The organism is Hydrogenovibrio sp. 3SP14C1, from assembly GCF_029625905.1.
Lineage (GTDB): Bacteria > Pseudomonadota > Gammaproteobacteria > Thiomicrospirales > Thiomicrospiraceae > Hydrogenovibrio.
Genome location: NZ_JARTLM010000007.1, coordinates 113717 through 170868, shown reverse-complemented (window position 1 = coordinate 170868; position 57152 = coordinate 113717). Strand labels below are relative to the sequence as shown.

Sequence of the window (57152 nt, the reverse complement as noted above, 5' to 3'; positions counted from 1 at the left end):
AAGAAAATGCTTAGGATACAAAACACCTAATGAGGTGTTTTGGAATAAGAACGTTGCACTTACGAGTTGAATGTATGATCTGAAATAACGTTATCAGTGATGTGTTGAGCTGGTGTGACCTGATTTTAAATGTGAGTCCATTAACACTTCAATTTCATCTTGCGATAAGTATTCATGTTCTGTTTCTGGTTGCTCACGACGAACCGCTGCGGGCAAATCAAAATCTAAGTGTTTGAGCTGTTTATTGTTGAGGGTGGTCATGAAGTTTTGTAATGCCTGAATCACTTGACCATTTAAGTCGCGATCCGTTTGTTCCAAAATGATTTCATGCAGTTGATTGACCCACTTCATTTGCGTGTCTCTGACTCTTTCAGCATGGGTGCGTAATTCATTGTTTCTAATCGCTTCCGGATACGCTTTAGTCAGGTTCTTAATATCTTCAATAATCATTTCCGCAATCTGAATGGTTTGTTCAGACGTGGTTTCAAGGCGATTGTCGATATATTGCAAACAGGTATTTACTTTCTGCGGTGTATTCATTTTAGTGGTCATTATTTAATTCCTCATGTATTAAGTGTCAAATTAATGACAAAAATAAATATTTTTATTATGTGTACCGGTTCTATCACAAAAACCATGCCAAATTTTATTTACTGTTAAGTTCTTGAAAAATAGATAAAATATGAAATCATCAAGTGTCAATAAACGGTGGGTTTATTTTCAAAATCAAGGAAAAATCATTTTTTTGGCATCAGTTGCGGTACACTTTGCGTTTTTAAATGAGTGATGAATTTGAATACGTTACCAATCACCGTGGTATTTCAATCGGCAGACTTTGTGGTGGTGGACAAACCCGCCGGAATGAATTTTCACTCCGAACCTGATGCTGATGGACAAAAACAGCCAGGCCTGGTCGTTTTTGTACAACAGCAACTAGGGGTTGAGGAACTCTATCCTGTTCATCGGTTAGATAAAATGACCTCCGGTTTGGTAATTTTGGCTTTAAACAAACCTTCAGCTCAGACGTTTCAACAACTATTTGAAACCCGACAAGTTGAAAAGTATTACTTGGCCATCTCCACGCACAAACCTAAAAAGAAACAAGGCTGGGTAAAAGGCGATATGATTCCGGCGCGGCGCGGCAGTTGGAAACTCAGTAAAACGATAGAGAATCCGGCGATAACGCAATTTATCAGCCAGAATACCCGACCCGGAGAGCGCTGGTTTTTGTTAAAACCTTACACGGGGAAAACACATCAGTTACGTGTGGCTTTAAAAAGCTTAGGCGCACCGATTGCTGGAGATGCACGCTATGCACTTTCGGTAGAGGCCGAGCATGAAGACAGAGGCTATTTGCATGCATTTGCTTTACGCTTCACCTTGCATGATGAGTCTTATGAATTTTGTGTGCCGCCGCAGCAAGGCCAGCGGTTTCAAACAGCAGAAGCGCAAACGCTTTTGCAACAATGGCAAACACCTTGGTCCGCGTTTAAGCGTCAGTGAGTTAAAAAGGCAAAAGAATGACAAAAGAGAAACCTTTTTGGGAAACCAAAACATTGGCCGAAATGACCACGGAAGAGTGGGAGTCGGTCTGTGATGGCTGCGGTTTATGTTGTTTAACTAAATTACAAGACGATGAAACCGATGAAATTGTGTATACCCGAGTGGTGTGCAAGTATTCCGATCTAAAAACCGGAGCTTGTTCCGACTATAAAAACCGCTCAAAGAATGTGCCGACCTGTGTGAATCTAACCTTAGACAGAGTGGCTGAATTTGATTGGTTGCCGGATACCTGTGGTTATCGCGTTTTGTATCGAGGCGATCCATTACCTGAGTGGCACCCATTGGTTTCTGGAAAAAGAGAATCGGTAACCGAAGCACATATTGGGTTGTTAGCCATTCCGGTGGTGGTCGATCAGCCGGGATTGGAGTATGAAGACTATCTGATGAAAAAGCCATAATGGCATTTAGAATTCAGATTGCGAAACCAAAAAAGGCCAGCTTTAAGCTGGCCTTTTTACATTAAAGCACTCTTTACTGGAGATCAGTGCTGATGACCGCCATCACCATGTGCGTGTCCATGCTCCAGTTCTTCTTCTGTCGCATCACGAACGCCCATGACTTCGATGTCAAAGTTAAGGTCTTTCCCTGCAAGAGGATGGTTTCCATCAACTGTTACAGTTTCATCGTCTACTTTCGTGATTTCAACAGAGTGAACGCCTTGCTCTGTCTGAGCTTCAAAGCGCATTCCAACTTCTAGGTTGTCTACACCTTGGAACATGCTTTTTGGAACACCTTCTTGAACTAGGTGTGGCTGAGTGTCGCCATAAGCGTCAGCCGCTGCGATGTTTGCAGTGAACTTATCACCCACTTCTTTACCTTCAAGCTCTTTCTCCAAACCAGGAATTAGATTGGAATGACCATGCAAATACGCTAAAGCTTGGCCGTTAGAAGCGTCAATCACGTTTCCTTCTGCGTCTGTCAAAGAGTAGTCGATCATGCCAACCTTATTTTGTTCAATTTTCATCTTAAAGTCCTGTTTTGCTAAATAAGAACCTGTATCATACAGATTCTTGTTGTTTTATTGGAGAAAATCGAAGTGTTGTGGTTAAAAACTTTTCATATTTTATTTGTAATGTCTTGGATGGCAGGGATCTTTTATTTGCCACGTATTTTTGTGCACTTTGTAGAAGGCCAAGCCGCAGGGGAGCAAGTCACACGTTTAGCCATTATGGCGAAAAAGCTGTATAAGTTTATGACCATTATGATGATGCTGGCGATCGGAACGGGTATCTGGTTGTGGCTGGCGTATTGGCCGGTAGCAGAAGGAATGGGCTGGTTGCATGCAAAAATCGTCCTGGTCGTTTTAATGCTGGTATATCATTTGTGGACTAAGCGCCGCATGAAAGAAATGCAAGACGGGCATTTAGATCACAGCGGGTTATATTATCGTTGGGCTAATGAAATCCCATTGATTTTAACGATTTTGATTCTGATTTTGGTTGAGTTAAAACCGTTTTAAATTGATGTAATAGGGTTGATTGATGAAAGAGTGTCCAGACATTCAATTAGATTTTAAAATGGCGCCCAAAACCGAGGCGCCAGTTTATCTACATGACAAAGTCACTGTTTTAGATATTGACCCTATCGGACCTTATGTTCGCAATAAACAAAGTCATATTGTGTGTATTGGGTCTCACCAAGCTTTGATTTCGGAAGATGAAGGGCAAACCTGGCAAGCCTATGACTTGTTCTCATCCAAAGATTTCTTAATCCATGATGCCCGCAGTCTGTGTGTTTCCGATTCTGGCGTGATTGTGGTCGGCTTTTTGAATATGGCACAAGCCCATTTCAAATGGCACAAGAAAGCCAATAAACCCACTCAAAAGACTCGGCTGGATTTATGGTCCGTTCGCAGTTTGGATGGCGGTAAAACCTGGGAAGACCCTGTTTGTGTTCAAAAAGGCTATTGTGGTTCAACCACGACCATGATTTCGCTTTCCAGCGGTGCATTATTGATGGCCGCTCAAAATCTGGATTATGAGGCGGGGCGGCATTATAGCTTGACCTATCTTTCAGAAGATGACGGGCAAACTTGGCAGGCCAGCAATAAAATCGATATTGGCGGGCAAGGGCATCATGGCGGGTGTTATGAAGGCACCTTGCTGGAACTGAACGATGGTCGAGTCTGGTATCTGATTCGCACCAACCTAGATTGGTTCTGGAATGGTTATTCCGATAATCAAGGCAAGACCTGGACGCACTTAGAACCGGGAATGACTGCCAGTAGTTCACCAGGCATGTTAAGTCGTTTACAAAGCGGCCGTTTGGTTTTGGCTTATAATCAACTCACCAAAGAGGGCGAAACCACAGCACCTCGAATTGCGGGTTTGTTTTCAGAAGTGCCTGCTTCCTGGCAGCGTGAAGAACTCAGTATTCGGTTGTCAGACGATGACGGACAAACTTGGACCGACCCTGTGGTGATCGCTTCTTGCAAAGGCGCCTGGTTGTCTTACTGTTCTTTGTTTGAAGCGAAGCCTGGTGAAATCTGGCTCACCACCATGCAAAGTCAACTCAAACTCAAGCTAACAGAAAACGACTTTATTTAGCCTTCAAAATAAAAAGGCCAGAGTATTTTTTTTGATAAAAATTCACAACGCTTTACCCTCTCACAACAATCCTTTTCGGTTGAACCCAAACCTACCTCTTCAAATAATTGACTTAGTATTTCATCTAGCAAAGACAATTTTTTTAAGGTAGCATTCATTTAAAGCAGTAGGCTTTTCAAGTTTTCTTAGTTTTCTTAGTTTTCTTAGTTTTCTTAGTTTTCTTAGTTTTCTAAGGACTGAAAGAATCGTCTCGTTTATCAAATAAAGGAGGAAATATGATGGAGTTGACTGTATATCTCTCTGGCGAAATTCATACCGATTGGCGACAACAGATAAAAGAAGGCTGTAAGGCGCTTAATCTATCCATCGAGTTCACCTCTGCCGTCACAGATCATGCCGCCAGCGATGCTGCTGGTGACTTGCTTGGTGCAGAAGAGAAAAACTTCTGGCGTGATCACAAATCCGCGAAAGTGAATGCCATCCGAACCAAAACGTTGATTGAAAACTGTGATGTGGCCGTGGTCCGTTTTGGCGATAAATATAAACAGTGGAATGCTGCTTTTGATGCCGGTTATTGCGCCGCAATGGGCACACCTTACATTACCCTGCATGACGAAGACATCATTCACCCGCTTAAAGAAGTTGATGCCGCTGCTATGGCATGGGCCACAACCCCTGAGCAGGTGGTCGAAATTTTAAAATATGTTACAGCCAAAGAATAACCTCTAACAAACCTCTCAAGCTGGCTGTGCTTAACCTGTAGCCGCTTAGTTTAATCATTATAAAAATGAGGCGCATTATGTTTGGTGTGGAATTAGATTTAAATTTAATCAGGTTTCATTTATTTCAGTTGGGGGTTACGTTTTTATTAGCACTTCCCATCGCACTTAATCGAGAGTTGAACGAGCGTGGTGCCGGGTTACGGACATTTCCCTTGGTTGCTATTTCATCGTGCGCTTTTATGCTTGTGGGGATGGATGTGTATGAAGGCTCTGATGCTGAAGCAAGAGTCATGTATGGCATCATCACAGGCATGGGGTTTATTGGAGGTGGTGCCATTTTTAAAAGCCAAGAAGGAACACAGGGCACTGCCACCGCAGCCGGTTTATGGATCACGGCGGCCATCGGGATATCCGTGGCCTATAGTCGTTACGAAATCGCCATCATATTGTCTGTTGTAGGGTTTCTTATTTTTAATTTTTCCAAACCCTTCAAGAAAAAATACTCATAACCGAAGGCTCAAGTTAATAAAAAGGGTAGCGTCCCCTTTTTCCTCGCATTACGCGAGTTTTATTAGTTTTATTGCGTACAATTATTGTGTATGATGCTACATTCACTTGTAATGCATTTTGTAGAAAAAATTAAAAAACGGGGTGCTTTTCTTTAAGGTCAGTAGTAGAACTAAAAAGGGTAGCGTTCCCCTTTTTCGCAGCCCTTATGTGCTAAAGAGGTCGGATGAATATCTACAGCCATGAAATCGCATCATATAAAAGAGAAATTGATGCGTTTACAACTGAATATGAGATGGGTTCCAAAGAAGGTAACCTTACACATTACTCACTTGCACTGAGTAACAGAACAAATTTATTAGTAATAGGTTTATGCTCGCTAGTCGAAGCCTATTTGTACGAAGTTGCACATAAAGCCGAAATTGATACTCCTTTCAAAATCGATGACTTAAAAGGTAATGGAATATCACGTTTAAAAACATTTATTACCCGCTCAAAAGGAATCGATTTTGGTGAAATCACTACTTGGGAGGAGTTTCATCAAATCTACCAATTAAGAAATGCATTAGTTCATGGGTATGGTGGTTTAGTAGATTCCGTTGATATTGGTAAGGTTGAAAAAGCGCTAAAAACTTTAAAGTGCAGCGATGCTTTGGTTGGCGGTAGAAGAATAAGGCTTATGCCAGGTTCATTATCTAAATTTTGTAATATTGTTGAAAATACTATTACTCAAGTTGAAGCGCGCACATAACAATTGCATTGAGTCGGACAGTCCTTATGAAAATAAATTTTCAACGGACATGCCGCTTATCCGCAGCCCGTTAAAACTCATACGAAGTAGAGGTTTATGGACGAATACAAACTACTGATACATGTTCTTAAGTTTTGCGAAGAAAACGGGAGCAGGCACAGTAATGTTCACTTTGATGTGGACCATAAACTTGTAGAAGAGCTTTATGATCGCTATGGAGTGCAACCATCAATAGACGAGCTAAAACAGATTGTTGATCGCTGTTATGCCAGAGATTGGTTAGAGCATGCCTATTATGGAAGCGGTCGCCATAATGACCTCAAGCTAACCTCAAAAGGCATGGGCGTTGCCACTTCAAAACGGAAATCCGAAGAGTTGCGAAAAAACCGCCCATTACCGAAAAAGGTTTCTGACTACATCGAAGACCACAAAGGCTTGTTTGTGCTTCTAGGCTCTTGTATTGCCTTGGCAAGCTTAATAATTAGCTTTCTAGCAAAGGGTTCCGGTAATGGATAAGAGTTACTCAATTGAAGTAAAGTGTTTATTTTGTGACGCCACACTAAAGACAGAAGAAGGCCGGGAGTATCAGTCTGGCGATATGATTAAGTGCTCGGAATGTGGTGAGCTTAATGACTATGACTCTGTGTTAGAAGTCGCTAAAGAACAAGGTGTAGAGTTGGTCAAAAATGAACTAGAGAAAGAACTTAAATCAAAGTTCAAAAATTTATTCAAGTGAACGTTTTAACAAGGCAAATCCAGCCGACGCCTTCAGTCGCTACCGCTCCCTACGGCTCGGCTGATTTGCGGCGTTAGTTCCGACGCGCAAGCTCTGGACTAACAAGAAAAAGGGGACGCTACCCTTTTATTTCATGTTAATATCAAATTATGCCTAGATTAGCTCGAGTTGTCTTGCCCGATATCCCTTACCATATTACACAGCGAGGTAATCGCCGTGAGAATGTGTTTTTCAATGATGAGGATAGAATCTTTTATTTATCACTTTTGAAAGAATATTGTGATAAACACTCAGTTGAAATTTGGGCGTACTGTTTGATGACAAATCATATTCATTTGATTTTAAAACCCTCTAATGCAGAGGGCTTGCAGAAAGCTTTAAAACCCCTTCATATGCGCTACGCTCAGTACATAAATAAAAAGAAAGGTTGGAAAGGGCATTTGTGGCAAGGTCGATATTTTTCATCGGCGCTGGACGAAGTTTATACGTATTTCGCTATTCGATATGTTGAGCAAAATCCAGTAAGAGCAAAAATGGTCGTTAATGCTTTTGACTATCCTTGGTCAAGTGCACGAGCGCATTCAGGGCTTGTTGAGTCAGATATTTTGGGTGTTATTCCGTTTGAATATAATCCGGCAAACCAACAAGACTGGATCACTTTTTTGGAAGAGCGTTCACCGGTTGAGCCTGTTGATGTTTTAAGAAGAAATATTGAAAAAGGGTTGCCATGTGGTGAAACGTCGTTTGTTGAAAAACTTGAAAGGTTGTCTAATCGGACGCTTTCATTTAAGCCAGTAGGAAGACCCAAAAAAGGGTAACGTCCCCTTTTTGCTTTCGGCAACAAGGTGTGAGGAGGAAAGAAAATGGTAAAAGTTAAGAGAAAGCGGAGGGAGAAGCCAAGACGGCACAGCGCTAAGGCAGGATTGCCCCCTGGAACGATGATGTTTATCGGCGAACAAGAAATGAACACGGCGCGTGTCGATCTCATCGATTACAACGAAAGCCAGTTGGAGGAACTGCGTGATGTTTCCGTAGACCGATGCGGGAAGCCTGCTAACAGCCCTGGCGTAAGGTGGATAAATGTCAACGGCATCCATAACGTGGGGCTGATTGAATCGCTCGGAAAATCCCTCGACCTACACCCTCTGACCTTGGAAGACATTGTTAATACTACTCATCGCCCCAAGGCGGAGATGTTTCCAAGATATATTTACGTGGTGTTGAAGATGATTTCCTATGACGAGGCGGAAAACCGAGCAGAGATTGAACACATCAGTCTAGTCCTAGGTGAAAATTATGTGGTGTCTTTTCAGGAGAAAGAAGGCGATGTGTTTAACATGGTACGTGAACGTCTCAGAACCTCTAAAGGTCCCATCCGCTCAATGAAAGCCGATTATCTGGCTTACACCCTGATGGACGCCGTGGTGGATAATTACTTTTTAGCGGTGGAGCGCATCGGGGATCGAATAGAAGAACTGGACGATCGGATTTTGATCAAACCGAAGCCCGATGATCTGCAAGAGGTGCACAGGCTCAAGCGAGATATTTTGAGCCTTCGCAAGGCGGTCTGGCCTCTTCGCGAGGAGATTGGGGCGCTGGAGAAAAGCGAATCTTCGCTGATTCGGTCTGAGACCAAGCTGTTTCTGCGTGACCTTTACGACCACACCATACAGATTATCGACATGGTAGAGACTTTTCGGGATGTTCTGGGAAGCGTACACGATACGTTCTTGTCCAGCATGAGTAACCGCATGAACGAAGTCATGAAGGTGCTCACCATTGTCGCAACAATCTTCATTCCTTTGACGTTCATCGCCGGTGTGTATGGCATGAATTTTGAAAACATGCCGGAACTCAAATGGCCATGGGGGTATTTTATAGTATTGGGTGTCATGTTGGTGACAGGGTTCGGCATGCTCGGATATTTCTGGAAAAAGAAATGGCTGTGAAAGCGATGCGGGTTCCGTCCGCTCTATCAAGTGGGCGAGGCCCTCTGATTGTGGTTTTGGGTGTTAAGGCGTACACACATATTGAATTATTTTTTTAAGTGCAATCGAATGCCGCTGAGAACCATCAAGATAAACAGTAAGCTCGCCAAATCAATCAACCAGCCAAGTCCCAATTTATCCCAAAAAATAGCCGTTGTGCAGTTCTAGCATTATCATTTTAATTTAAATTTTATGTCAAACAGCCTTTTTAAGGTATATTAGCGGGTAAAAACCGTCTAGATTATTTTCAGTACCAAAAAGATTGTGTTAACTGAGTACGATTTAAATGAGAAGAAAGTGAATTTACCAAACGTTATTTTATCTGATCCCGAGTTCTTGAAAAATAAGGTGCTTAAGGGGCTGGACGTTGTACTGGGCGTATTTGCATTGTTGCTTTCTTTTTTCAATATCTATCTACAAAACTATCCTCTGGCGGCTGTTGAAGTTATTATGAGCATGACTTGTTGGTTTGTTTATCGAAAAACCCAAGATCATTCAATCAGTTCTACACAGGCAATGCTCGTGCCGTATTTTTTTGTAATGATCGTTCTCTATGGCACTTACACAACGCCTCTTAGCAATGGATTGCTGCTGTGGAGTTTTACCTTTCCCATTATTTTTTACCTTCTCTTTGGTAAGCAACATGGCTTTTATGCGTCTTTGATTATTGGTGGCTTACAGGTTATCAATATTTTGAACAAGGATCAGATTGAGCTGTATGCGACGACCAATATCAGCATTAACTTTTTGTTAGCTTATGTGAGCGTTTGGGTGGTTTCTCATGTGTATGAAATGAATCGAGAAAACGTCCAAGATGCCCTGAGAAATTTGGCATTAAAAGATTCGTTAACGGGAGCCAATAATCGATTGTCGCTTAAACATATCTTTGAAAAAAAGGTTAAAGCGGCAGAGGATTTTTCGATTGTCATGTTGGATATTGATCTTTTTAAAAACGTGAATGATAAACATGGGCATGAAGCGGGCGACTTGGTTTTGGTTGAGTTGACAAAAACGTTGATTGAAGTGCTGAGTCATGAACAGGTTTTTCGTTTAGGTGGCGATGAGCTTGCGTTGCTTATTCCAAAGTCAAAGAAGGCAGCTTTAAGCATTATGGAACGCGTTCGCGAGACGGTGGAAAAACAGTTAATCAAATATAAAGAAGAGATCATAAACCTTTCATTTAGCGCAGGAATCTCGCAGTGGTCGCCAGAAAAGGATTTGCCGGTTATGTTAAAAGAAGCCGATGAGTGTCTTTATAAAGCCAAAAGTAATGGGCGCAATCAAATCCTATAAATAAAGTATTTTAGGGAAAAGTAATGTTCCTTTTTATGTGCGATCAAAAACAGCCAGGCCTGGCTGTTTTTGACTCTAAGAGCCTGCTTATGTAGGTTTTTTATGAGTTTAATTGTTTATCTTTTTAAGTGTAATCGAATGCCGCTGAGTACCATCAAGATAAACAGTAAGCTCGCCAAATCAACCAGCCAAGGTCCAATCTTTCCAAAGAAATAGCCATTGTGCAGTTCTAAAATAATTTTTTCCAGCCTGTTTTGTGGCTTGTCTGAATCGAAATTAATTGGGTAAAGTCTTCAGAAATCTTATTTCTCATAGTGGTGATGACTTGGTTGTTTTTTTGATATTGAAATGCTCACTTTAACCGAGCTTTTTTCTTGTGTAGTATTTTTTATAAAATGGCTTAAGTTGTTAATTAATAAAGAAATATATAGAATTAAGCCGCTAAGTTTATAGCATAAGATTCCAATTTTATAATTTATTGGCGTACGCAATATATATTAAGTTAAGATGTACAGATATAGTTGCATGTAATTGGAGGGTATCTATGCATACTGTTAGCAAAAAAGAGTTACAAGATACATTACAGCAACTGAACCAAGCTATTTACAACCATGAGCAGTGGTCTAAAGATCTCATCCGCTCGATGATCTGTCGATTGCCTTACGATAACCGAGACATTGCTGATGATGCCCATCATCATTGCCGTTTCGGGCAGTGGTATTACGGCACTCCGCCTCAAGCATTTCTCGAACACCCTGCATTCAAGGCGATCGGAGCCGAGCACCGCCGTATGCATCAAGTTACAGCGCAATTGCTTCTTGAATCAGCAAGTACAGGGGTAGTTGATCCACTGCACTATGACAACTTCATAAGTGCTGCAGAGCGTCTGCGTCTGGAAATTTATTCGTTCAAGCATGAAATCGAGGAATCAATCAATACTCGTGATCCGTTGACGGGCGCAGAGAACCGTTTTAAGATGCTTTCCCGGCTTCGCGAACTACTTGAGTTGAGCAAGCGCGGCGTTCAAGACTGTAGTATTGTGATCATGGATCTGGATTATTTTAAGAAGGTCAATGATACCTATGGCCATGCTGCTGGAGATCAGGTACTTGTGACCTGGGTGGATTACATCAAGAAAAATCTGAGAAAGTACGACAGAGTATACCGTTATGGTGGCGAGGAATTTTTGCTGTCCTTTCCTGGTAATGATCAACAGAGCGTAAAGGAGCTAATCGAGCGCTTACGCAAGGGGACTCCTGAGATTGTCATCGAAGGGAATGAAGCAAAATCTATTATGGTCACAGCCTCATTCGGGATCACGGCACTTGATCCGGTTTTAAGTGTTGAGGAGTCAATTAGTCGCGCGGATATTGCATTGTATGAAGCCAAGAAAGCCGGGCGCAATTGCAGTTGTATCTGGGATTCTACTATGGCATCTATGCAGAATGCTGGAAGCGGTGATTTAGGGGCAATTGCCGGAGAAACAAATGAGACTCACTGATCAGAGAGCAACAGCAAAAAACGCTGCCTCTTATGCCGAACGTTATGCATTAAGCTGTAAATTTTGATTATTTTTTTAAGTGTAATCGAATGCCGCTGAGTACCATCAAGATAAACAGTAAGCTCGCCAGGTCAACCAGCCAAGGTCCAACCTTTCCAAAGAAATAGCCATTGTGCAGTTCTAAAATAATTTTTTCTAATGTCAGTGGGCTGTCGAAGCTGTTCATTAACTGTTTCTGAATGTCTTCTGGTGCGGCTTGGCTGTTAATGATTGTTAATTTTATCCAACTTGCTTGGGCGTCTGTCTGAATCGGAATTAACTGGGTGAAATCTTCCGAAATCTGCCAGGCCTGGCTGTTTTTCGCAGCAAGGATGACGTGGTTCTGTTGTGTAAAAAAGTCTAAGTTAGATGGGTCCGTTACGTTTTGGCTTTGTAACGCTTCGGGAAGCGGAATGCGCTCTATGAAATCACCTGTGTTGGTGAGTAGAATTAATTTATTGGAGAGCAAGATAAACAAAAACGAGTCGTTGCTGACCAAAGCGCGAATGTTGCCCTGAAACGGAAGCGGGGTTTTATTCCAGTAGAGGGCTTGTGGCGTTTGAATAACCCAGTCGGCCTTTAGTTGAAAGGCCTGTTGAATTTTTGGTGTGTTGATTTGATACCACTCTAGTAACCACGGTTGCTGAATCTTGACATCATTCAGTTTTAAATCTTCGGTATGGTTCAACAACACACCGCTCAAGCTTAACCAAAAAAGCAGGAAGGCGACTGTGTATGCAAGCAGGCGATGAAATTGTCTGGCGGTGTGTTTTTTGAATAAAGCGGGCATGTTCAATCACCAATTTAAGGATTAGGAAGGGTTGTTTGTAAGTAGAGTGCCAAGCGGGCAATGTTAGTCACCGCTCGTACGGAAAGGGTGGCGCCACTGATGCCGTCTACAGATTGATTGAGCTGTTTCGAATCATCTAGCTGACTGCCTTCGAACTGTTTTGTAAAGCTGGGCAGTTCCACTTCCCAACCACGGCTCTCACGGAATTTAAGAATGCGCACGGCTTGAATCTTTTGTTGTTCGATCACAACGCCGATGGTAATGAGTTTTTCTTTACCGATTTCTTCCATTACCCATAAGGTTTTGGCCGATCGAGAACGGTTGGCATTTTTGGCTTGCCAGTAGGGCGCTCGAATTTTGTAATAAGGGTGGTGTAGAATCTGACTGGACACTTGTTTTTTGTCGCCCGTGAGCCACATGAAGTTTCGTTTTGCATTGTCAGCCAGATTGTTTTGTATGAATCTGGTGACTTCCTCTGACACAGAGGAAGCCTGACTCTCTACCGAAAGCAGAGAGAGGGTAGTTACGAATAGATAAACGCTAAGCTTTATCTTATTCATCATTAAAATTGATAGCCTACACCAAGGTTGAAGCCATTGGTTTTCTTGTCGTCTTTGGTATACCACTGGTAATCCGCTTTAAATACTACGTCAGGATGTGGCCAGTAGTTTACACCAATGTCGGTTTGCGTTTCATCATTTGCTGAACCAGACGCTTTTTTCCAGTTGTTATAACGCGTGAAAACCCCCCATTTTTCTGTCAGCTTATAACTGGGTTCAATGTAGTAACCAGATTGCTTGTCTGCATCGGCCGCTTTGGCGGCATCACCAGAGATATCCCACTGTGCATATAGACCTTTGATTGTGAATTGGTCAATGGTATAAATCGCATGCGTTTCTAACAATGTTGCAGGGGCTTTGCTGGCTAAGGTTCCTTGACCTAAATCGGATTCATAACGTGCTGTAGCGGCCAATTCCAATCCTGGGACACCTGTGTATTTGATGCGCCCGGTATACGCCAAGTCATTGGCTTTGGCTTTACTGGTTTTTTGGCGACCATCACGGATGCTGTAACCATCGGCTGAATAAAGCCCTTCAGAGAGCATTAAATCGTAACTGAAACCAGATTGTGAGCGTCCGTTAAGCGTTAAACCACCGCTCCACCAGGTTGCTGGGATGATGTTTTTTTCCACTGGGTTACGCTCAACACCATAGAATGTCGGGGGTTCATGGGTTTCATTCAAAATCCCCACCGGCACTAAAATGACACCTGCTTTGGTACTGAGTTGGTTGTTTAAATCCAATTCTACGTATGCTTGTTCTACTTCAACCTCTCCGCCATTGGAACCGTCAGACGTGTCTTTGGATAAGGCATGTTCGATTTCCACTTCAGAGAAAAAGCGAATCTTGTCGTTAAATTCATGCCCAAAGAACAGCACGAAACGATGGAAGTCGATTTCTTTTTTCTCTGTGCCGGCTTGGCCAGGCTGGGTGGTTTTTAGGTTGTTATAGTGCAGTTCGCCATAACCCCCGATGCTGGTATTCGATTTTGATGATGATTTAGAGTCTTCGACTTGTTGTGCTAACGCATTAATTTGTTGACGCAGTTCTTCAATTTCAGGGTTGCTAGCGGCCATAGCGCTTTGTGAGGCAAGAAGGGCACCGACTAAGAATGAGATTTTTTTAAGTTTCATATAAAGACTCTCTTTATTTGTTAATGAAAATTATTATTGTTACGGAAGTGAATTATAGAGATAAAAAACGCAATGTCAATCTAAGTGAGAATAATTATTAATACCAATATTAATAAGGTTTTAAAAAACGGCTTTTAAAAAAGAGAATAGAGATTCAAAAACAAAAATGACTGAATCAGGTAAAATGTGCCCATTCAAAATATTGTGTGATGCGTGTGTTTTCTTTTGTAATCAAACGCACGGTCAAGACTAGGAGTATGTATGTCACAGCAACAACCAACTGTCGGGATTGTCAGTTTAGGATGCCCTAAGGCAACCGTTGATTCCGAGCGGATTCTGACTCAATTAAAAGCGGAAGGGTATCATCTGACCAATTCTTATGAAGATGCGGATGCGGTGATTGTGAATACATGCGGGTTTATTGATTCAGCTGTGCAAGAGTCGTTAGATACGATTGGTGAAGCGCTGAGCGAAAACGGTCGAGTGATTGTAACCGGCTGTTTGGGTGCGAAGGATGGCGTGATTGAGAAAGTGCATCCTTCCGTGTTGGCGGTATCCGGACCTGCGGCTTATGAAGAAGTATTGACCGCGGTGCATGAAGCGATTGCGCCACCGAAACATGATCCGTTTGTGGATTTGGTGCCACCACAAGGCATTAAGCTGACCCCGAAACACTTTGCCTACTTAAAAATTTCTGAAGGGTGTAACCACCGTTGTACCTTTTGTATTATTCCTTCCATGCGTGGCAACTTGGTCAGCCGACCTGTGTCGGATGTGGTGGCCGAAGCGAAACGTTTAAAAGATGCCGGTGTTAAAGAGCTGTTGGTTGTCTCACAAGACACCGCTGCCTATGGCGTGGATGTTAAATATAAAACCGAATTTGCAGACGGGCGCCCAACCAAAACATCGATGTTTGGTTTGGCAGAAGCCTTGAGCGAGCTGGGTATTTGGGTGCGATTGCATTATGTGTATCCTTATCCAAATGTGGAAGAAGTCATTCCGTTGATGGCGGAAGGCAAGTTGTTGCCGTATTTGGATATGCCTTTACAGCATGCTGACCCTGATATTTTAAAAGCGATGAAGCGCCCGGGTAATGTCGATAAAACACTTGATCGTATCAAGAAATGGCGTGAACAAGTACCAGATTTGACGATTCGCTCCACATTTATTGTCGGCTTCCCGGGAGAAACCGAAGCGCAGTTCCAGAATTTGTTGGACTTTATTGAAGAAGCACAACTGGATCGCGTCGGTTGTTTCCAATATTCTCCAGTCGAAGGCGCGGTGGCGAATGATTTGGCTGAGCCTGTGCCGGATGAAATCAAGCAAGAGCGTTTTGATCGTTTTATGCAGCTTCAGCAGCAAATCAGTGCGAATAAAATGCAAGCCAAAATCGGTAAAACGATTCAAGTGCTGGTGGATGAAGTGGACGAAGAGGGGGCGATTGCTCGCTCTAAAGCCGATGCGCCAGAAATTGACGGCATGGTGTTTATTCCAGAAGGGCATCACTTAAACCCGGGCGACTTTGTCGATGTGGAAGTGTTTGCGGCGGATGAATATGATCTATGGGCCACGCCAGTTGGCGAATTTGTGCCACAAGAAACGTCTTATGTTGAGCTAGGCTAAAATGGCCAGGCCTGGGTGTTTTTAACCCAGCTTGAACACTTGATCAACGTTTGATAATGCAGGTTGAACATGTCTAAATGTCAGGGGTTTTCTCCCATTGTGCCAACGCAGCCTAAGGTGTTGATCTTAGGCACGGCGCCTAGTGTTATGTCCTTGGAGAAATCGTTTTATTATGCGCATCCACGTAATGCTTTTTGGCCGATTTTAGCGGATTATTTTAATCAATCAGCCAACACGGTTGAAGCTAAAAAAGCTTTGTGTCTGGAAAATGATATTTTGCTGTGGGATGTCTTGTCGGCCTGTGAGCGCCAAGGGAGTTTGGATTCAGCGATCAAACAGCCGGAAGCGAATGATTTTGAAATGCTTTTTCAAACTTATCCTAATCTGAAAGCGGTGTTGTTTAATGGCAAAGCCGCGCAAAGCTTGTTTGAAAAACAGGTAATTAAAAAACAATCTTTGCCGGAAGATTTGATATTTTATTCGCTTCCGTCAACCAGTCCGGCGAATGCTCGATTAACCTTTGAAAATAAAAGGGTTTTTTGGCATAAAACACTTCAGCAAGCACTGACTAAATAAAGTAAAATACCTTGTTACCAACTCGGAAATTAATCTAAAGGAATTTGCCTTGAAAGCAGAAAACTTTACACCAGAACTACTCTCGCCAGCCGGCACCTATAAAAACATGGAATATGCGTTCGCCTATGGTGCGGATGCCGTTTATGCCGGACAGCCTCGTTACAGCTTACGTGTACGTAATAATGAATTTGATGAAGAAACTTTGGAAAAAGGCATCAAGCGTGCGCATGAGCTGGGCAAAAAATTCTATGTGGTGAGTAATATCGCAGCGCATAATGCCAAAATCAAAACCTATATGCGTGACATTGCGCCGATTATCGCGATGAAGCCTGATGCTTTGATTATGTCTGACCCAGGGTTGATTGCGATGGTGAGAGCAGAGTATCCCGAGCAGGAAATTCATTTATCCGTTCAGTCAAACGCAGTGAACTGGGCGACGGTAAAATTTTGGCATGACCAAGGCATCGCTCGTGTGGTGTTGTCTCGTGAATTGTCGATTCAGGAAATTCGTGAGATTGGCGAAGCAGTTCCGGGAATGGAGCTTGAAGTGTTTGTGCACGGGGCACTTTGTATCGCTTATTCCGGTCGTTGTTTGTTGTCTGGTTACATCAATAAGCGTGATGCAAACCAGGGCACTTGTACCAACGCGTGCCGTTGGAATTACAATACCTATGAAGGTAAGGAAGACGAGAGCGGTGACATTGTCGGGATTCCCGTCGACAAAGTGGCGAACATTACTGATTTGACGATTGAATCGTCTGATTCTGTCCAGCCTGAACCTACCTTAGGTGAGGGGAAGCCTACAGATGAAGTGATGTTGCTGGAAGAAGAAGGGCGCCCGGGGGAATATATGCCGGCGTTTGAAGACGAGCACGGTACTTATATCATGAACTCGAAAGACTTACGCGCGGTGGAGTTGATTCCGGAACTGGTTGAAATGGGTGTGGATTCCTTAAAAATTGAAGGGCGTACCAAATCGCATTATTATGTGGCGCGTACGGCGCAAGCCTATCGTAAAGCGATTGATGATGCAGCTGCAGGCAGACCGTTTGATACAAGCTTATTAGGTGAGTTGGAAAGTTTGGCCAGCCGTGGTTACACGGAAGGTTTCTTGCGCCGTCACGTTCACTCTGAATATCAAAACTATGAATACGGCGTTTCCAAATCAGATCGTCAGCGCTTTGTGGGTGAAGTCATTGATGTGATTGAAAGAGACGGCCAGAGCTTGTTGGAAATTGATGTGAAGAATAAATTCTGCCTAGGCGATTCGATCGAAATTATGACACCTGCCGGTAATGTGACGTTGAAGCTGGCTGAGATGCAGGATCATCATGATAAGCCGGTTGAATGTGCATTAGGGTCCGGTTGGCGTGTTCGTATTCCGAACCCATTTAAAGATTTGGATGTTGAAACCTTGAAGTTTGGTTTGGTGATGCGTAACGAAGCTTGGGGCGGTGACATGAAGCGTGATGCCGCCGCTCGTGAAGCCAAAGAAGCAGCAAAGGTTTAATTCAGCATGGCCTTGAAGATTTTAGAAGGGTGCACCAATTGTGATATGTGCGAGCCGGAGTGCCCGAACCAAGCCATTTCTTATGGCAAGAAAATCTATGAGATCGATCCTGATCTTTGTACAGAGTGTGTTGGCTATTACGATACACCGACCTGTATCAGTGTGTGCCCGGTGGATTGTATTATTACCGATCCGGAACATGTCGAAGATAATGAAGCGCTGGTGAAAAAGTTTGAACACTTAGTCTTAAGTGATCAAATTTAAACGCCGCACGGTGTTTCAAAAATGGCTGAATAAGAAAAAATAAGCTCTTTAAATATGTAAGGTAAGTAATTGCTTTATAAGAGCTTATTAATACATTCGCATTTTGTTTATAAAGCTTCTATGATTGAATAAACTACTTGATATAAGTAATTTATTTCATTGGGGTTTCCTATGATTCGACATTCTTTTCTCTTTATTCTATTCTCGATACTCGTTGGAACTTTTAGCCTGTCTGTGCACGCTGAAACGTCTAATGTTCATCCTCAAGTTCAAAAAATTCTGTCACAGTCTGAAGAGCCCGATGGCATTGTGTTTGATATTGAAACCTTGGATAGCGGTGCCTTAAAATCAATGGCGCCTTTTGTTACGCAACAAATTGAATTGATTCGGAAACGTTATCCTGATGTTGATATCGCCGTGGTGTCGCACGGAGCGGAAGAGTTTGCTTTGCAAAAGCAGGCCCAGCCACAAAATGCAGATTTACATGCCATGTTTAATCAATTGGTGACGGATCAATCTGTTTCTGTTCATGTGTGCGGCGCAGTGGGCGGGTTGAAAAACCTTACCCGAGAAGACTTTCCAGACTTTGTCAGTTATTCTGCTTCTGGGATGGCGCAATTAAATGACTATAAAGCCTTGGGGTATCAGGTGGTCATCATCAAACAGCTTTCGGATAAAGAGCGCAAAGCTTTATTTGGTTCTCCTGAAAAATTCGTTCAATAGTTAACAGCAGTTAAGTTGAGATATTCTTTTTATTAAAAATATAGGTACAAGAACGTACTAAATGCTTTCTTCTTTGAATAGGCGCTTGAGCGGATGTTTGAGCGCCTTTTTCTTGTCTGACAGCTTGTTACATGGCATCCTTGTATTGACCTGTCGCTAAGAGTTTGTATGATGTGTGTTCATTCTTTATATTTAACAGGGAGCAGCCATGGCAAAAAAGATGGAATTAATCAGTTTTAAACTTTGTCCTTTTGTTCAACGAGCAGTCATTGTTTTAAAGAAAAAAAATATTGATTTTGATATTACCTATATCGACTTAAGAAACCCGCCTGAGTGGTTTAAAGAAGTGTCGCCGCTTGGCAAAGTACCTGTTTTGAAAGTTGGAAATGAAGTCTTATTCGAATCATCCGTTATTCAAGAGTATGTAGATGAAGTGACACCACCTTCTTTACATCCTGAAGATATTCTATTGAAAGCCAAAAACAGAGCTTGGATGAGCTTTGGCGATGAATTGAATATGGCATTGTTTAAAATGGCGCAGGCTAAAACTCAATCGGAATTTGAAGAAATTCGGGATGCTATGTTGAAGAAATTGCATCGTTTAGAATCGGTTCATAGCGGCAAGGCTTTTTTCAATGGTGCTGATTTCTGTTTGATTGATGCCGCGTATGCCCCTTTCTTTATGCGTTTGGATTTAATGGCGTTAGCCTGTGGTTTTTCTTTCTTGGATAACTTGCCTACAATGAAACGCTGGTCAGATAACCTCTTAGAAGAAGAGTGCGTAAAATCCTCTGTTGTCACTGAGTTACCGCAAATGTATGTGGGGATGCTTAAAAATGTTGACGGCAGCTATTTATCGACTTTGTGCCAATAAGGCATTGTTTATAAAGGCAGCGACCGTGAACATTTTCTTTCAGCGTCTCACTTTAGGCGTTTTGGGTGGTTTGTTTTTAAATGGCGTTGCCTGGTCGAATCCTATCTCTCAGCCAGCTCAGGTGGTTGTTTCCAAAATTCAACAGCTTGATGCTGCAGAGTATGATTGGATTGCACGCCGTATATATCAAAATGAAGCGAATCAAAATCCTAAATACCTAACCTACTGGAGCAAGTCCGAGCCGTTTCCTTCCTTTGGTATCGGGCACTTTATCTGGATACCTAAAAAGCTGAATGTGCCTTTTGTGGAAACCTTTCCCAAAATGGTGGCGTTCGTTTCTCAGTATGAAGCTGCTCCCGTGTGGTTGAACCAACTATCTCCTTTTAACCCTCCTTGGCAAAACCGAGCTGAATTCTACCAGGCCTGGTCAAAAACAAAGCTGACCCAATTGCGTGATTGGTTACAAAGAACACAGTCGCTACAAGCTCAGTTTATCGCACATCAATTAATCCAGAAATTGGAGCAGCAGATTCAAACATTACATCCGGTCGAAGCGGCGTTTTTCTGGCAAAAGATCATCCGTTTGATCGAAGATAAGCGTGGGCTGTTCGCAATGATCGATTACTATAATTTCAAAGGCTTGGGTGCGAATGCTAAAGAACAGTATCAAGGCAAAGGTTGGGGGTTGGTAGATGTGGTGTTAGCCATGGATCCGGAACAGTCGGGGTCGGTTTTAAAGCAATTTATCGCTTCTGCTAAACGATTGTTGGCACAGCGCGTTAATCTATCCCCGCCAGAACGAAATGAAACCCGTTGGTTAAAAGGGTGGTATAAACGACTGGATAGTTATTTAATCAATGGAAGGGAATAGGGCGTAAAAGATGAAGTTATTGAAAAGTTTGCTGGAAGTGATGCGTCCTCCTTTTTTAATGCTGACATTGGTGATTATGGCGTTAGTGGCGGCGACCGCTTCTTATGAAGGGTTTGATTGGTCGATTCCCCTATTTATATTGGTAGTGCTGGGCGCTGTTTCAGCTCATATCAGTGTGAACATCTTAAATGAATATGAGGACTACGAATCAGGGTTAGACGCAATGACCGATAAAACCCCTTTCAGCGGTGGCAGTGGGGCGTTGATTAAAAACCCGCAAGCAGCTGAGACGGTTGGTTCACTGGGGTACTTGTTTTTAGGCATTGTTGTCAGCTTAGGCGGGTTTTTTATTTATTTACGAAGCTGGGAGCTGTTGCCGATTGGGATAGCGGGTGTTTTGTTGATTGTCTTTTATACCTCTAAAATCACACGCATGCCTTGGCTCTGTTTAATCAGCCCGGGCATCGCGTTTGGTCCTTTGATGATGACCGGGGCTTATTTTGTGTTAACAGGCGAATATAGCTGGGTTACGTTTGGACTTTCAATGATTGTTTTCTTTTTAGTGAATAACTTATTGCTTTTAAATCAGTTTCCAGATGAAGAAGCGGATCGAAAGGCCGGTCGGTTTAATATTCTAATGTACTTAGGTCAACGAAGTAGTAGTATGATTTTTAATAGTTTTCTGGCTTTAAGTTATTTGGTACTGGCTTATATGATTATTGATGGTTGGTTGCCTTATTGGGCGAGTTTAGGCTTTTTTACATTGATTCTCGCTTGGCCGCTTCGAGTTACAGTAAAATGGCACCATCATTCGTTAACGAAATTAATGCCGGCATTGGGTTTGAATGTCTCCGTGGTATTGCTTCTTCCTAGTTTAATTGCAGTTGGACTGGTGTTGGCATTACCTTAACCAGCCGGTTTTGGAGAAGAATATGTATAAAACATTAATGGACACTGTCGGAAATACGCCTTTGATAAAGGTTCAGCGTATGGTCAACCCAAAAACCAATAGTGTGGTTTTGGCGAAGTTAGAAGGCAATAACCCTGCGGGTTCTGTAAAAGACCGTCCGGCATTGAATATGATTGTTCAGGCTGAAAAACGCGGGGAGATTACGCCGGGAGATACTTTGATTGAAGCGACCAGTGGGAATACCGGTATCGCTTTGGCGATGGTGTCGGCTATGCTGGGGTATCGTTTAAAATTGATTATGCCTGATAACATGTCGATGGAACGACGTGCTTCTATGGCAGCTTATGGCGCGGAATTGATTTTGGTGACTCAGGAATCAGGAATGGAAGGCGCGCGTGATTTGGCACAACGGTTACAAGCAGAAGGACAAGGTAAAGTTTTGGATCAGTTTGCTAACCCTGATAACCCGTTGGCGCACTATCATACGACCGGCCCTGAAATTTGGCGCGATACTGAGGGGAAAATCACCCATTTTGTCAGTGCAATGGGGACCACCGGAACAATCATGGGAACCTCCATGTTTTTAAAAGAACAGAGTGAGGCAATTCAAATCGTTGGGGTGCAACCGAAAGAAGGTGCTTCGATTCCAGGCATTCGCCGTTGGACAAAAGAATATTTACCTGACATTTATGATGATCGTCGCGTTGATAGAGTCATTGATTTGTCGCAAGATGTGGCAGAAGAAACCATGCGATCTATGGCAACCCAGGAAGGGATTTTTGCCGGTGTTTCTTCAGGTGGCGCGATGGCTGCGGCATTGCAGTTGGCTGGTGAAGTTGAAAATGCCACCATCGTCACGATTGTGTGTGATCGAGGCGATCGTTATTTATCTACCAATGTTTTTCCGACGGGCAATGTAACGCACGGTTAAGTTTTTAGAAAATATTTTAATTAGAAGATTAAACAATAAGAAAATTATGGCACGAGAAATTGAACGCAAGTTTTTAGTTACAGGAGAAGAGTGGAAGAAGCTCGCCGATAAACATATCCATTTTGCACAGGGATACCTGAATGATATTCAGCAACCGGGCAGTAAAAGTTCGGTTCGTATTCGCATAGAAGGGGAGCAAGCTAATATAAACATTAAAAGTTTAGAGATTGGTTTGAGCCGCGATGAATATGAGTATCCGGTTGAAATTGAAGATGCTCGCAAGCTGTTGAAAACACTTTGTGTCGGGCCAGTAATTGAAAAAATTCGTTATTATGTTACATTTGAGTCACATATCTGGGAAATAGATGTCTTTTTAGGCGATAATGAAGGTTTAATCGTAGCCGAAGTTGAGTTGGATTCGGAGGACGAAGCCATTGAATTACCTGATTGGGCGTCTAAAGAAGTGACTGAAATTCCTCGCTACTATAATATTAGTTTAAGCCAGCGACCTTATTGCAATTGGAGTGATGATGAAAAAGATAATTAACCCCCGTGTTCAAAAAGCGCAAAAGAAAAGCCTGGTGGTGGCTCCTTTAACGGCAGCTTTGATGTTGGCATCATCTGCAGCATGGTCTGCACCAGGGTTGATTGATATTTATCAGATGGCAGTGTTGCATGATGCAAAACTGGCGCAAGCGCGAGCGACTTATCAGGCCAACCAAGAAGCTTTGAGTATTGCCAGATCCCCTTTGTTACCTCAGATTGCGGCAAATGCTGATTATGTCAAAAATGACAGTAATGTAGACACTGCTGATGTGACCACCCGTACGTTAGGGGTGAGTATGACGCAATCTTTGTATCAGCATGATAATTGGGCGCGCTACGATCAAGCAAAATATCAGATGCAAAAATCTGAGTATGAAATCAAATATGCCGAACAGGATCTGATTGTGCGTGTTTCAGATGCCTATTTTAAGGTGCTTTTGGCGCAAGAAGATGTGAAGTTATCACAGGCAAAAGAAAAAGCGGATAAAACTCAGTGGGAGCGAGCGAACGCCTCAGCAGAAGTCGGTCTGGCGAGTAAGACCGATGTATTACAGGCAAAATCTACCTATGATTTATCAAAGTCACAGCGCATCACTGCTGAGAATAATTTAGACGTTGCGTACGAAGAGCTGATGAAATTGACTGGTAAGCCTGTCAACGATTTGAAGGTCATTAAGCTTTCAGTCAATCTACCTTCGCAAAACCTGGATATGAGTAAATGGGAAAACCTTGCGGAAGAACAAAATTTAGATGTTCTTCAGGTGGAAGAAAGTACCAATGTCGCTTCAAAAGAAGTGGACGTTCAAAAATCGGGGCATTGGTTCAATGTCGATTTAAAAGCGCAATATACCGACCAATCTTATTCTGATTATAATACGAATTTTGCTGGACAATATTCGGATCGAAATAATTTAATGGTGGGCGTTTATGCGACGTTACCGTTGTATTCCGGTGGCGGTGTCAGTGCAAAAGTGTCTGAAGCGAGAGCCAATTATAAAGCGGCCACTTTAGGGTTGCGTGATGCGAGAGAATCTGCTCGTTTGAATGCCCGTATTCTGGTACGAAATGTTGAACGCGGTATGGAATTGGTGATTGCGAACCGGGCAGCGGTACAGTCAAACGATGCGTTTTTAGAAGCGGCGGAAGAAGGCTATAAAGTCGGGCTGAAAAATTTACTGGAAGTGTTGACGGCCAGAACCAATATGTTCCAAGCCAGAAGAAATTTAGCCGAGTCATTACATAATGTGGTGTTAAGTCGTTTGAAATTGGAAGCCACGGTCGGTCGTTTAACAGCAGACAAACTCGTTCAGTTTGATAAAGTTTTATCGAACCCGACAAAAGAAAAGATGCCTAAGCTTGATAAAACGCCATCATAATCATATAAAATTGGATTGTATTTTGTTATCCACTATAAACAGCGGGGCAATGTAATGTTGAACCGCAGAACGTTTTTTAAGGCCAGCTTGGGTTCTGCAACCGGAATTTTATTGCAAAGTTGCGCGTCTTCCCAAGGGCAGGAACGTCAAATCAAAATGGGGGTGACTTCACGCCCCAGAATGCTTGATCCGCGTCAGGCAACAGATGCATTATCCAGCCGGGTAAATCGGTTGATTTACCGACAGCTAATTGATTTTAATGAAGCGTTTGAGCCGATTCCTGATTTGGCTACCTGGCAACAACTCTCTCCGACACATTATCGTTTTACTTTAACCGAATTTCCTCGATTTCATCATGGCATGCCTTTAACGGCGGAAGACGTAGCAGCGACTTATCGAAGCATTCTTGATAAAACGTTGGGATCTCCTCATCGTGGGTCATTAAAGAAGATTGTCCGCATTGAAGTGTTGAATGATGCAGAACTCGATTTTCATTTAGAAGCGCCGGATGCGTTATTCGTGGGGCGTTTGGTGATTGGTATTCTGCCGAAAGATTTGGTTGAAAGTCATCATGCCTTTCAAAAAACACCGATTGGCTCAGGGCCATGCTTTTTTAAATCCATGACGGAGCAAAAGCTGGTGTTACAGCGCCCTGACGCTGTGCAATTGGTGTTTATTCCAGTCAAAGATGCAACGGTTCGTGTGTTGAAATTACGCAAGGGTGAGTTGGACATTATCCAAAATGATTTGTCGCCGGAGTTGGTGTCTTATTGTGACAAACTTGATGAGCTAAAAGTGCAATGGCATGATGGGACTAATTTTGGTTATGTTGGCTTTAATTTTGAAGATGCGTTGCTGTCGCAATTAGAAATGCGGCAAGCTTTGGCTTATGGCATTAATCGTCGGGCGATTATTAAGGGCATCTTTGATGGCCATGCGCGCTTAGCAGGTGGGTTGCTGGTTCCTGAACATTGGAGTGGGGTTGAGAGTATTCAGGGGTTTGATTATCAGCCTCAAAAAGCCAAACAACTGGTCGATGCTTTGAAACAAAAACAGCCAGGCCTGGTCAATGACGACGGTATGATTGAATTGAGTTATAAGACTTCTTCAGATCCAACCCGTATTCGGTTAGCCACCATTTATCAATCCCAGTTGAGAAAAATAGGGATTGCTTTGAAGGTGCAAAGTTATGATTGGGGAACGTTTTACAATGACATCAAACAAGGCCGTTTCCAGCTGTATAGTTTGGCTTGGGTGGGCGTGAAAAGTCCGGATATTTTTCAATATGTGTTTGATAGTGAAGCGATTCCACCAAAAGGAGCCAATCGAGGACGCTATCGAGATCCACAGGCAGATGAGCTGATTCGAGAGGCGGCACATACTCAGTCATTAGCACGACAGGCAGAGCTGTATAAAGCTTTACAGATACGGTTACAAGAAACGCTGGCAGTGATTCCACTTTGGTATGAAGATCAGTATGCAGTCTCACGGCCGCAAGTGAAAGGGTATCAACTCTATTCTGATGGGCGGTTTGATGGATTGTTGTCGGCTGAACTGAAAGAGACATAATTGAGAGGCTTGAATCATGTTGAAATGGCTGTGGCTAGCGATTTTTTTTCTGGTAGCGACTTGGTCTGCTATTGGTGCAAAAGACACTGAGATTTGGTGGTTAGAAGCTGGCCCTGCTCTTATTGGATTTATTGTCATTGCCTTGACCTATAAGGCTTTTCGCCTTACACCATTGCTTTATATTTTGATTTTATTGCACATGATTGTGCTCTTTATTGGCGCGCATTATACCTATGCAGAAGTCCCTTTCTTTGATTGGTTGCAAAACGTACTTGGTCAAGAACGGAATAACTTTGATAAGTTAGGACACTTGATGCAGGGGCTGGTTCCTACGTTGATTGCTCGAGAAGTTTTATTACGCAAACAAATAATAAGTGGCCAGGCCTGGTTAAATTTCTTTTCAGGGACCTTTGCTTTAGCTCTGAGTGCCTTTTATGAGCTTCTTGAGTGGTGGGTTGCGTTGGTTAGTGAAGAAGCTGCAGAAGCCTTTCTGGGAATGCAAGGTTATGTGTGGGACACACAATCCGATATGGGGTATGCATTATTAGGTGCGATTATTGCATTGGTGTTTTTTAAACGGCTTCATGATCGGCAGCTTAAGGTGACGTTAGATTTATAAACTGTTTTTGGATTAATATTTCCGGCAATATGATAGCTTGACGGTTATGGATGCCTTGACAGGTATAGTAGAATAGATGGCATTAAAAGTGGGGCATGTCGTTATCATGTCGCTATATCAATGTAAAATTAAGGAATTAAGGGTAATTGTTTGAAAAATACATATGAAAAAATTATCGCCGCAGCCGTATGTGTTTGGAATGAAGATTACAGTGCGCCCTTAAAATCCATTGCGAAAGAAGCCGGCATTAGCCGAATGACGTTGCATCGCCATTTCTGTGGTCGTGAGGCCATTTTATTAGCGCTTGCTGAAGACTTTGTTGAAAAAATTGTACTCATCCTCAATCAAGCTGAAAAAGATCAAGATGTGCCGATTCAACAAATGGAATATTTGGTTAAGAATACCCATCGATTGGTTGAAGATTATAATTTTTTGTTTGATTTGTTTGAGCAAAAAGGGCGCCCAGAAGATTTGGTTGAACGTTTCAAGCGGTTTGAAGATTTATTTGAAGCCTTTTTTATCAAACTTAAAGAGCAAGATATTATTAAACCAGAGATTGAATTTAGGTGGGCGAATGCTTTATTTGAAGGGGTGATGAAGTCTGGATTTAGAATGAAGCAAAAAGGGTTTGATCGAGACGTTAATCTGGCAGAGCTGATTTGGGGCGCCTATCAGTCGGCTATTTTTACTCCTGAAGCCATTCAGCAATATGGAACAGACGTTTAAGTTCATTTGGTTGGTTTAATCCTTTCTTATATCCTCTTGTCGCGCCAGTTTTTCTCTTAAAAACGGCCAGGCCTGGTCAAATTTAGTGGTTTTGGATTTCTTTCTAGGCAATCTTTTTAAGAACCCGTTAAAATAGATTTTTTACTGAATTTTACGACTTTATTTTGTTTTTATATTTATCCATCTCTCAACAGTCATTAACGGTTTTTGCTTCTGAGCAAGACAGAGCCGAACCTGTACGTACATTTAAAATCAGTACCGCTCTGAATGGAATGGGGAGTGAAAAAAATTCAGGTAAGACACCGACTGGACGACTGATGGTGCGCGCAAAAATTGGACAAGGGTTGCCGATGAATAGTGTTTTTGTAGCGAGACGCCCGACAGGCGAAATTTATTCAGATGCTTTGGCACAATCGGCACCGAACCGGGACTGGATTTTAACGCGTATCTTATGGCTTTCTGGTATGGAAGTCGGGCAGAATCGTTTGGGGAATGTCGATACCATGCAACGTTATATCTATATTCACGGAACACCGGATACCGAACCGATGGGGGTTCCGAAATCTCATGGATGTATTCGCATGCGTAATCAAGATGTGCTGGCTTTATTTGACCTGATTCCGGTTGGAACTGAAATGGTTGTGGCGGCATGATTCAATACTTGGTGAGATTATCGTTATCGGTCGTATTGATTACCTGGGTCGTCAGTAGTTTGGTTTTTTTATTGATTCATCTTGTGCCAGGAGATCCTGTCGCGGTGATGTTAGGAGATTGGGCCAGCCCAACGGATGAAGCGTTGCTGCGCAAGCAGCTTGGGCTTGATTTACCCCTTTGGCAACAATACGCACATTATCTTTATGGGTTGATTCACGGTGATCTTGGGCAGTCTTTATTTTATCATCAACCTGTTTCTGAATTGATTAACGAGCGGTTTCCCTATACTTTGAAACTGGCTGTAATGGCTTTGTTTATTGCGATTTTAATTGCTTTTCCGCTTGGGTATTGGGCTGCATTAAGAGCAGATTCCTGGCCGGATTATGTTTCGATGACGGTTTCATTGTTAGGGGTTTCTATTCCTAATTTCTGGTTGGGGCCGATGTTGATTTTGATTTTTTCAATCGGGTTGGCTTGGTTGCCTGTCAGTGGGGCAGAACAGTCTTTTTCATGGGTTTTGCCCGCCATTACTTTAGGAACGGCGTTGTCTGCCATCTTAGCGAGAATGCTAAGGGCTTCGTTGTTGGAAATCTTCCATGAAGATTACATTCGCACCGCTCAGGCCAAAGGGTTGTCTTCTACTCGTGTTTATGGCCAACATGCATTACGCAATGCTTTATTACCCGTTGTGACCATTTTAGGACTTCAGTTAGGAACCTTGCTGGGTGGGGCGGTCATTACCGAGGTGGTATTTGATTGGCCAGGACTGGGTCAGTTATTGGTCGACTCAATTCAGAGACGGGATTATCCTGTTGTTCAAGCCTGTATTTTAGTGATTAGTGTTGCTTATATTACGGTCAATGGGTTAACAGAAGTGGTCTATGCTTGGTTAGACCCTCGTATTCGGCTAGCAAAATAGGAATAAGTAATGCGAGCAGTTCATTGGATTAAAAAGCTACCGTATCTGATTGTGCTGATCTGGATTGCAATGGCTGTGTCTGGCAGTTTTATGGGGGACAGCGCGATCCAAGTTCAGCTGGATAAACTCTTACAGCCAGGGAGTTTATCGAGTTGGTTGGGGTATGATCAATTAGGGCGCCCGGTTTGGGATCGTCTATTGATGGGGGCTCAAACGTCCTTTTTAGTGGCAATTTCCGTAGTGATTTTTTCTGCTCTGATTGGCACGACAATCGGGGTGTACAGCGCTTATGTTGGTGGCTGGGCAGATAAAATCATTATTAAGATCATTGATGTTTTCTTAGCCTTTCCTGGGTTGTTATTGGCAATTGCGCTCGCTGCGGTATTAGGTCCTGGCATTGAAAATGTCGTGTTTGCATTAGTCACGGTCGGCTGGGTAGGGTATGCGCGTTTAGCGCGTGCACAAACCCTCAGTCTAAGACAGCGTGAGCATATTCAAGCTGCCAGAGCGATGGCTGTTCCGACACATTTGATTTTGTTTAGACATCTCATCCCTTTAATTTTAGCACCGTTAGGTGTTGAGGCGACTTTTGGGATTGCAGGTGCCGTTATTTCCGAAGCAGGGTTGTCGTTCCTTGGGCTCGGGGTTCAAGCGCCAGATGCTTCTTGGGGGAATATGATCCGTGAGGGAACTCGTTATTTATTAGTGGCGCCGCATTTGGTTTGGGCGCCTGGCGTTTTATTGATGCTCGTGGTGTTAGGGGTGAATTTGCTGGGCGATCAATGGCGCGATAAGTTAGATGTTCGAGCAAGACCTCGTCATGTATGATCTTGCATGATTTTGGATCAAGTTTAGTTTGTTTTAGTTTTTTTCTGCTTTGATCTGTTCTAGCATTTCTGTCATGGCCTGTTTGGTTAAGGGGCGGCTATAGTAGTAGCCTTGAATCAATTGACACCCTTCTTGTAGTACAAAATCTCTTTGTTCTTTTGTCTCTATTCCTTCAGCAATAATGTCTAAATTTAAACTCTGACTCATGGAAATAATGGCTTTGGTGATTTCAGCATCATCTTTATCTTGTGGTAAATTTGATACGAATGAACGGTCAATTTTGACTTTAGTGATAGGTAGTTTCTTTAAGTAAGCTAATGAAGAGTAACCGGTTCCAAAATCATCAATAGAGATGGTTATTCCTTTTCGTCTCAGCTTGCCGAGAAGCTTGATGGCCAGTTCAGGGTTTTGCATGACTGAACTTTCTGTGATTTCAACTTCCACCCAATCCGATTGGCAATTGTTTTTACTTAAAGCGCTGTTTAAATTATGGAAGAATTGGCTGTCGCGCAATTGCTTGGCGGAGACATTAATGGCGATGCGGGCATTGGTTAAATTCGCTTGATTCCATTCGGAAATGGTTTGGGTTGCCATATCAACAATCTGCTTTCCGAGAGGTAGAATCAAGCCGGTTTCTTCCGCTAAAGGAATGAAATGATCGGGCGGAATTATCCCTTTTTGTTCATGGTTCCAGCGAACCAGAGCTTCGAAACCAATAATCTGATTGGTTGTGATGTCGAACTGTGGTTGGTAATACAATTCAAACTGATGATTGTCTAACGCATCGCGTAAATTGTTTTCCAGCAGTAAACGGTTATAAGTTTGTTCTGTCATTTCCTTGGTGTAGAAATGATAGGTGTTTTTGCCGTCTTCTTTAGCCTTATACATCGCAGCATCTGCATTTTGTAATAATTGATCAGCATCGGTGCCATCATTTGGAAAGATACTGATACCAATGCTGGCGGTGATATGAAAAACATTGTCATTAATAATAACCGGGCTGGACAGCGCTTTTATAATCTTTTTGACCACGTTAATAATGACATTGTTGGTTTTAAGTTCGTCTAGCAAAATGGTGAATTCATCTCCGCCCAGACGGGCAACGGTATCAATTTTTCGAATGGCTTTTTTGAGGCGCTTGCCACACTCAATTAACACGAGATCGCCACTGGCGTGCCCAAAAGAATCATTAATCTCTTTAAAACGATCCAAGTCGATAAACAATAAAGCCACTTTGTCATGATTACGTTGAGCTTGGTTAATGGCTTGGGTTAAACGGTCTAAAAACAAAACTCGATTTGGTAAATCAGTTAAAGGATCATGGTAGGCAATAAAATCCAAATCATTTTTTTGTTGTTGAAGCTGTTCTTGGATGTCTAAATAGTTGGTGATTTCATGGCCTTGTTGAATGACAGAGCTGAGTTGACCGCTTCCATCTTCTAACGGCGTTACAGTGAGTTCAAAATAACGAGGCTTTTGGTTCTGATCAATAAAATGATGAACGGTTTTTTCTGGTTCTGCTGACTTTAAACAATTGATGACGCTTTTCAAAAAATCTTGGCTTTTGTCGTTCGACTCAGCATCGTGGCTGTATTGCTTAGGTGCAGAGGTTAAGCTAAGTAATTTTTTTGCAGCGGTATTTTGCATGGTAATGGATAAGTTTTTGTCATAAACCATGACAGAGTCGGAAACGCTATTAATGACATTTTGTAAAAAATATTTTTGATGGGACAGTTGACGGGTTTTTTGATGTACAGATTCCGTTAAACGTTGGTTAAACTCTGTCACTTGATTTTTTTCGCGCTTGTTTATTCGATAAAAGTAAAAGGTTAAGAAAAATAGATAAGCCAAAACAGTATAAAAGTAGAGGCTTAATTGGCTTTTTTCTAAGTGACCCAACTTAATCTTATCTAAGGGGTAAAAGAAAAAGAAGTGCCCCATTGGGTTATTGTTTAGATTGGGAAGTTCAAAGTAAGTCACTAATTGCTGTTTTTGGTGATCGACGAAATAGGACTTTTGGTGAGGTTGGCTGCTATATTGAATCAGTTGGTTTTGTTTAATATCCCCTAGGTGTTCAGGATCGGCATTTAAGTTGGCGACGTAATAGTCTTGTAAAAAAGTCTGGGTAAAAGGTCTTTTAAGTTGGTTGCGATAACTTTTATCAACCAAAAAAACGGGGCTGATGTTTTGTTGTTTTAATTTTATGGCAATGGAGTTAAATTTGGCAATGGCTTCAAATACTCCAATTAATTCATGACCTTGGTAAATTGGAACGCTGGATTTAAATGTGAGGTCATAAATACCAGTGCTGATGGTTTGCATTGGCTTAGGATCTTTAAACATTTCTTGTAGATCCAACCGTTTTTCCAGAATATTGTCACCATGCTTTTGTGTCCAGCTTCGGTAAAAACTACGGCCTTCTTTATCGATAATATGAAGCCAGATGTTTTTGAAGTCAGACTCTTTGGCTAAAGTGCTTAAATAATCATCATAAGAAAGTTGATCGTTATTGGTTAATAGCGCATTTTTTAATTTGTTGTCTTGCGCCAAAGATAAGGCGATAAAGCTGACTTTTTCTTGTTTGCTTTGGATTAAAGTTTTGATCAAATTCTGAATTTGGGTGGTTTTATCCGAGTAGGCTTTTTGCTGAATTTCTTGTTGTTGGTCATTAATATAAATACTAATAATGGTAAAAGAGATTCCAAGCATGATCAAAGAAAATAAAATAGGCGTTATATAGTTTTTGAGAGACATTTACTGGAAAGAATCCTTTTATCAATACGCATTAAGTCTTAATTTTATACTTAAAAGACCAGGCCTGGCTATTTTTAATGAAAAATAATGTTATTTTTAATGGGGTTAATAGGCAGAATTATACGTTTTTAAGAGTATTTTTCATTAATCAGGATCAACTTTTTACCAGAATGCATAATTTTTACACTTTTTATTCCTAAAGAGATAACTAGGCTTCTTTATTAAGGGGGTAAGCGTTTATAATCATGCAAATAATAGTGATTAACTCTAGGAATCTATGGAAAAGTTATTAGGCCAGGCCATGCCTTTGGGCTGCATTATGGTTGATATCGCGTCGACGACATTACAGCCACATGAAAAAGAAAGATTATTGGATCCGTTGGTGGCAGGTGTGATTTTATTCAGCCGAAATTATGAATCGATTGAACAGCTTCAAGCTTTGACCACGGAAATACACCAGTTGCGTCACCCTAAACTGTTGATTGGTGTGGATCATGAAGGAGGGCGGGTTCAGCGTTTTAGAGACGGGTTTTCATTAATTCCAGCAATGGGACAACTGGGCGTTTGTTTTCGACACAATGAAAAGGAAGGCCTGGAACTGGCTCAGCAAGTTGGCTGGCTGATGGCCACTGAGTTATTGGCTGTGGGTGCGGACTTTAGTTTTGCGCCAGTTGTGGATTTAGACTATGGCGATAGCCGAGTGATAGGCGATCGAGCGTTTGATTCAGATCCGGTTGTTGTTGGAAAGTTAGGAAGTGCTTTGGCCAAAGGAATGCGTGATGCAGGAATGGCTTCAGTGGCCAAACACTTTCCCGGACATGGTTATATTCAAGCCGATACCCATTTAGAAGTGGCGGTTGATCATAGAGAATTTCAAGAAATTGCCCATAAAGATATTCAGCCATTTTTAAAACTAATTGAAAATGGTTTGGATGCTGTGATGCCGGCGCATGTTCGTTACCCTAAGGTGGATGATTTGCCGGCAGGGTTTTCAAAAGTCTGGTTACAGGATGTGCTGAGACAACAATGTTATTTTGATGGGGCAATTATTAGCGATGATATGTCGATGCATGCTGCGACAGAATTTGGCGATGCGCCCACCCGCGTAACGGCCGCTTTAAAAGCAGGGTGTGATTTGGTTTTAGTTTGTAACGATCCAGAGGCGGCGGACGAGGTTTTAAGCCAAGTTGTATGGGAAACTGGTCCCTTATCGCATGCGCGCCTAATCCGCTTACATGGTAAAGTTCAGATCAAGCTTTCACAACTACATAATAATCCGTTATGGCAGTCTCGAGCGTCACATGTCAGTCATTTTTTAAATAGTGTCAACCAACAAGGACTTTTAGTATGAATAGTGGAATGTTCATTTTTCAAATGATTCAAACTGTATTTTTCCATTTTATGGGGCTAAACGTTGCTATGAATGATTTTAAGTTGTTGGGGGTCGATAATGATGGTTTAACAACGTTGTTTGAAGATTTTACAAATAATAGCTTAGGTCAATTAGTGAGTTTGTTTCCAGAGACTTGGCGCTATTTAGTTGAATTGTTTGATGGACAGATCTGGTTTATGTTGCTGGTGTTGATTTTATCGATCACCTTTGTTATTGACCTTGTTTTCAGAATAGCGGTGAATTTTACGGATTATCTTTTGGATAAGCGTAAAAAACGGTTTTTACAGACAATTCCAAGTTCGTTAAGCAGCCCTGTTTCATTTTATATTTGGTTATCTGGTGCGGTGTTGGCACTTACAACCATCATGAATCAATTTAAATTATTCTTAGAGCTTATTCCTTATATTGCAAACTTTAAGTCAACGCTAGGCGTGATTGCAGTCGCTTGGTTTTCGGTTCGATGGGTACATGGAATTGAATTGTATTTAAAGCGCTTAGAAAGAAAAGATAAACGTTGGGATTCGGTGACAGTCGAAGCTGCTGGAAAAGTCTTTCGACTTACGGTTTTCATTATTACGGCTTTATTTGTTCTCAGCGCTTTAGGGGTTAACTTAACCGGTTTGATCGCTTTTGGTGGTATGGGCGGGATTGCTGTCGGTTTTGCTGCTAAGGATATGGTCAGCAACGTGCTGGGTGGGTTGATGCTTTATTGGGATAAACCTTTTATTGTGGGCGATTGGATTCGATCCCCTGAAAAGGAAATTGAAGGGACCGTCGAGAACATCGGTTGGCGCATTACGGTTGTCAGAACCTTTGATAAACGACCACTTTATATTCCTAATGGTACCTTTACCAATATTACCATCGAAAACCCTTCTCGTATGCAACACCGCCGAATTAAAGAAACCGTGGGTGTGCGTTATTGCGATGTAAAATCTGTTGCTGAGATCACCGCCGATATTCGAAAAATGTTGCAAGAGCATCCGGAAATTGCCAGTGATGAAACCTTAATTGTGAACTTCAATATGTATAACCAGTCCACTTTGGATATTTTGATCTATGCCTTTACCAAAACGACTGTGTGGGTGAAATTTCATGAGGTCAAAGAAGATGTTTTGTTAAAAGTGGCTGATATTGTTGAAGCGCATGATGCCGAGATGGCTTTCCCGACAAGAACACTTTATGTTGAAGATTCTGTAAGGTTTGAACAAAGGGGTTCTGAAAAGTTAGATAGTGACAAAGAATCAGATGATGCTGAGAAATTGGATGATATTGAAAAGTCAGATGAAGCAGAAGGGCCGAAGAGTTCTGAAAAGTCAGGTGGCGTTGAAAAAACGTGATGTGGTGACGTGATCATTATGGAATAACAATTAATCGTTATTTCATAATGATGACTTCTCTTTCCAAATGGATACCGAACTTGTGGTCGACATCTTCTTGAATGGCCTCAGCTAAACGAACTACTTCACACCCTTTGGCATCGCCTAGATTGATTAAAACTAAGGCGTGTTTTTCAGAGACAGCAGCATTTTTCATTTTACGACCTTTCCAACCTGTTTTATCAATCAGCCAAGCGGCCGGAATTTTATATTCATGGTTGATGGTTTGGTGGTGAGGCACTTCACCATGAATTTTGCAGAGTTCTTTGAAATATTGCTCTGTGATAATTGGGTTTTTGAAGAAACTACCGGCATTGCCATAAATACGTGGGTCAGGAATCTTTTCCTGTCGAATTTTGACGACGGTATTGAAAACGTCTTCAGGTGTTAAAGCGTCCATGGAGGGGAACTGATGTTGTATGGCTTCTTTTAAGGGGTCGTAGACAAGGTTTGGGTGCCCAGCATGAATTTTTCTTAAACGGAAAGTGACGCGATGCACTAATAAACGATTTTCATATTCTTGTTTAAAGATACTGGTGCGATAACCAAAATGGCATTCGGTATTTCTAAATTCTCGGCGTTCACCGGTAAACAAATTTAGCGTTTGGACGCGCGTGATCGTATCTCTAGCTTCTGCGCCATAAGCACCAATGTTTTGAACCGGCGATGCACCGACCGTTCCTGGGATAAGCGCCAGGTTTTCAAGTCCCCAATATCCATTCTTGACGGTATATTCTACAAACTCATGCCAAGGCATGCCCGCCCCGACAGAAATCCAAATATTATCCTGATCTTCTTTCATGACTTTAATCTTGTCGAATTTACACGTCACAATGACTTTTTCAAGATCTTGTGTGAACAGAATGTTGCTTCCCCCGCCTAGTATGATCCACGGAAGGGCTGCTAGCTTAATATCTGATCGTAAAACAGGAATGTCAGATTGTTTGGTAATTTCGACAAAATATTGCGTTTTGATGTCGATCTTAAACGTGTTTCTGTTTTTCAGGGAATAATTAGCGTGAATATGCATATCTGTTATAATTTTGAAGCAAGTAAGTATGGCTATTATAAAGGAATAATGTATGGCGCAGTTAAAAGTTTCGGCGCAGTTATGGACATCACAAACTGTTTTTATTATGGCAGCGATTGGTTCTGCTGTCGGGCTGGGGAATCTATGGAAATTTCCGTATATAACCGGTGAAAACGGTGGCGGGGCGTTTGTCCTCGTGTATCTATTATGTATTGTCCTTATCGGTTTGCCCATTTTAATTGCCGAAATCAGTTTAGGTCGCGCAGGGAAAGCAAGTCCGCCTCAAGCGATGGCCAATATTGTCAAAGCCACCGGTGCGAATAAACTCTGGGTATTTTTAGGGTTTAATGCTGTTTTGGGGGGCTTATTGATTTTATCTTTTTATGCTGTCATTGCAGGCTGGGGCGTTGCCTATTTTGTTGAAAGTGTTTCAGGTACCTTTATTGATATGAATGCGGCCCAAGCCCAGAACCATTTTGACCAGTTCGTCTCTAATCCGTTAGTTGTTCTGTTTTGGCATACGGTTGTGATGTTATTAACGGTTTTGATTGTGGTCAAAGGGGTTCGGAGCGGGATTGAAAAAGCCATCAATATTATGATGCCGGGACTTTTAATTATTTTGTTAATTTTGCTGGGGTATGCCACCACAACGGGCGCTTTTGCACAAAGTTTTGAATTTCTATTTAAGCCTAATTTTACTGCCTTGACCAGTGACTCTGTTTTGATTGCTTTGGGTCATGCTTTTTTCACCTTGAGTTTAGGGTTCGGGACGATGATGGTCTATGGGTCTTATTTACCAAAGAATTATTCCATTGTAAAAGCCAGTATCTGGATTGTGGTTGCTGACACATTGATTGCATTGATTGCAGGCCTGGTCATTTTTTCGATTGTTTTTGGTAATGGATTAGAAGCAGGGTCGGGTCCAGGTTTGTTGTTTCAGACACTACCGGTTGCCTTTGGCCAAATGAGTGGCGGATGGTTTTTTGGAACTTTATTCTTTGGTATGGTGGTTTTTGCCGCATTAAGTTCTTCGATTTCCATGATTGAACCGGCAATTAGCTGGTTAGAGCAGAATTGGAATTATACGCGCAAAAAAGCGGCCTGGTTACTTGGTAGTTTTGCCTGGTTGCTTGGGTTGGGGAGTGTGTTTTCCTTTAACTTATGGAAAGGGCAAACCTTTTTGGAAGGAAAGACTTTCTTTGAAAGTATTGATTTTCTGACGTCCAATATTATGTTGCCGTTAGGGGGAATGTTTACCGCATTATTTGTGGGGTGGGTTTGGACGCTTCAGCAGCGAAATGATGAGACTGGCATGCCCTCGAAATGGTCTGGTACCTATTCGGTCATTGTAAAATGGGTTGCGCCGATTTTGGTCTTTATCGTCTTTTTTGAAAGTGTGACCTAAGATAACAGGTCAGAATATTGCTTTGGAGGCTGAAAAGGATAAATTTAGTTTATCCTTTTTCAAAACCTAATTAACTGCGGAAGGTTAATATTGGGTCATGTACTCACTTTGCACAAGACGTAACATCTCAAGATTTTCTTGTAGCATTCTTCTTTGTAAATGATGAGAGAATCGTAAGATCGACTTCATGACATTGAACATAAGTTTAGGATGCTGTTCACCAAGTGCTTCAAACTCATCGCGATGCAAGATAAGAACCGTTGATTCATTGCGCGCTTGTAATCGCATGGTATGTGCGATCCCGTCTACAAAGCTTAATTCTCCAATTAAAGCGCCTTTTTTCAAGGTGTTAATGTGAATAGTCTTGTTGGGGTTAATGACCTTGAGGATATCCAATTTACCTTCAATCAAGATATACAAGTTGCCATCTAGTGTTTCTGGCTCAAAAAGGACTTCTTCTTTAGCCAGTGTTTTTTGTTTAACAATTTCTGACAAGATTTCACAGTTTTCTTGCGTTAAATCTGAACCCAGCACAGACTCCGCGATTAATTTGCTTTCAGCGGCTTTTGCCATTCGTTAGCTCCTAAATAAGTCAATAATTTGGATTAGTGATCAATTCGTTCAATAGGGTAAAGCATATCAAAAAAGAGCGATAACCCCACCATAAATACCAGAATCAGGAGAAAAACAATGAGTACAGAGCGTGCTTGTTTGTTGTCGATAAATTTTTCTTTCCATTTTTCTTTTTTGATATATGGCCAAACAAGCGCAATGAAAATAACGAGCGCGAGTATTTCTAGGATGATTTGAAGCATTTATTTCACCAATAAGTTAACCAGCATCTTCTGGTAAATTTGAGTCAATTTTTCTAAATCCGATACGCTGACACGTTCATCTATTTTATGAATGGTATCATTTAATGGGCCTAATTCAATCACTTGTGCGCCTGTCTGTGCAATAAAGCGGCCATCTGAGGTACCACCTCCGGTTGAAAGCTCGGGTGACGTGCCCATTTCTTGCTCGATCGCTTTTGAGACCGCTTGGATTAACTCGCCGTCTGCAGGGGTAATAAATGGCAATCCGGATAGGTTCCAATCTAAGTCATAGTTGAGATTGTGGTTGTCTAAAATTTGATGAATGCCTGCTTTTAAACTATCCGGCGTTTGTTCGGTTGAGAAACGAAAGTTAAAGTCGACAACACAATCACCAGGGATGACATTGGTTGCGCCCGTGCCGGCATGAATGTTTGATACTTGAAATGAAGTTGGCGGAAAGTAATCATTGCCGTGATCCCACACTTTGTTGACCATTTCGTTTAAAGCCGGGGAAAGCGTATGAATTGGGTTTTCCGCTAACTGCGGGTAAGCAATGTGTCCTTGAATTCCTTTTAAGGTTAAGTGTCCACTTAAAGAACCTCGACGTCCATTTTTAATGGAATCGCCTAAGGTGTCGCTGCTGGACGGTTCGCCTACCAAGCAATATTCAAATTTTTCATTCCGTGCTTCTAAGGTTTCTATAACCTTGACCGTTCCGTTAATTGCCGGGCCTTCTTCATCACTTGTAATCAGAAAAGCAATCGACCCTTTAAAATCAGGGTGCTGATTAATGAACTGCTTGGTGGCAACCATAAAACAAGCAATGCTGCTTTTCATGTCCGCAGTACCACGCCCATACATCATGCCATGATTGTCAATATGGGCTGAGAAGGGTGGGTGGGTCCATTTTTCTTCAGGCCCGGTTGGTACGACGTCGGTGTGTCCTGCAAAAACGATAACGGGGCCGTCTGTACCTGCTCTTGCCCATAAGTTGTCAACCTCTTCAAATGGCATGGATTCGATTTCAAATCCGAGTGGCTTTAAGTAATCAGCGATGATTGTTTGACACCCATTGTCATTCGGTGTGACAGACTCGGTTTGAATGAGTTTTTGAGCAAGTTGAAGGGTTTCTGACATCTTGAGCTTCCAGATAATAAATTAAGGCTAAGTAAGGTTTAAGCAAACTGTGTTTGGTATTGTGCTTCTTTAAATCCAAATAAAATGGTTTCAGAAGTTTGTAGCACTGGGCGTTTAATTAACGTTGGTGTTTCGAGTAATAAAGAAAACTGTTTGTTAGCAAATAAATCATGTTTTTGTTCATCTGTTAATGCTTTCCAAGCTTGGCTGCGTTGATTGACAATGTCCTCAAAGTCGACTTTTTTTAACCAATCTTGAATGTGTTCTTTTGCAAAGTCCGCTTTTCGGAAATCAATATATTCAAAGTTGATATGATTGGCTTCAAGCCATTTTTTTGCTTTTCGAACCGTGTCACAATTTGAAATACCGAATAATTTATTCATAGTATTATCCTAAATAAAGAAGGTAGATGCAAAAATCCCCGCAGAAGCGGGGATCTTGTTGTTAACTGAAAATAAGATTAAATATCTCTCAGTAACTCGTTGATGCCAACTTTACCAAGCGTTTTCGCATCTACTTTTTTAACAATGACAGCACAATATAGGCTGTAGGTGCCATCTTTAGATGGAAGGTTACCAGAGACAACAACTGAGCCAGCTGGAACGCGTCCGTAATGAATTTCACCTGTTTCACGATCATAGATACGGGTTGATTGACCGATATAAACACCCATTGAGATTACAGAACCTTCTTCGACGATCACGCCTTCAACCACTTCAGAACGCGCACCGATGAAGCAGTTATCTTCGATGATTGTCGGGGCAGCTTGAAGCGGCTCAAGAACACCACCAATACCAACACCGCCAGAAAGGTGAACATTTTTACCAATTTGAGCACAAGAACCAACGGTTGCCCAAGTGTCAACCATTGAGCCTGAGTCAACATAAGCACCAATGTTCACGTAAGAAGGCATTAGGACAGTGCTTGGTGCGATAAAAGAACCACGGCGCGCCATTGCTGGTGGTACAACACGGATACCCGCCTGTTCAAAATCGGCTTGAGACCAATCCGCAAACTTTGAAGGTACTTTATCAAAGTAGCGTGTTTCAGAAGAGTTCATAACCGTATTTTCTTCTGTACGGAAAGAAAGTAAAACGGCTTTTTTCAGCCATTCATTTACTTGCCAGTCACCGACACCTTTTTGTTCTGCAACACGCATTTTTCCTGAATCTAACAGCATAATGGCTTCGTTGATCGCTTTTTTCGTTTCAGCATCAACGGTTTTTGGCGTGATTTCGGCGCGGCGCTCAAAGGCTTCTTCAATGACTTTTTGTAAATCTGCTGACATTTGATTTCCTATTTGTTTTAATTCTATTTATTAAGTAATTTAAATTTTAAAAATTTTTACGATTATAGCATTTTTAAGGAATTTATCATGGCAAAAGTGTTGGGTTTTGATCATGTCAGTATTATTGTTGAGGATGCTGAACGGGCGCTGGCATTTTACCAAGGGGTGCTTGGTCTGCAATCACTTGATCGCCCTAATTTAGGGTTTCCGGGGTATTGGTTGGATTTGATGAGTGGACAAAGTCTACATATCATGCAATTGCCTAATCCAAATGAAAAAACCACCAGGCCTGCTCATGGCGGTAGAGACTATCACTTTGCATTAAGAGTGGATTCGATTACGGAATATGAAGCTTTTTTGCAAAAAAATGATCTAGTGTATACAAAAAGTAAGTCTGGAAGAAAAGCATTATTTATCAAAGACTTAGATAATAATGCTTTTGAGTTGTTTGAAGCTTGAGTGTTTGAACTACTGATCAATGTTGTTCAGTAAAGCTTGTTTTAATTCTTCCTGGCTGTGGCGGGTATGAATCGATTCATTGGTGGTTGAACTCACCATAAATGTATCTTCAGCTTTCTCGCCAACGGTATTGATTTTAGCGTCATGTACTCGAATTTTGCAGGACTTAAACGCTTGACCGATCTTGGCAAGTAACCCAGGGATGTCTTTTGTGCTGATGCTTAACTCGGTCATCTCTTCATTCATTTCTTGAAACTGTATTTGCGTTGGCATTTCAAATACCCGAATGCGCCTAGGTTCAGGTTGTGTTGGCGGCATAGAATCATCTGTTAAGAAAAGTTGGTGTTTTAACGTTTCTTCAATTTCTGCCAAAATCATTGGGTCGGTAATACTGGTATTTTCTCGGTCTAGCAAATAGATAATGACCAGTGTCATGTCGTCCTCACCCGAGTAGATTTTGGCTTCGACAATGTTTAAGTCAAGCTTGTCAATTAGTTGCGTAAACTGAGCAAACAGATAGTCTCGATCATGCATATAAATAATCAGCTCCGTCGCCCCACGAGACGTAGTGGGTTGGAGGTGAATGTTGACCGCTTCATGGTCTTCTTCAAATAGCACTCGGGTAATTCGAGCAATTTCTGCTGCGCTTTGTCGGTTAAAGAAATCAGTTTGTTCAAAAGCTTGCCAGAACCCTTGAAAATGCATCGGAATTAAGCCTCTTTTTTTCAACAATTCGCTGGCTTTTTCTTTGTTAAAAATCGCTTGCTTAACCCTATCTCTTGGCTGGCTTGAGGAGCTGTCTAACGCTTGAGTCGTGTTGTGGTAAAGCTGTAGGAAGAGTTGGTTTTTCCAGTCGTTCCAGACTTCATCTGAGGTCGACCTTACGTCGGCTAGGGTTAGTAGGTAAAGGTAATCCAGTCGTTGTTGTGTCCCCACTTTTTCTGCAAATTGTTGAATAATTTCAGGATCGGACAAGTCTTTCTTTTGTGCAACATAAGAGAAGTCCAAGTGACGCAAAACAAGCCAACTGAGCAAATCTGTATCATTTTTGCTCAAGTTGTGTTTTTGGCTGAATGCTTTGGCATCGACTGCGCCTAATTTTTCATGCGCGCCATTGCGGCCTTTTGCGATGTCATGAAATAACCCTGCCAATAGCAGGAGTTCAGGTTTACAAAGTTGTGTCGCAACCTGGTGCGCGGTAGGGAACTCATACGCATGTTGCTTGATAAAGAAACGTCTTAAGTTTCTAATCACTAGGATGGTGTGCTCATCAACCGTGTAGGCATGAAAAATATTAAACTGCATTAAGCCGGTTATTTTCTTAAAACTCGGCAGATAAGCGCCTAGAATGCCATAAGCATACATACGTTTGACGGCCGCATTCACCCCTTTAGGCTGACGGAATATTTCGATGAAAAGTGCCTTGTTGATTGGGTCTGATCGAAACTGATCATCAATTAAATGCAGATGATTACGAATCAGGCGAATGGTGCGTGACCGAATCCCTTGGATTACGTGCTGATAGTTTTCAATAATAATGAAAATTTCCAATAAAGCCGTTGGGTTTTTGGAAAATAGATTTTCTTTAACGACATCCAGGTAATTGTTGATGATACGAAAACGCGGATTAATCGGCTCAATTTTATCTTCAGAGAAGTGATAGATTTCTTCTTTAAAATGCTGCAGTAGAATTTCGTTGAGTCGTGCAACGATATGTGCATTTTGATAGTAAGGTTTCATAAAGGCTTCAACGGCTTTTATACTGTCATTGTGCTCTGGACGGTCATCGTGGTTGAGTAATTCTGCCAGTTGTTGTTGATGGTCGAATAACAAGCGGTCTTCATGGCGTTTTTTCAAGCGGTGCAGTGCAAACCGAATGCGATTTAAATAGAGATATGCCGCTTGAATTTCTTTAAACTCTTGTAAAGAAATAAAATTATGCTGCATCAACTCTTGCAGTGAGCTAGCACCAAAATGTCTTTTAGCAACCCAGAGAATGGTTTGAATGTCTCTCAAGCCACCAGGACTTTCTTTGATGTTAGGTTCGAGCTGATATAGGGTGTTGTTATAGCGTTTGTGACGTTTTTCTTGTTCTTCTAGTTTGGCTTGAAAAAACTCATGACTTGGCCAGAAAGATTTTAAATTGAATAAGTTTTGTAAGGACAGGAACTGCTCATATTTTCCCGCCAGCCATCTTGCTTCAAGTAAGTTGGTTGCCGTAGTGACGTCTTCTCGGCCTGCTTCAATGCAGTCTTCCAGGTTGCGTACGGCATGACCGACTTCAAAGCCGATATCCCAAAGATAGGTGATGAACTCAATGATTTTGGGCTGAAGTTCGTCAAAGTTTTCTCCCAGAATGAGTAGATCTATATCAGAGTAGGGTTGAAGTTCTCCTCGGCCATAGCCTCCGACTGCAACCAGAGTCAGTTGTTCGATGCCGTTTTTGGGAAAAAAGTGCTCCCAGATTTTTTTAAGGAGTTGGTCGATAAAAGAGGTTCGTTCTTTGAGTAACGTTTCAATGGAGCAGCCTTTGTCAAACTTTTCAAATTGCTGCTCATTGAAATCACTCAATACCGCGCGACCACTTTTTAAAGAGGTGTTTCTATCTTCATGATCCAAGTTGTAGACAAAGCTTGGAGAGGTTGTTGAAGATTGCTTGTCTGTTGTGGTCGCCATATAAAATCCTTGTGGCTTCGGTTGCTTAGGGCAGTACCGGTTTTTCGCCCGGTCTAAGGGTTAACACTTCATAACCGTCTTTGGTTACTGCAATCGTGTGTTCCCATTGGGCAGACAGTTTTCGATCCGATGTTTTAACAGGGAAAATCGTATTTTCCGGATATTTTTTATTCGGCCCAAGCGTTTTAACGTTTGATTTACCTTGGTTTATCATCGGTTCGATAGTGAAGACCATGCCTTCTTGTAATACAATTTCTTTTAACTCAGGCTGAGTGTAATGAACCACTTGAGGTTCCTCATGAAATTCTGAACCAATGCCGTGACCGCAATATTCTTTAACGACCGAGAAGTGGTGGTTGTGTGCGTGTGTTTCAATGGCGTAAGCAATGTCATATAGGGTCGCTTTTGGTTTGACCGCTTCAATACCCAGCCATAAGCACTCGTGCGCCACCTGACAAAGCTTGTGTGCGAAAGGCTTGACGTCACCCACTTCAAACATCATGCTGTTGTCACCAAAATAACCATCTTTGATCACGGTGACATCGATGTTGACGATGTCGCCTTTTTTAAGTTTTTTATCATGTTCGGGGATGCCGTGACAAACGACGTCATTCACCGAAATACAGCTTTCTGAAGGAAAGCCATGATACCCCAGGGTAGCAGAGGTGGTGCCTTGTACATCGGTCATGTGTTTTGCCATGATGTCATTGAGTTCACCAGTCGATACGCCAGCCTTAACGTAGGGTTCAATCATTACCAGTATATCAGCCGCCAGTTTGCCGGCGATACGAAGTTTTTCCAGTTCTTGTTCCGTTTTGATCTTAATTGCCATTGAGCTTCCAAAAAGTGGTTGTAAAATTCAATAAAACTTGCAGGTTTAGCGCTTTCGTGGTATAAATGCGCCGCCTTTCTAATGAAGGTAATTTTAACAGAAAAACCACACGCTTGCCGATACATCAAACGGGGTGCCAGTTTAGTTTAACCTGGTTCGTTTGTTGGGCAGGCGGAGGCTTAACCCAATATGGAGAAAATCATGGCTAAAGTCACTATGCGCCAAATGCTAGAAGCAGGTGTTCACTTCGGACATCAAACGCGTTATTGGAACCCGAAAATGGGTGAGTACATTTTTGGTGCTCGTAACAAAATTCACATCGTTAACTTAGAAAAAACATTGCCTATGTTTAATGATGCATTGAACTTCGTAGGCGGAATCGCTGCAAATAAAGGAACTGTTTTATTTGTAGGAACAAAGCGTGCAGCAGGCGATCTAGTCGCTCAAGAAGCACAGCGCTGCGGTATGCCTTATGTAAATCACCGTTGGTTAGGTGGTATGTTGACTAACTTTAAAACAATCAAGCAGTCAATCAAGAACCTAAAAGACCTTGAAGTTCAAGAGCAAGACGGTACATTTGAAAAAATTACCAAAAAAGAAGCATTGATGCGTACACGCCAAAAAGCAAAGCTTGAGCTTTCTTTAGGTGGGATTAAAGATATGCGTGCAATGCCTGACGCTATTTTCATTATTGATACAGGTAATGAAAAAATTGCGATTCAAGAAGCACAAAACCTAGGTATTCCAGTAGTAGGTGTTGTTGATACAAACAATGATCCAAATGGCGTTGATTACGTTATTCCAGGGAATGACGATGCTGTTCGCGCTGTGTCTTTATATCTATCTGCCGCTGCAGATGCGATCAATGAAGGTAAAGGTTCTATTACAACAGCAGCAGCTGAAAGTGATGAATTTGTTGAAGAGAAAGCAGAAGCTTAATCTTTAAACGCAACACTTTCAAAAACAACCAGGCCTGGTCAATTCTTTCCAGGCCTTTCAATTTATTAAACTTATTTGAGGTCTAAAAAATGGCTGTTACTGCATCTATGGTAAAAGAACTGCGTGAAGCAACTGGCGCAGGCATGATGGATTGTAAAAAAGCACTTGCTGAAACTGATGGAAACATGGAAGAAGCGATTGAGTTTCTTCGTAAGAAAGGTATGGCAGGGGCTGATAAGAAAGCAGGTAGAACTGCAGCAGAAGGTGTGATTGCAATTGCAGTTTCTGATGATAAGACGAAAGCAGCAATCGTTGAAGTGAACTGTGAAACTGACTTCGTTGCAAAAGGTGACGATTTTAAAGCGTTCGCAGATGAGATTGCAGCGATTGTATTAGCGACTGGAACAGTTGATATTGATGCGCTAATGAATGAAAAAATGGCGAACGGTCAATCGATTGATGAAAAACGTCGTGAAATGATTGGTAAAATCGGTGAAAACATGGCTGTACGTCGTGTGGAATTGGTTGAGTCAAACGGCACAATTGGTCAATATCAACACGGTGAGAAGATCGGTGTTGTTGTTGCGATGAATGGTGGTGATGAAACATTGGTGCGTGATGTTGCAATGCATGTTGCTGCAGCGAACCCATCTGCAATCTCTGCGGATGATGTTGATCAGGAAATGTTGGAAAAAGAGCGTAAGTTCCAAATCGAACAAGCACAAGATTCTGGTAAGCCGGCTGAAATCATCGAGAAAATGATTGATGGTCGTATGCGTAAGTATTTGCAAGAAATTACGCTACTAGGTCAAGCATTTGTTAAAGACCCTGATCAAACAGTTGAAAAATTGTTGAAAGCTTCAGATGCGTCTGTTTCTAATTTCATTCGTCTAGAAGTGGGTGAAGGGATTGAGATTGAAGAAACAAACTTCGCTGATGAAGTGGCGGCCGCTGCTGCTGCAGTAAAAGGTTAAATCAGGGTTTCTGAAGAGAGATCATTGATTTTGCTTACAAGAAATATCGCATTTCTAAAAAGGTTTTAAATCTTTGAATTAAAGCCATGATAAGCAAAGCTTGTTTATCGTGGCTTTTTTTTAACTATAATTTAGAACTTATTTTGAAAGACACTTTATAATCGTTGCATTGAGTTGGTTTTCAAAATAAGTTTAAAGAAAGATAAGGGTTAACATGTCGTTAAAATACGCTCGAGTATTGTTGAAATTTAGTGGTGAAGCTTTAATGGGACAAGGTCAATTTGGCCTAGACTCTAATACATTGCGCCAAGTGGTTTCAGAAGTGAAAGCCCTGCGTGATTTAGGGGTTGAAGTTGGTTTAGTTGTTGGCGGTGGGAATATTTTTAGAGGGGCTCAAATTGAAGGCGCCGGTATTCAGCGTACAACAGGTGATCACATGGGTATGATGGCGACGGTTATCAATGCGCTGGCGTTACGAGATGTGATTGAAGACATGGGGATGTCATCGGTTGTCTATTCCGCGATGGCAATTGAAGGGGTTTCCCATGGATTTAATGCCAATCATGTTAAAAAAGGGATGGCTGAAGGGCAGGTTGCTATTTTTGCAGCTGGAACGGGCAGTCCTTTTTTCACAACTGATACGGCAGCAGCCTTAAGAGGCATTGAAATTGATGCTGATATTGTTTTAAAAGCGACGAAAGTTGATGGAATTTATACGGCGGATCCTGCAAAGGATTCGAGTGCTCAGCGTTTAGCTGAACTCACTTATGATGATGTCATTCAGAAAAATCTGCAAGTAATGGATATGACGGCATTTGTGTTATGCCGTGATCACAAAATGCCGATTCGAGTGTTTGATATGTTTAAGAAAGATGCTGTTATTCGGATTGTTAAAGGCGAAGATGAAGGTACGTTAGTACATTAAACTGGCTATTTTAACGCTTGAATTCATAGGAGAAAAACATGATTGATGAAATTTTTGATGATGCAAAAGACCGTATGACGAAATCGGTTGAAAACTTAGAAAGTAATTTTGCAAAAATTCGTACAGGTCGAGCTCATCCGAGCATTTTGGATTCTGTAAAGGTTGATTATTACGGATCTGAAGTACCTGTTAGTCAAGTGGCAAACGTGAATGTGGAAGATGCGCGTACTTTAACGGTACAGCCGTGGGAACAAACAATGGTCTCAGTGGTTGAAAAGGCGATTATGACTTCAGATTTAGGTGTTAACCCGGTTACGACAGGTAATATGATGCGTATTCCAATGCCGGCTTTAACAGAGGAACGCCGCAAAGAGTTTATTAAGTTGGCGAAGTCAGAAGCAGAGCAAACCAAAGTTGCGATTCGTAATATTCGCCGTGATGCGAATGCGGACTTTAAAAATTTGAATAAAGATAAAGATATCACTGATGATGAGTTGCGCCAAGCTGAAGATCAGATTCAGAAAGCAACGGACGAGCATGTTTCTCAAGTAGATCAAATGCTTGCCAAAAAAGAAGACAGCTTGTTGGAAATTTAGGCTGAAATTCTTTTGTTTTTACGGCATAATTACATGATGTGTTGTAGACAACGGCCTGTCTTGGCGAAAGCCTTGAGAGGCCGTTTTTGTTTAAGTAATGAACGTTTAGGATAATTTTGAATTCCAAGTCAACTTCCACCCCCGTCCCAAAACATATTGCCATTATTATGGATGGTAATGGACGTTGGGCAAAAAAACGATTTTTACCTCGTTTTGTAGGGCACCAGAAAGGATTGAACGCCGTCAAGCGCGTTGTGAGTCGGTGTGCGGAAGTGGGCGTGGAGTCTTTAACCTTATTTGCTTTTAGTACTGAAAATTGGAAGCGCCCTGAAGAGGAAGTGAATAAGTTGATGGGGCTGTTTTTGAAAGCCTTGCAAAAAGAAGTGACCAAATTGCATGAAAACCAAGTACGGTTGCGTATTATTGGCGACAGAAAAGCATTTGATTCAGAAATTCAAGCGCACATTGATCAGGCAGAAAAGTTGACTGAAAAGAATACCGGATTGACTTTGAATATCGCAGCCAATTATGGCGGACGCTGGGATGTTGTAGAAGCGGTTAAAAACTGGCATCAGGCGAATCCAGACAGTCCTTTGTCAGAACTGTCAGAATCAGATATCAGTCAGCATATTTCTTTAGCGGATCAATCTGTTCCTGATTTGTTGATTCGTACCGGTGGAGAACAACGAATCAGTAATTTTTTAATCTGGCAAATGGCTTATGCTGAGTTTTATTTTTGTGATGAACTTTGGCCTGATTTTAATGAAGCATCGATTGATCGCGCAATTGAATCTTTTCAACACAGAGAAAGACGTTTTGGCAAAACGAGTGAGCAGGTAACCCAATGTTAATGCAGCGTGTCATAACCGCCAGTTTATTGTTCTTGTTGGTTGCAGGGTTGCTATGGGCTGGAAATGCCCAGGCCTGGTTGTTTTTTGCGTTGGTTTTGAGTTTTGTATCTGCTTGGGAATGGTTTGGCTTTACCGGCTCTGAAAAACCTGTTCCGCGGGTTTTATACGGCGCACTGGTTACCGCTCTTGTTTTTTGGGGGGTAAGCCAGGGGGGGATGAGCTTATTCATGTTCTTAACTCTAATAGTGATGGTGGCGATGGTGATGATGGTGATTCAGTACCAACGTCGTAAAGGACAATTTGGCATTCGAAACCAATTCATGATTCTATTGTTAGGTGTTGTGGTTTTGATTAATTTTGCCAGTGTGTTGTTGTTTTTTGTCAGTGAGTATTCCGCAGGGGTGGTGTTGTTGAGTTTGTTTGTTATCTGGGCCATCGATACAGGCGCCTACTTTTCAGGTAGACGTTTTGGTAAGCATAAACTTGCCAACCATGTCAGCCCTGGAAAAACATGGGAAGGTGTCTATGGCGGCGCATTACTAGCGTTTATTATTGCTATTACCGGGTTATATCTTCTTGATCCTGTGTTGAATATTTCTTATTTAGCCACTGCGCTTGTTTTCACGGTTATCGGTCTGTTCTCTATTTTTGGCGACTTGTTTGAAAGCTTGTTAAAGCGTCAGGCAAACCTTAAAGATAGCAGTCAGTTGTTGCCAGGACATGGTGGTGTCTTGGATCGCTCAGATAGTTTATTGCTTGCGCTGCCCATTTTTTATTTTGTGTGGCAATGGATTTTATGATGACGTTTATCTGGTCAATTATCGGCTTTATCATTGCGATGGGGTTATTGGTTACTATCCATGAGTGGGGCCATTATATGGTCGCCAGATTATTTAATATCAAAGTGACGCATTTCTCTATCGGGTTTGGTAAACCGGTTTATGTTAAACAGAAAGGCGAAACTCAGTTTCAAATCGGGAGTATTCCCCTCGGTGGTTATGTCAAGTTTGCAGATGAACGTGAAGGTCGTGTGCCGCAAGAAGACATGACCAGAACCTTTAATCGACAAAGTGTATATCGACGTTTTGCAGTGGTTTCAGCTGGTCCAATAGTGAATTTAATTTTTGCTTGGATCGCCTTTTCATTGATATATTTTTCTGGCGTGACCGGATTAAAACCTGTTTTTGAAGAGGCCACGAGTGGTTCCGTGCTTGCAAAGTCTTTGTCGAATAATGACCAGGCCTGGCAAGTAAAGCGTGTCGATGGTGAAGTCGTACTGGATTGGAAAGATGTTTATCATCGAGTCTTAGAGGCTCTCGTTGATAAGCAACATGCTGTTGAGGTTGAGCTGGCTTCCTTTGATGGTCAAATGAGCAAAAAAGTGTTTTTACCCTTATCTGAATTGGATATTAATACGCCAAAACAAAAGTGGCTTTCTGTACTTGGGTTTAAACCGAAATACCCCCAAATGCCACCTGTAATTGACCAAGTTTTACCACAATCTCCTGCTGACAAACTGGGACTTGAAAAAGGCGATCTGATCGTCACAATTGATGAGTTGTCTATATCAGACTGGAATCAATTCGTCTCATATGTGCAAAAGCATCCAAATGAAGTCATACAGTTATCGTTTGAACGTAATGGTAGGCTGATTCAAAAACAAACCCGGCTTGATGAAAAAGAATTTAATGGACAGGTGGTTGGAAGCTTAGGCGCATCGGTTTTTTGGGATGAAGCGCAATTAGAAAGCTACAAGGTTTCTGTCTCGTATGGGGTTCTAGAGTCAATTCAAAAGGGCTGGACTCACAGTTTGGGATTGCTTGATATGACCGTTAATATGATTAAACGCATGATATTTGGTGATGTCTCAATTAAAAATCTATCCGGACCTGTTAGTATTGCAGAGTTTTCAGGACAAGCTCTGCAAAACGGTTGGGTTGCTTTTTTGAGTTTGTTGGGTCTTTTAAGTTTGAGTTTGGGTGTTTTGAATTTGTTACCTATCCCTGTGTTGGATGGTGGACATCTCTTTTTTTGTGTCATCGAAATGATAAAAGGGGCTCCAGTTAAGGAGTCAATTGAACTAGTCGCTCAAAAGATTGGCGTTACCCTTATCTTGATGCTTACTTTTTTTGCTTTATTTAATGATGTGGTACGAATTTCCAATGGTTAAACAGTTTTTTCAATTCTCGCTTCTTGCTTTTCTACTACTCTTTAATGTTTCTGTTGTGAAGGCTTCCGATTTTCAAATCAATGATATTCAAATAGAAGGGAATAAACGGATTAGTTTTGAAACAGTCCGTAGTTATTTACCCATCGAAGTGGGTGATGAGCTTTCGCCGGCTAAAATTCAAAAAAGTATTCAAGCACTTTATCAGACAGGTTTTTTTAGAGATATCGCTTTCTTTCAAGAAGGGGATGGCGTGTTAAAAATTAGAGTGCTTGAGCGACCCTCTATTGCCGATATTAGTATTGAAGGGAATGAGTTGATCAAAACAGAAGATATGACTCAAGCTTTGAACACAATGGGGGTTAAGAAGGGACGTATTTTTAATGATACCCAAATGGAACGTATTATCTTAGATTTAAGAAGACGTTATCAAAACCAAGGGTATTATGCTGCTGAAATCGATATTCAAGTTAAAAAATTACCCCGCAATCGAGTGTCATTAGAGATAAAAGTAGAGGAAGGGAAGCCTGCGAGTATCGGTCGAATCACATTGGTGGGAAATAAAACCTATGATGATGCCCGTTTAAAAGGAAAGTTACTGTTGTCTGAGTCAGCCATTATTGGGGATTCTGATAAGTATGCAAAGCCCAAACTTCAATCTGATATCGAAACGTTACGTTCTTATTATATGGATAGAGGGTTTGCTGAATTTAAAGTGGACTCTTCTCAGGTGAGCTTGTCTTTAGATAAAACTCAAGTGTTTATTACCATCAATATTAAAGAAGGCGTTCAATATACCGTTTCTGATATTAAATTTACCGGTGAAACGATCATTAAACAAGCTGAGCTCAAAAGCTTACTTAAAATACATGAAGGGGACTTTTTTTCAAGAAGCCAAATCGTAGGAACTGTGAACGCTATTCGTGATCGTTTAAGTGAAGAAGGTTATGCTTTTGCAGAAATTGAACCGATTACGAAGCTGGACAAGAATAATCGTTTGGTATCGTTAGATTTTAGAATTGAACCGAAAAGCCGTGTCTATGTAAGGCGTATCCGTATCGAAGGAAATACTCGAACACGTGACTATGTTATTCGAAGAGAATTGCGTCAGTTTGAAAATGCCCCTTATTCCTTAAAAGCCGTGCGCCGTTCCAATACAAGATTAAATCGCCTAGGGTATTTTAAAACAGCTAAGGTGGATACAGATCGTATTTCAAAAGATCAGGTTGATTTAGTGGTAAAGGTTGAAGAGCAGTCAACGGGCGCTTTTAATGCTGGGATAGGCTATTCTCAGTTAGATGGTATCAGTTTTACTATTGGGGTGACTGAGCGAAATGTCATCGGATCTGGTTATAAAGCGAACATTAATGGAACCTATAGTGCCTCGACTAAATCGGCGGATATCGGGGTGACAAACCCTTATTTTACTGCTGATGGGGTTTCATTAGGTGGTGGGGTTTACTATCGCGAAATTGATGCCAGAGAATTAAATGTTTCAAACTATACAACGAATAATTACGGATTAAGATTGAATATTGGATATCCAACCAGTGAGTGGAGTAGTTTAAGTTATGGTTTAAAGTTTGATGACCAAACCTTGAAGTGTATTGATACCTTTAGCGCGTGTAAAACTTATACCAGCCAATATGGGCGCCACTTCAACTCAGTGCGTTATACCATGGGCTGGAGCCATGACACTAAAAATGCTTTTTACTTTCCAACGGAAGGGCAACGCACAAGTGTGAGCGGAGAGTTAGTCATGCCGACCAATTCAGATGTTTCTTTTTATAAACTATATTTAGAAGAAAGTATTTACCAACCATTATCAAAGTTCTTTACATTGAAGCTAAAAGGTGACGTTGCTTATGGTACTGGGTATGGTGGTCATGATGAACTTCCTTTTTATGAAAATTTTTATGCGGGTGGGATTGGTACAGTAAGAGGGTTTGAGCCTAACTCTTTGGGTCCTAGGTATGATGCTGTTACTGATGGATCAACAGACCCAACTGGTGGAAATTTACGAATTGTGACGAATGCGGAAGTCAGTTTCCCAATGCCTTTCATTGATGATTCTGGAAACTTACGTTTGAGCCTTTTTGTGGATGCTGGGAATGTCTTCAGTGACGCGAGTGCCGTTAAGTTGCCGGAATTTAGATCTGCAGCAGGGCTTGGTGTCGCTTGGATTACTCCTGTAGGACCGTTAGCATTTAGTTTTGCAAAAGCACTTAATTATCAAGATACGGATAGAACTCAAGTGTTCCAGTTTAATTTAGGTGTTCCGATGTAAAAAGTCGTCTTAAGGCGACTGGGTTATGGTGAATAGATCAGTAAAATGATTAAAAAATTTTATTAAATCGGATACAATATTTTCAATATATATATTTTGTAAGGATCGTTTTTATGCGTAAGTTGCTAATGGTGTTTTTAGGTGGTGTTTTAACCATTTTGTCAACCCAGTCGTTAGCGGAACCCATTAAGCTGGGTGTTGTTAATGTTGGGTTGTTGTTAGAAAAGGCACCTCAAGCGCAAGCAGCTGGAAAAAACCTAGAAAAAGAGTTCGGTCCTCAGCAAGCTGAGTTGAAAAAGTTAGCGAAGCAGCTGGAAAAAAAACAACAAGACTATCAAAAAAATCAATTGGTGATGTCTGACTCACAAAAGGTCGCTGCGGAAAGAGAAATCAGCATGCTGACACGTGATATTCAACGCAAACGAAATGACATTCAAGAATTGGTTAATATTCGTCGAAATGAAGAGCTAGCAAGTCTTCAAAGTTTAGTTAACCAAGCTATTAAGGAAATTGGTAAGCAAGAGAAGTTTGATTTGATCCTATATGAAGGGATTGCTTATACCAACAACCGTTTGGACGTCACTCAAAAAGTTTTAGAATACCTAGAAAAAGAGTATCGAAAAAAACGTGCTAACTTTAATAAGTAATGAGTTGAGCGTTTAGTTTGAAATTAAAAGATATTGTAAATTACCTTATAGAAGAAGGCATCGACGTCGAGTTAAAAGGTGATGGTTCTATTCACATCGACCAAGTATCAGGCTTGGTTGAAGCACAACAAAATCACATCAGTTTTTTTTCCGACCTAAAAAGAAGTCATGAGCTTGAGCAAACTTCTGCAGGCGCTGTTTTAATTAACTCGAAATTTGAAACCCTAACAAGTAGAACCTGTTTATTAGTTGAAAATCCATATTTCGCGTTTGCGAAGGTATCGCAACTACTGAATCCTGAGCATACTGCAGCAGGTATTCATCCTTCTGCGGTGATTGATGAATCCGCTAAGATCTCAACAACGGCTTGGATTGGTGAAAATGTCGTTATCGGTAAAGGGGTTACGATCGGAGATGATTGCTATATAGGTCCTGGATCTGTCGTATTGGATCATTCTGTCATCGGTAAAAAAACACGCCTAGTCGCTAATGTCACCGTAATGGATAACTGTATTATTGGTGATGAAGCCTATCTTGACCCAGGATGTGTTATTGGTGGTCAAGGGTTTGGATTCGCGAATGAACAAGGAGAATGGCATAAGATTCCACAGATTGGCCGAGTTGTCATTGGTGATCGTGTCTTTATTGGGGTCAATGCAAATATTCACCGTGGCGCAATTAATGACACTGTAATCGAGTCAAACTGTATTATTGATAGCTTGGTTCATATTGCTCATAATGTTTCGATAGGCTATGGATCAGCAATTGCAAGTCAAGTTGGCTTTGCAGGAAGTACCACGGTTGGAAAATATTGTGTTTTTGCTGGGCAAGCAGGCATTAACGGACATATTTCGATTGCTGATAAAAGTTATTTTGCAGCGAAATCGGGTGTGACACATACTATAAAAGAAGCAGGAAGTTATTCTGGCTTTCCAGCCATACCGACAGCTGAATGGCAAAAAAACATGGTTCGGTCGAAAGGACTGAATAAAATGGCACAGAAAATTAAATACTTAGAAAAAGAATTACAAGAATTAAAATCTAACTTGGAAAATAACTAACATGTTGAATGTAAAAGAAATATTTGAATATCTTCCTCATAGGTATCCATTTTTATTAGTAGATCGTGTGACTGAATTTAATTCAGGGGAATCGTTAAAAGCTTATAAGAATGTGACTTATAACGAACCTCAATTCACGGGTCATTTTCCAGATAATCCAATCATGCCAGGTGTTATGATTATTGAGGCAATGGCGCAATGTACTGGGATTCTTGCGTTTAAAACACAAGACGTCAAGCCTGATGGTACATCAATGTACTACCTAGCAGCGGTCGATAATTGTCGTTTCAGAAAGCCAGCCATTCCAGGGGATAAGCTGGAATTTGAAGTCAAGACGGTGAATAATAAAAAAGGTATTTGGAAGTTTGAGTGTACAACAACTGTTGACGGTAAATTGATAGCTTCTTGTGATATGTTGTGTGCAGAGCGAAAAGTTTAATTTAGAAACCAAAAAATTAAAAAGGGTTAAGTGTGATTCATTCAACAGCCATTGTTGATCCAAAAGCGAATATTGCCGATGATGTTGAAATTGGCGCCTATTCAATTATTGAAGCGGATGTTTCTATTGGTTCAGGGTCGGTCGTTGGTCCTCATGTCGTGATTTCAGGGCCGACAACGATTGGAAAGAATAACCACTTTTATCAATTCTGTTCAATTGGCGCAGCCCCACAGGATAAAAAGTATGCGGGTGAACCGACTCGTTTAACTATCGGGGATAATAATACTTTTAGAGAAAATGTGACAGTGAATCGAGGAACCTCACAGGATAGAGGGGAAACCACCATTGGCAATGATAATTGGGTCATGGCGGGGGTTCATATTGCGCATGATTGTGTTATCGGAAACCATGCTATTTTTGCCAACGCTTCAGCTCTTGCCGGGCATGTCACTGTCAGTGATTGGGCAATTTTAGGGGGCTATACGCTTGTACATCAGTTTTGTAATATCGGTGAGCATTCGTTCTGTGGCATGGGAAGTGTTATCAACCAGGATGTCCCTAATTTTGTAACGGTTTCTGGCAACCTCGCCGGACCTAGAGGGTTGAATGTAGAAGGTCTGAAGCGTAGAGGATTTGATAAAGATCAAATTCATTTAGTTAAAAAAGCCTATAGAGCTCTTTATCGTACCGGTTATCGTTTGGAAGAAGCTATTTATGAAATTGACGCCATTAATGATGAGCGTGATACGCTTGGATCTTTAGTCGCTTTCTTAAAACAGTCTAGTCGTGGCATCGTTCGATAAATTGAATAACAGTTCAAAAAGACCTGTTATCGCAATGGTCGCAGGTGAAGCTTCTGGTGACACATTGGGAGCTGACTTAATCCAGTCTTTAAAGAAACGTTACCCCAATGCAAAGTTCATCGGTATTGGCGGTCAAAAAATGATCTCTCAAGGATTTGAAACTTGGTATCCACTCGAAAAGCTTTCTGTGATGGGGTTTTTTGAAGTTTTAAAACATTTGCCTAGTTTGCTTCGTCTTCGAAAAGAATTAATAAAAAAATTATTGACTGTAAAGCCAGACGTTTTTATTGGTGTTGATGCACCTGATTTTAACTTTAAAATCGAAGGAATCCTAAAAGAAAAGGGGATTTCGACTGTTCATTATGTGGGCCCATCCGTTTGGGCATGGCGAGAAAAAAGGTTGTTAAAAATTAGGAAGCAAGTGGACGGGGTGCTTGTCTTATTTCCTTTTGAAACGGAGTATTATGATAAATATGATATTCCTTCGAAATTTGTAGGTCATCCTTTGGCTAGTCAAGTTATAAACGCCCCTGGAAAAAAAGCTGCACGAGCCCAGCTTGGGTTAGATGCTGATGCACCTGTGACCGGTATATTACCCGGCTCTAGATCCAGTGAAATCAACTTGATGATTGATGTCTATGTTCAAG

Annotated in this window: 62 protein-coding genes (1 of these 62 cut by a window edge); 47 read left to right on the top strand and 15 right to left on the bottom strand. The window is 41.6% G+C overall.

The window, feature by feature from the left end; genetic code table 11:
• Window positions 1–93: 93 nt before the first annotated feature.
• On the bottom strand, window positions 94–552 hold the full coding sequence (locus tag P8629_RS07725) for a hypothetical protein (RefSeq protein ID WP_278165553.1): 459 nt from the start codon (window positions 550–552) through the stop codon (window positions 94–96).
• Window positions 553–786: 234 nt separating this feature from the next.
• Between P8629_RS07725 and P8629_RS07720 the strand changes: the two genes are divergently transcribed.
• Window positions 787–1503 carry a TIGR01621 family pseudouridine synthase gene (locus P8629_RS07720; protein WP_278165552.1) on the top strand — a complete coding sequence of 239 codons (717 nt, stop codon included), beginning with the start codon at window positions 787–789 and terminating at the stop codon, window positions 1501–1503.
• A 17-nt stretch (window positions 1504–1520) separates the two neighbouring features.
• On the top strand, window positions 1521–1961 hold the full coding sequence (locus tag P8629_RS07715) for a YcgN family cysteine cluster protein (RefSeq protein WP_278165551.1): 441 nt from the start codon (window positions 1521–1523) through the stop codon (window positions 1959–1961).
• A gap of 83 nt (window positions 1962–2044) precedes the next feature.
• On the opposite strand, the gene slyD is transcribed toward P8629_RS07715, so the two are convergent.
• A complete protein-coding gene (gene slyD, locus P8629_RS07710) occupies window positions 2045–2527 on the bottom strand; it encodes a peptidylprolyl isomerase (protein ID WP_278165550.1) in 483 nt (160 codons plus the stop codon).
• A gap of 72 nt (window positions 2528–2599) precedes the next feature.
• On the opposite strand from slyD, the gene P8629_RS07705 reads away from it, so the two are divergent.
• The 10 genes from P8629_RS07705 to P8629_RS07660 all read left to right on the top strand — a co-directional run bounded on the left by P8629_RS07705 (window position 2600) and on the right by P8629_RS07660 (window position 10106).
• Window positions 2600–3022, top strand: coding sequence for a CopD family protein (locus P8629_RS07705; RefSeq protein ID WP_278165549.1), 423 nt, complete (start codon window positions 2600–2602; stop codon window positions 3020–3022).
• A gap of 22 nt (window positions 3023–3044) precedes the next feature.
• Entirely contained in the window at window positions 3045–4109 is a 1065-nt protein-coding gene (locus tag P8629_RS07700) for a sialidase family protein (protein ID WP_278165548.1), read from the top strand.
• Window positions 4110–4384: 275 nt separating this feature from the next.
• The gene (locus P8629_RS07695) at window positions 4385–4831 is read left to right on the top strand and encodes a YtoQ family protein (protein WP_278165547.1); all 447 of its coding nucleotides are present in this window, start codon (window positions 4385–4387) and stop codon (window positions 4829–4831) included.
• Window positions 4832–4908: 77 nt separating this feature from the next.
• Entirely contained in the window at window positions 4909–5340 is a 432-nt protein-coding gene (locus P8629_RS07690; RefSeq protein ID WP_278165546.1) for an MgtC/SapB family protein, read from the top strand.
• A gap of 224 nt (window positions 5341–5564) precedes the next feature.
• A complete protein-coding gene (locus tag P8629_RS07685; RefSeq protein ID WP_278165545.1) occupies window positions 5565–6089 on the top strand; it encodes a hypothetical protein in 525 nt (174 codons plus the stop codon).
• A gap of 96 nt (window positions 6090–6185) precedes the next feature.
• Window positions 6186–6605, top strand: coding sequence for a hypothetical protein (locus tag P8629_RS07680; RefSeq protein WP_278165544.1), 420 nt, complete (start codon window positions 6186–6188; stop codon window positions 6603–6605).
• Window positions 6598–6825, top strand: a complete 228-nt coding sequence (locus tag P8629_RS07675) for a hypothetical protein (protein ID WP_278165543.1) — start codon at window positions 6598–6600, stop codon at window positions 6823–6825. Before P8629_RS07680 ends, P8629_RS07675 begins: the two co-directional genes overlap by 8 nt.
• A 149-nt stretch (window positions 6826–6974) precedes the next feature.
• Window positions 6975–7643 carry a transposase gene (locus P8629_RS07670; RefSeq protein ID WP_278165542.1) on the top strand — a complete coding sequence of 223 codons (669 nt, stop codon included), beginning with the start codon at window positions 6975–6977 and terminating at the stop codon, window positions 7641–7643.
• A 45-nt stretch (window positions 7644–7688) separates the two neighbouring features.
• A complete protein-coding gene (gene corA, locus P8629_RS07665; protein WP_278165541.1) occupies window positions 7689–8774 on the top strand; it encodes a magnesium/cobalt transporter CorA in 1086 nt (361 codons plus the stop codon).
• 336 nt (window positions 8775–9110) lie between these two features.
• On the top strand, window positions 9111–10106 hold the full coding sequence (locus P8629_RS07660) for a GGDEF domain-containing protein (RefSeq protein WP_278165540.1): 996 nt from the start codon (window positions 9111–9113) through the stop codon (window positions 10104–10106).
• A gap of 116 nt (window positions 10107–10222) precedes the next feature.
• Here P8629_RS07660 and P8629_RS12870 read toward each other — a convergent pair whose 3' ends face one another.
• The gene (locus P8629_RS12870) at window positions 10223–10354 is read right to left on the bottom strand and encodes a hypothetical protein (protein WP_442908695.1); all 132 of its coding nucleotides are present in this window, start codon (window positions 10352–10354) and stop codon (window positions 10223–10225) included.
• Between the two features lie 296 nt (window positions 10355–10650).
• On the opposite strand from P8629_RS12870, the gene P8629_RS07655 reads away from it, so the two are divergent.
• On the top strand, window positions 10651–11607 hold the full coding sequence (locus tag P8629_RS07655) for a diguanylate cyclase (RefSeq protein WP_278165539.1): 957 nt from the start codon (window positions 10651–10653) through the stop codon (window positions 11605–11607).
• Between the two features lie 67 nt (window positions 11608–11674).
• Here P8629_RS07655 and P8629_RS07650 read toward each other — a convergent pair whose 3' ends face one another.
• The 3 genes from P8629_RS07650 to P8629_RS07640 form a co-directional block, all read right to left on the bottom strand.
• Window positions 11675–12436 (bottom strand): PepSY domain-containing protein, encoded by a 762-nt coding sequence (locus P8629_RS07650; RefSeq protein WP_278165538.1) that lies wholly within the window; start codon window positions 12434–12436, stop codon window positions 11675–11677.
• Between the two features lie 14 nt (window positions 12437–12450).
• Window positions 12451–12918: an FMN-binding protein gene (locus P8629_RS07645; protein ID WP_278165537.1), complete on the bottom strand. Its 468-nt coding sequence runs from the start codon at window positions 12916–12918 to the stop codon at window positions 12451–12453.
• Between the two features lie 80 nt (window positions 12919–12998).
• A complete protein-coding gene (locus P8629_RS07640) occupies window positions 12999–14129 on the bottom strand; it encodes a porin (RefSeq protein ID WP_278165536.1) in 1131 nt (376 codons plus the stop codon).
• A 261-nt stretch (window positions 14130–14390) separates the two neighbouring features.
• Between P8629_RS07640 and rimO the strand changes: the two genes are divergently transcribed.
• The 17 genes from rimO (at window position 14391) to P8629_RS07555 (ending at window position 29648) form a co-directional block, all read left to right on the top strand.
• Window positions 14391–15752, top strand: a complete 1362-nt coding sequence (gene rimO, locus P8629_RS07635) for a 30S ribosomal protein S12 methylthiotransferase RimO (protein WP_278165535.1) — start codon at window positions 14391–14393, stop codon at window positions 15750–15752.
• A 69-nt stretch (window positions 15753–15821) separates the two neighbouring features.
• Window positions 15822–16328 carry a DNA-deoxyinosine glycosylase gene (locus P8629_RS07630; RefSeq protein WP_278165534.1) on the top strand — a complete coding sequence of 169 codons (507 nt, stop codon included), beginning with the start codon at window positions 15822–15824 and terminating at the stop codon, window positions 16326–16328.
• Between the two features lie 106 nt (window positions 16329–16434).
• Window positions 16435–17838, top strand: coding sequence for a prephenate-dependent tRNA uridine(34) hydroxylase TrhP (gene trhP, locus P8629_RS07625; RefSeq protein ID WP_442908694.1), 1404 nt, complete (start codon window positions 16435–16437; stop codon window positions 17836–17838).
• A gap of 6 nt (window positions 17839–17844) precedes the next feature.
• Window positions 17845–18102, top strand: a complete 258-nt coding sequence (locus tag P8629_RS07620; protein ID WP_278165532.1) for a YfhL family 4Fe-4S dicluster ferredoxin — start codon at window positions 17845–17847, stop codon at window positions 18100–18102.
• Between the two features lie 171 nt (window positions 18103–18273).
• Complete coding sequence (locus P8629_RS07615) at window positions 18274–18825, top strand: DsrE family protein (protein ID WP_278165531.1); 552 nt, start codon at window positions 18274–18276, stop codon at window positions 18823–18825.
• Window positions 18826–19033: 208 nt separating this feature from the next.
• The gene (locus P8629_RS07610) at window positions 19034–19699 is read left to right on the top strand and encodes a glutathione S-transferase family protein (protein ID WP_278165530.1); all 666 of its coding nucleotides are present in this window, start codon (window positions 19034–19036) and stop codon (window positions 19697–19699) included.
• A 25-nt stretch (window positions 19700–19724) separates the two neighbouring features.
• Window positions 19725–20570, top strand: a complete 846-nt coding sequence (locus P8629_RS07605) for a hypothetical protein (RefSeq protein WP_278165529.1) — start codon at window positions 19725–19727, stop codon at window positions 20568–20570.
• A gap of 10 nt (window positions 20571–20580) precedes the next feature.
• The gene (locus P8629_RS07600) at window positions 20581–21480 is read left to right on the top strand and encodes a prenyltransferase (RefSeq protein WP_278165528.1); all 900 of its coding nucleotides are present in this window, start codon (window positions 20581–20583) and stop codon (window positions 21478–21480) included.
• Window positions 21481–21502: 22 nt separating this feature from the next.
• Window positions 21503–22411, top strand: a complete 909-nt coding sequence (gene cysM, locus P8629_RS07595; RefSeq protein ID WP_278165527.1) for a cysteine synthase CysM — start codon at window positions 21503–21505, stop codon at window positions 22409–22411.
• Window positions 22412–22457: 46 nt separating this feature from the next.
• Window positions 22458–22958, top strand: a complete 501-nt coding sequence (locus tag P8629_RS07590) for a CYTH domain-containing protein (RefSeq protein WP_278165526.1) — start codon at window positions 22458–22460, stop codon at window positions 22956–22958.
• Window positions 22942–24333: a TolC family outer membrane protein gene (locus P8629_RS07585; protein ID WP_278165525.1), complete on the top strand. Its 1392-nt coding sequence runs from the start codon at window positions 22942–22944 to the stop codon at window positions 24331–24333. The genes P8629_RS07590 and P8629_RS07585 overlap by 17 nt, the downstream gene beginning before the upstream one ends.
• Before the next feature lie 54 nt (window positions 24334–24387).
• Entirely contained in the window at window positions 24388–25902 is a 1515-nt protein-coding gene (locus tag P8629_RS07580; protein ID WP_278165524.1) for an ABC transporter substrate-binding protein, read from the top strand.
• Between the two features lie 16 nt (window positions 25903–25918).
• Window positions 25919–26521 carry a DUF2238 domain-containing protein gene (locus tag P8629_RS07575; protein ID WP_278165523.1) on the top strand — a complete coding sequence of 201 codons (603 nt, stop codon included), beginning with the start codon at window positions 25919–25921 and terminating at the stop codon, window positions 26519–26521.
• Between the two features lie 150 nt (window positions 26522–26671).
• On the top strand, window positions 26672–27247 hold the full coding sequence (locus P8629_RS07570) for a TetR/AcrR family transcriptional regulator (RefSeq protein ID WP_278165522.1): 576 nt from the start codon (window positions 26672–26674) through the stop codon (window positions 27245–27247).
• A gap of 164 nt (window positions 27248–27411) precedes the next feature.
• Window positions 27412–27900, top strand: coding sequence for a L,D-transpeptidase (locus tag P8629_RS07565; protein WP_278165521.1), 489 nt, complete (start codon window positions 27412–27414; stop codon window positions 27898–27900).
• Window positions 27897–28820, top strand: a complete 924-nt coding sequence (gene nikB, locus P8629_RS07560; RefSeq protein ID WP_278165520.1) for a nickel ABC transporter permease — start codon at window positions 27897–27899, stop codon at window positions 28818–28820. Before P8629_RS07565 ends, nikB begins: the two co-directional genes overlap by 4 nt.
• A 9-nt stretch (window positions 28821–28829) precedes the next feature.
• On the top strand, window positions 28830–29648 hold the full coding sequence (locus P8629_RS07555; RefSeq protein ID WP_278165519.1) for an ABC transporter permease: 819 nt from the start codon (window positions 28830–28832) through the stop codon (window positions 29646–29648).
• Window positions 29649–29681: 33 nt separating this feature from the next.
• Here the strand turns inward: P8629_RS07555 and P8629_RS07550 are convergent, their stop codons facing one another.
• Complete coding sequence (locus P8629_RS07550) at window positions 29682–32402, bottom strand: EAL domain-containing protein (protein WP_278165518.1); 2721 nt, start codon at window positions 32400–32402, stop codon at window positions 29682–29684.
• A 277-nt stretch (window positions 32403–32679) separates the two neighbouring features.
• On the opposite strand from P8629_RS07550, the gene nagZ reads away from it, so the two are divergent.
• Both nagZ and P8629_RS07540 read left to right on the top strand, forming a co-directional pair.
• Complete coding sequence (nagZ, locus tag P8629_RS07545) at window positions 32680–33753, top strand: beta-N-acetylhexosaminidase (RefSeq protein ID WP_278165517.1); 1074 nt, start codon at window positions 32680–32682, stop codon at window positions 33751–33753.
• Complete coding sequence (locus P8629_RS07540) at window positions 33750–35135, top strand: mechanosensitive ion channel family protein (RefSeq protein WP_278165516.1); 1386 nt, start codon at window positions 33750–33752, stop codon at window positions 35133–35135. The genes nagZ and P8629_RS07540 overlap by 4 nt, the downstream gene beginning before the upstream one ends.
• Window positions 35136–35172: 37 nt before the next feature.
• Here P8629_RS07540 and murB read toward each other — a convergent pair whose 3' ends face one another.
• Entirely contained in the window at window positions 35173–36204 is a 1032-nt protein-coding gene (murB, locus tag P8629_RS07535) for a UDP-N-acetylmuramate dehydrogenase (RefSeq protein ID WP_278165515.1), read from the bottom strand.
• A 52-nt stretch (window positions 36205–36256) separates the two neighbouring features.
• Here murB and P8629_RS07530 point away from each other — a divergent pair, with 52 nt between their 5' ends.
• Window positions 36257–37609, top strand: a complete 1353-nt coding sequence (locus tag P8629_RS07530) for a sodium-dependent transporter (protein WP_278165514.1) — start codon at window positions 36257–36259, stop codon at window positions 37607–37609.
• 84 nt (window positions 37610–37693) lie between these two features.
• Here P8629_RS07530 and P8629_RS07525 read toward each other — a convergent pair whose 3' ends face one another.
• From P8629_RS07525 to dapD, 5 genes are all read right to left on the bottom strand, one after another.
• Window positions 37694–38182, bottom strand: a complete 489-nt coding sequence (locus P8629_RS07525) for a Crp/Fnr family transcriptional regulator (RefSeq protein WP_278165513.1) — start codon at window positions 38180–38182, stop codon at window positions 37694–37696.
• Window positions 38183–38214: 32 nt separating this feature from the next.
• Window positions 38215–38424 carry a hypothetical protein gene (locus tag P8629_RS07520; RefSeq protein WP_278165512.1) on the bottom strand — a complete coding sequence of 70 codons (210 nt, stop codon included), beginning with the start codon at window positions 38422–38424 and terminating at the stop codon, window positions 38215–38217.
• The gene (dapE, locus tag P8629_RS07515) at window positions 38425–39561 is read right to left on the bottom strand and encodes a succinyl-diaminopimelate desuccinylase (protein ID WP_278165511.1); all 1137 of its coding nucleotides are present in this window, start codon (window positions 39559–39561) and stop codon (window positions 38425–38427) included. It abuts the gene before it with no gap.
• Between the two features lie 38 nt (window positions 39562–39599).
• The gene (locus P8629_RS07510; RefSeq protein WP_278165510.1) at window positions 39600–39944 is read right to left on the bottom strand and encodes a Spx/MgsR family RNA polymerase-binding regulatory protein; all 345 of its coding nucleotides are present in this window, start codon (window positions 39942–39944) and stop codon (window positions 39600–39602) included.
• Between the two features lie 77 nt (window positions 39945–40021).
• Complete coding sequence (dapD, locus tag P8629_RS07505; RefSeq protein ID WP_278165509.1) at window positions 40022–40849, bottom strand: 2,3,4,5-tetrahydropyridine-2,6-dicarboxylate N-succinyltransferase; 828 nt, start codon at window positions 40847–40849, stop codon at window positions 40022–40024.
• A gap of 87 nt (window positions 40850–40936) precedes the next feature.
• On the opposite strand from dapD, the gene P8629_RS07500 reads away from it, so the two are divergent.
• Window positions 40937–41308, top strand: coding sequence for a VOC family protein (locus P8629_RS07500; RefSeq protein ID WP_278165508.1), 372 nt, complete (start codon window positions 40937–40939; stop codon window positions 41306–41308).
• Between the two features lie 9 nt (window positions 41309–41317).
• On the opposite strand, the gene glnD is transcribed toward P8629_RS07500, so the two are convergent.
• Window positions 41318–43984, bottom strand: a complete 2667-nt coding sequence (gene glnD, locus P8629_RS07495) for a [protein-PII] uridylyltransferase (protein ID WP_278165507.1) — start codon at window positions 43982–43984, stop codon at window positions 41318–41320.
• 25 nt (window positions 43985–44009) lie between these two features.
• Complete coding sequence (gene map, locus P8629_RS07490) at window positions 44010–44816, bottom strand: type I methionyl aminopeptidase (RefSeq protein ID WP_278165506.1); 807 nt, start codon at window positions 44814–44816, stop codon at window positions 44010–44012.
• Between the two features lie 201 nt (window positions 44817–45017).
• Here map and rpsB point away from each other — a divergent pair, with 201 nt between their 5' ends.
• The 13 genes from rpsB to lpxB form a co-directional block, all read left to right on the top strand.
• Window positions 45018–45755, top strand: coding sequence for a 30S ribosomal protein S2 (gene rpsB, locus P8629_RS07485; RefSeq protein ID WP_278165505.1), 738 nt, complete (start codon window positions 45018–45020; stop codon window positions 45753–45755).
• Window positions 45756–45844: 89 nt separating this feature from the next.
• A complete protein-coding gene (gene tsf / locus P8629_RS07480; protein ID WP_278165504.1) occupies window positions 45845–46729 on the top strand; it encodes a translation elongation factor Ts in 885 nt (294 codons plus the stop codon).
• A 214-nt stretch (window positions 46730–46943) separates the two neighbouring features.
• Window positions 46944–47654: a UMP kinase gene (pyrH, locus tag P8629_RS07475; protein ID WP_278165503.1), complete on the top strand. Its 711-nt coding sequence runs from the start codon at window positions 46944–46946 to the stop codon at window positions 47652–47654.
• 38 nt (window positions 47655–47692) lie between these two features.
• Complete coding sequence (frr, locus tag P8629_RS07470; protein WP_278165502.1) at window positions 47693–48250, top strand: ribosome recycling factor; 558 nt, start codon at window positions 47693–47695, stop codon at window positions 48248–48250.
• A 116-nt stretch (window positions 48251–48366) separates the two neighbouring features.
• Window positions 48367–49101, top strand: coding sequence for an isoprenyl transferase (locus tag P8629_RS07465; protein ID WP_278165501.1), 735 nt, complete (start codon window positions 48367–48369; stop codon window positions 49099–49101).
• Window positions 49095–49901, top strand: a complete 807-nt coding sequence (locus tag P8629_RS07460; RefSeq protein WP_278165500.1) for a phosphatidate cytidylyltransferase — start codon at window positions 49095–49097, stop codon at window positions 49899–49901. Before P8629_RS07465 ends, P8629_RS07460 begins: the two co-directional genes overlap by 7 nt.
• Window positions 49898–51271, top strand: a complete 1374-nt coding sequence (gene rseP / locus P8629_RS07455) for an RIP metalloprotease RseP (RefSeq protein ID WP_278165499.1) — start codon at window positions 49898–49900, stop codon at window positions 51269–51271. The genes P8629_RS07460 and rseP overlap by 4 nt, the downstream gene beginning before the upstream one ends.
• On the top strand, window positions 51264–53555 hold the full coding sequence (gene bamA, locus P8629_RS07450) for an outer membrane protein assembly factor BamA (RefSeq protein ID WP_278165498.1): 2292 nt from the start codon (window positions 51264–51266) through the stop codon (window positions 53553–53555). The genes rseP and bamA overlap by 8 nt, the downstream gene beginning before the upstream one ends.
• 113 nt (window positions 53556–53668) lie before the next feature.
• Window positions 53669–54202, top strand: coding sequence for an OmpH family outer membrane protein (locus P8629_RS07445; protein ID WP_278165497.1), 534 nt, complete (start codon window positions 53669–53671; stop codon window positions 54200–54202).
• Between the two features lie 17 nt (window positions 54203–54219).
• The gene (gene lpxD, locus P8629_RS07440; RefSeq protein ID WP_278165496.1) at window positions 54220–55263 is read left to right on the top strand and encodes a UDP-3-O-(3-hydroxymyristoyl)glucosamine N-acyltransferase; all 1044 of its coding nucleotides are present in this window, start codon (window positions 54220–54222) and stop codon (window positions 55261–55263) included.
• A 1-nt stretch (window position 55264) separates the two neighbouring features.
• Window positions 55265–55702 carry a 3-hydroxyacyl-ACP dehydratase FabZ gene (gene fabZ, locus P8629_RS07435; protein WP_278165495.1) on the top strand — a complete coding sequence of 146 codons (438 nt, stop codon included), beginning with the start codon at window positions 55265–55267 and terminating at the stop codon, window positions 55700–55702.
• 32 nt (window positions 55703–55734) lie between these two features.
• Window positions 55735–56505 carry an acyl-ACP--UDP-N-acetylglucosamine O-acyltransferase gene (gene lpxA / locus P8629_RS07430; RefSeq protein ID WP_278165494.1) on the top strand — a complete coding sequence of 257 codons (771 nt, stop codon included), beginning with the start codon at window positions 55735–55737 and terminating at the stop codon, window positions 56503–56505.
• Window positions 56489–57152 carry the 5' portion of a lipid-A-disaccharide synthase gene (gene lpxB / locus P8629_RS07425; RefSeq protein WP_278165493.1) on the top strand. 518 nt of this gene lie beyond the right edge of the window, so the window shows 664 of its 1182 coding nt (coding positions 1–664); it begins with the start codon at window positions 56489–56491; its stop codon lies beyond the right edge, outside the window. The genes lpxA and lpxB overlap by 17 nt, the downstream gene beginning before the upstream one ends.

Coding starts and splice junctions, on each gene's coding strand:
- P8629_RS07725 (WP_278165553.1), bottom strand. CDS start 552: ATGACCACTAAAATGAATACACCGCAGAAAGTAAATACCTGTTTGCAA.
- P8629_RS07720 (WP_278165552.1), top strand. CDS start 787: ATGAATTTGAATACGTTACCAATCACCGTGGTATTTCAATCGGCAGAC.
- P8629_RS07715 (WP_278165551.1), top strand. CDS start 1,521: ATGACAAAAGAGAAACCTTTTTGGGAAACCAAAACATTGGCCGAAATG.
- slyD (WP_278165550.1), bottom strand. CDS start 2,527: ATGAAAATTGAACAAAATAAGGTTGGCATGATCGACTACTCTTTGACA.
- P8629_RS07700 (WP_278165548.1), top strand. CDS start 3,045: ATGAAAGAGTGTCCAGACATTCAATTAGATTTTAAAATGGCGCCCAAA.
- P8629_RS07695 (WP_278165547.1), top strand. CDS start 4,385: ATGATGGAGTTGACTGTATATCTCTCTGGCGAAATTCATACCGATTGG.
- P8629_RS07690 (WP_278165546.1), top strand. CDS start 4,909: ATGTTTGGTGTGGAATTAGATTTAAATTTAATCAGGTTTCATTTATTT.
- P8629_RS07685 (WP_278165545.1), top strand. CDS start 5,565: ATGAATATCTACAGCCATGAAATCGCATCATATAAAAGAGAAATTGAT.
- P8629_RS07680 (WP_278165544.1), top strand. CDS start 6,186: ATGGACGAATACAAACTACTGATACATGTTCTTAAGTTTTGCGAAGAA.
- P8629_RS07675 (WP_278165543.1), top strand. CDS start 6,598: ATGGATAAGAGTTACTCAATTGAAGTAAAGTGTTTATTTTGTGACGCC.
- P8629_RS07670 (WP_278165542.1), top strand. CDS start 6,975: ATGCCTAGATTAGCTCGAGTTGTCTTGCCCGATATCCCTTACCATATT.
- corA (WP_278165541.1), top strand. CDS start 7,689: ATGGTAAAAGTTAAGAGAAAGCGGAGGGAGAAGCCAAGACGGCACAGC.
- P8629_RS07655 (WP_278165539.1), top strand. CDS start 10,651: ATGCATACTGTTAGCAAAAAAGAGTTACAAGATACATTACAGCAACTG.
- P8629_RS07650 (WP_278165538.1), bottom strand. CDS start 12,436: ATGCCCGCTTTATTCAAAAAACACACCGCCAGACAATTTCATCGCCTG.
- P8629_RS07640 (WP_278165536.1), bottom strand. CDS start 14,129: ATGAAACTTAAAAAAATCTCATTCTTAGTCGGTGCCCTTCTTGCCTCA.
- rimO (WP_278165535.1), top strand. CDS start 14,391: ATGTCACAGCAACAACCAACTGTCGGGATTGTCAGTTTAGGATGCCCT.
- P8629_RS07630 (WP_278165534.1), top strand. CDS start 15,822: ATGTCTAAATGTCAGGGGTTTTCTCCCATTGTGCCAACGCAGCCTAAG.
- trhP (WP_442908694.1), top strand. CDS start 16,435: ATGGAATATGCGTTCGCCTATGGTGCGGATGCCGTTTATGCCGGACAG.
- P8629_RS07620 (WP_278165532.1), top strand. CDS start 17,845: ATGGCCTTGAAGATTTTAGAAGGGTGCACCAATTGTGATATGTGCGAG.
- P8629_RS07615 (WP_278165531.1), top strand. CDS start 18,274: ATGATTCGACATTCTTTTCTCTTTATTCTATTCTCGATACTCGTTGGA.
- P8629_RS07610 (WP_278165530.1), top strand. CDS start 19,034: ATGGCAAAAAAGATGGAATTAATCAGTTTTAAACTTTGTCCTTTTGTT.
- P8629_RS07600 (WP_278165528.1), top strand. CDS start 20,581: ATGAAGTTATTGAAAAGTTTGCTGGAAGTGATGCGTCCTCCTTTTTTA.
- cysM (WP_278165527.1), top strand. CDS start 21,503: ATGTATAAAACATTAATGGACACTGTCGGAAATACGCCTTTGATAAAG.
- P8629_RS07590 (WP_278165526.1), top strand. CDS start 22,458: ATGGCACGAGAAATTGAACGCAAGTTTTTAGTTACAGGAGAAGAGTGG.
- P8629_RS07585 (WP_278165525.1), top strand. CDS start 22,942: ATGAAAAAGATAATTAACCCCCGTGTTCAAAAAGCGCAAAAGAAAAGC.
- P8629_RS07580 (WP_278165524.1), top strand. CDS start 24,388: ATGTTGAACCGCAGAACGTTTTTTAAGGCCAGCTTGGGTTCTGCAACC.
- P8629_RS07575 (WP_278165523.1), top strand. CDS start 25,919: ATGTTGAAATGGCTGTGGCTAGCGATTTTTTTTCTGGTAGCGACTTGG.
- nikB (WP_278165520.1), top strand. CDS start 27,897: ATGATTCAATACTTGGTGAGATTATCGTTATCGGTCGTATTGATTACC.
- P8629_RS07555 (WP_278165519.1), top strand. CDS start 28,830: ATGCGAGCAGTTCATTGGATTAAAAAGCTACCGTATCTGATTGTGCTG.
- P8629_RS07550 (WP_278165518.1), bottom strand. CDS start 32,402: ATGTCTCTCAAAAACTATATAACGCCTATTTTATTTTCTTTGATCATG.
- nagZ (WP_278165517.1), top strand. CDS start 32,680: ATGGAAAAGTTATTAGGCCAGGCCATGCCTTTGGGCTGCATTATGGTT.
- P8629_RS07540 (WP_278165516.1), top strand. CDS start 33,750: ATGAATAGTGGAATGTTCATTTTTCAAATGATTCAAACTGTATTTTTC.
- murB (WP_278165515.1), bottom strand. CDS start 36,204: ATGCATATTCACGCTAATTATTCCCTGAAAAACAGAAACACGTTTAAG.
- P8629_RS07530 (WP_278165514.1), top strand. CDS start 36,257: ATGGCGCAGTTAAAAGTTTCGGCGCAGTTATGGACATCACAAACTGTT.
- P8629_RS07525 (WP_278165513.1), bottom strand. CDS start 38,182: ATGGCAAAAGCCGCTGAAAGCAAATTAATCGCGGAGTCTGTGCTGGGT.
- P8629_RS07520 (WP_278165512.1), bottom strand. CDS start 38,424: ATGCTTCAAATCATCCTAGAAATACTCGCGCTCGTTATTTTCATTGCG.
- dapE (WP_278165511.1), bottom strand. CDS start 39,561: ATGTCAGAAACCCTTCAACTTGCTCAAAAACTCATTCAAACCGAGTCT.
- P8629_RS07510 (WP_278165510.1), bottom strand. CDS start 39,944: ATGAATAAATTATTCGGTATTTCAAATTGTGACACGGTTCGAAAAGCA.
- dapD (WP_278165509.1), bottom strand. CDS start 40,849: ATGTCAGCAGATTTACAAAAAGTCATTGAAGAAGCCTTTGAGCGCCGC.
- P8629_RS07500 (WP_278165508.1), top strand. CDS start 40,937: ATGGCAAAAGTGTTGGGTTTTGATCATGTCAGTATTATTGTTGAGGAT.
- glnD (WP_278165507.1), bottom strand. CDS start 43,984: ATGGCGACCACAACAGACAAGCAATCTTCAACAACCTCTCCAAGCTTT.
- map (WP_278165506.1), bottom strand. CDS start 44,816: ATGGCAATTAAGATCAAAACGGAACAAGAACTGGAAAAACTTCGTATC.
- rpsB (WP_278165505.1), top strand. CDS start 45,018: ATGGCTAAAGTCACTATGCGCCAAATGCTAGAAGCAGGTGTTCACTTC.
- tsf (WP_278165504.1), top strand. CDS start 45,845: ATGGCTGTTACTGCATCTATGGTAAAAGAACTGCGTGAAGCAACTGGC.
- pyrH (WP_278165503.1), top strand. CDS start 46,944: ATGTCGTTAAAATACGCTCGAGTATTGTTGAAATTTAGTGGTGAAGCT.
- frr (WP_278165502.1), top strand. CDS start 47,693: ATGATTGATGAAATTTTTGATGATGCAAAAGACCGTATGACGAAATCG.
- P8629_RS07460 (WP_278165500.1), top strand. CDS start 49,095: ATGTTAATGCAGCGTGTCATAACCGCCAGTTTATTGTTCTTGTTGGTT.
- rseP (WP_278165499.1), top strand. CDS start 49,898: ATGATGACGTTTATCTGGTCAATTATCGGCTTTATCATTGCGATGGGG.
- bamA (WP_278165498.1), top strand. CDS start 51,264: ATGGTTAAACAGTTTTTTCAATTCTCGCTTCTTGCTTTTCTACTACTC.
- P8629_RS07445 (WP_278165497.1), top strand. CDS start 53,669: ATGCGTAAGTTGCTAATGGTGTTTTTAGGTGGTGTTTTAACCATTTTG.
- fabZ (WP_278165495.1), top strand. CDS start 55,265: ATGTTGAATGTAAAAGAAATATTTGAATATCTTCCTCATAGGTATCCA.